Source organism: Shewanella sp. BJSY2023SW007 (assembly GCF_047314525.1).
Classification (GTDB): domain Bacteria; phylum Pseudomonadota; class Gammaproteobacteria; order Enterobacterales; family Shewanellaceae; genus Shewanella; species Shewanella chilikensis.
Map to the genome: position 1 here is coordinate 1 of NZ_JBKORL010000092.1, position 57671 is coordinate 57671.

44 protein-coding genes (1 of these 44 running past the window's edge) are annotated in these 57671 nt (G+C 53.1%); 23 read left to right on the forward strand and 21 right to left on the reverse strand.

Annotated elements, in window-relative coordinates; translation table 11 throughout:
- Positions 1 to 306: 306 nt before the first annotated feature.
- Positions 307 to 585, forward strand: coding sequence for a hypothetical protein (locus tag ACMHXE_RS15845; protein WP_224867554.1), 279 nt, complete (start codon positions 307 to 309; stop codon positions 583 to 585).
- Between the two features lies 1 nt (position 586).
- Positions 587 to 976 carry a hypothetical protein gene (locus tag ACMHXE_RS15850; protein ID WP_071239079.1) on the forward strand — a complete coding sequence of 130 codons (390 nt, stop codon included), beginning with the start codon at positions 587 to 589 and terminating at the stop codon, positions 974 to 976.
- A 262-nt stretch (positions 977 to 1238) separates the two neighbouring features.
- Here the strand turns inward: ACMHXE_RS15850 and ACMHXE_RS15855 are convergent, their stop codons facing one another.
- The gene (locus ACMHXE_RS15855) at positions 1239 to 2510 is read right to left on the reverse strand and encodes a hypothetical protein (RefSeq protein WP_101057779.1); all 1272 of its coding nucleotides are present in this window, start codon (positions 2508 to 2510) and stop codon (positions 1239 to 1241) included.
- A gap of 1219 nt (positions 2511 to 3729) precedes the next feature.
- Here ACMHXE_RS15855 and ACMHXE_RS15860 point away from each other — a divergent pair.
- The 7 genes from ACMHXE_RS15860 (at position 3730) to ACMHXE_RS15890 (ending at position 14084) form a co-directional block, all read left to right on the forward strand.
- A complete protein-coding gene (locus tag ACMHXE_RS15860) occupies positions 3730 to 4614 on the forward strand; it encodes a LysR substrate-binding domain-containing protein (RefSeq protein WP_101052688.1) in 885 nt (294 codons plus the stop codon).
- A gap of 106 nt (positions 4615 to 4720) precedes the next feature.
- Positions 4721 to 5830, forward strand: a complete 1110-nt coding sequence (locus ACMHXE_RS15865) for an efflux RND transporter periplasmic adaptor subunit (RefSeq protein WP_224867552.1) — start codon at positions 4721 to 4723, stop codon at positions 5828 to 5830.
- A complete protein-coding gene (locus ACMHXE_RS15870) occupies positions 5827 to 8925 on the forward strand; it encodes an efflux RND transporter permease subunit (protein ID WP_101052684.1) in 3099 nt (1032 codons plus the stop codon). Before ACMHXE_RS15865 ends, ACMHXE_RS15870 begins: the two co-directional genes overlap by 4 nt.
- The gene (locus ACMHXE_RS15875; protein WP_101052682.1) at positions 8925 to 10400 is read left to right on the forward strand and encodes an efflux transporter outer membrane subunit; all 1476 of its coding nucleotides are present in this window, start codon (positions 8925 to 8927) and stop codon (positions 10398 to 10400) included. Before ACMHXE_RS15870 ends, ACMHXE_RS15875 begins: the two co-directional genes overlap by 1 nt.
- Positions 10401 to 10506: 106 nt before the next feature.
- The gene (locus ACMHXE_RS15880) at positions 10507 to 11814 is read left to right on the forward strand and encodes a paraquat-inducible protein A (RefSeq protein WP_224867548.1); all 1308 of its coding nucleotides are present in this window, start codon (positions 10507 to 10509) and stop codon (positions 11812 to 11814) included.
- Positions 11815 to 11827: 13 nt separating this feature from the next.
- Positions 11828 to 13480: an intermembrane transport protein PqiB gene (pqiB, locus tag ACMHXE_RS15885; RefSeq protein ID WP_165565968.1), complete on the forward strand. Its 1653-nt coding sequence runs from the start codon at positions 11828 to 11830 to the stop codon at positions 13478 to 13480.
- Position 13481: 1 nt separating this feature from the next.
- Positions 13482 to 14084 (forward strand): membrane integrity-associated transporter subunit PqiC, encoded by a 603-nt coding sequence (locus ACMHXE_RS15890; protein ID WP_101052680.1) that lies wholly within the window; start codon positions 13482 to 13484, stop codon positions 14082 to 14084.
- Between the two features lie 189 nt (positions 14085 to 14273).
- Here the strand turns inward: ACMHXE_RS15890 and dbpA are convergent, their stop codons facing one another.
- Both dbpA and ACMHXE_RS15900 read right to left on the reverse strand, forming a co-directional pair.
- On the reverse strand, positions 14274 to 15659 hold the full coding sequence (dbpA, locus tag ACMHXE_RS15895; RefSeq protein ID WP_101052678.1) for an ATP-dependent RNA helicase DbpA: 1386 nt from the start codon (positions 15657 to 15659) through the stop codon (positions 14274 to 14276).
- Positions 15660 to 15811: 152 nt separating this feature from the next.
- The gene (locus ACMHXE_RS15900; protein WP_101052676.1) at positions 15812 to 17311 is read right to left on the reverse strand and encodes a DEAD/DEAH box helicase; all 1500 of its coding nucleotides are present in this window, start codon (positions 17309 to 17311) and stop codon (positions 15812 to 15814) included.
- A 223-nt stretch (positions 17312 to 17534) separates the two neighbouring features.
- Between ACMHXE_RS15900 and ACMHXE_RS15905 the strand changes: the two genes are divergently transcribed.
- The 5 genes from ACMHXE_RS15905 (at position 17535) to ACMHXE_RS15925 (ending at position 23546) form a co-directional block, all read left to right on the forward strand.
- A complete protein-coding gene (locus ACMHXE_RS15905) occupies positions 17535 to 18581 on the forward strand; it encodes a DUF3626 domain-containing protein (RefSeq protein WP_101052674.1) in 1047 nt (348 codons plus the stop codon).
- A 356-nt stretch (positions 18582 to 18937) separates the two neighbouring features.
- On the forward strand, positions 18938 to 20812 hold the full coding sequence (cydD, locus tag ACMHXE_RS15910; RefSeq protein WP_101052672.1) for a heme ABC transporter permease/ATP-binding protein CydD: 1875 nt from the start codon (positions 18938 to 18940) through the stop codon (positions 20810 to 20812).
- Between the two features lies 1 nt (position 20813).
- Positions 20814 to 22559: a heme ABC transporter ATP-binding protein/permease CydC gene (gene cydC / locus ACMHXE_RS15915; RefSeq protein ID WP_101052670.1), complete on the forward strand. Its 1746-nt coding sequence runs from the start codon at positions 20814 to 20816 to the stop codon at positions 22557 to 22559.
- 154 nt (positions 22560 to 22713) lie between these two features.
- On the forward strand, positions 22714 to 23004 hold the full coding sequence (locus tag ACMHXE_RS15920; RefSeq protein WP_025888568.1) for a DUF134 domain-containing protein: 291 nt from the start codon (positions 22714 to 22716) through the stop codon (positions 23002 to 23004).
- A complete protein-coding gene (locus ACMHXE_RS15925) occupies positions 23001 to 23546 on the forward strand; it encodes a NifB/NifX family molybdenum-iron cluster-binding protein (protein ID WP_101052668.1) in 546 nt (181 codons plus the stop codon). The genes ACMHXE_RS15920 and ACMHXE_RS15925 overlap by 4 nt, the downstream gene beginning before the upstream one ends.
- A gap of 67 nt (positions 23547 to 23613) precedes the next feature.
- Here ACMHXE_RS15925 and ACMHXE_RS15930 read toward each other — a convergent pair whose 3' ends face one another.
- The gene (locus ACMHXE_RS15930) at positions 23614 to 24912 is read right to left on the reverse strand and encodes a DUF5666 domain-containing protein (protein ID WP_101052666.1); all 1299 of its coding nucleotides are present in this window, start codon (positions 24910 to 24912) and stop codon (positions 23614 to 23616) included.
- A 432-nt stretch (positions 24913 to 25344) separates the two neighbouring features.
- Between ACMHXE_RS15930 and ACMHXE_RS15935 the strand changes: the two genes are divergently transcribed.
- Both ACMHXE_RS15935 and ACMHXE_RS15940 read left to right on the forward strand, forming a co-directional pair.
- Complete coding sequence (locus ACMHXE_RS15935; protein ID WP_101052664.1) at positions 25345 to 25608, forward strand: hypothetical protein; 264 nt, start codon at positions 25345 to 25347, stop codon at positions 25606 to 25608.
- A 230-nt stretch (positions 25609 to 25838) separates the two neighbouring features.
- A complete protein-coding gene (locus ACMHXE_RS15940; protein WP_101052662.1) occupies positions 25839 to 27068 on the forward strand; it encodes a dicarboxylate/amino acid:cation symporter in 1230 nt (409 codons plus the stop codon).
- Positions 27069 to 27143: 75 nt separating this feature from the next.
- Here ACMHXE_RS15940 and putA read toward each other — a convergent pair whose 3' ends face one another.
- From putA to ACMHXE_RS15960, 4 genes are all read right to left on the reverse strand, one after another.
- Positions 27144 to 30335: a bifunctional proline dehydrogenase/L-glutamate gamma-semialdehyde dehydrogenase PutA gene (putA, locus tag ACMHXE_RS15945; RefSeq protein ID WP_189577738.1), complete on the reverse strand. Its 3192-nt coding sequence runs from the start codon at positions 30333 to 30335 to the stop codon at positions 27144 to 27146.
- Positions 30336 to 30589: 254 nt separating this feature from the next.
- Positions 30590 to 31168, reverse strand: coding sequence for a TIGR04211 family SH3 domain-containing protein (locus ACMHXE_RS15950; protein ID WP_101052658.1), 579 nt, complete (start codon positions 31166 to 31168; stop codon positions 30590 to 30592).
- A 127-nt stretch (positions 31169 to 31295) separates the two neighbouring features.
- Positions 31296 to 32564 carry an inorganic phosphate transporter gene (locus ACMHXE_RS15955; protein ID WP_101052656.1) on the reverse strand — a complete coding sequence of 423 codons (1269 nt, stop codon included), beginning with the start codon at positions 32562 to 32564 and terminating at the stop codon, positions 31296 to 31298.
- A 27-nt stretch (positions 32565 to 32591) separates the two neighbouring features.
- A complete protein-coding gene (locus ACMHXE_RS15960; protein WP_039034527.1) occupies positions 32592 to 33272 on the reverse strand; it encodes a TIGR00153 family protein in 681 nt (226 codons plus the stop codon).
- 232 nt (positions 33273 to 33504) lie between these two features.
- Between ACMHXE_RS15960 and ACMHXE_RS15965 the strand changes: the two genes are divergently transcribed.
- Positions 33505 to 34989, forward strand: a complete 1485-nt coding sequence (locus ACMHXE_RS15965; RefSeq protein ID WP_167398127.1) for an inorganic triphosphatase — start codon at positions 33505 to 33507, stop codon at positions 34987 to 34989.
- Positions 34990 to 35066: 77 nt separating this feature from the next.
- Here ACMHXE_RS15965 and ACMHXE_RS15970 read toward each other — a convergent pair whose 3' ends face one another.
- The 8 genes from ACMHXE_RS15970 to ACMHXE_RS16005 all read right to left on the reverse strand — a co-directional run bounded on the left by ACMHXE_RS15970 (position 35067) and on the right by ACMHXE_RS16005 (position 41736).
- Positions 35067 to 35867, reverse strand: a complete 801-nt coding sequence (locus ACMHXE_RS15970) for an ion transporter (RefSeq protein WP_101052654.1) — start codon at positions 35865 to 35867, stop codon at positions 35067 to 35069.
- 71 nt (positions 35868 to 35938) lie between these two features.
- On the reverse strand, positions 35939 to 36265 hold the full coding sequence (locus ACMHXE_RS15975; RefSeq protein ID WP_100144902.1) for a hypothetical protein: 327 nt from the start codon (positions 36263 to 36265) through the stop codon (positions 35939 to 35941).
- 6 nt (positions 36266 to 36271) lie between these two features.
- The gene (locus ACMHXE_RS15980) at positions 36272 to 36922 is read right to left on the reverse strand and encodes a hypothetical protein (RefSeq protein WP_039034530.1); all 651 of its coding nucleotides are present in this window, start codon (positions 36920 to 36922) and stop codon (positions 36272 to 36274) included.
- Between the two features lie 6 nt (positions 36923 to 36928).
- Positions 36929 to 37618 (reverse strand): PspA/IM30 family protein, encoded by a 690-nt coding sequence (locus ACMHXE_RS15985; protein WP_025010358.1) that lies wholly within the window; start codon positions 37616 to 37618, stop codon positions 36929 to 36931.
- An 11-nt stretch (positions 37619 to 37629) separates the two neighbouring features.
- Entirely contained in the window at positions 37630 to 38043 is a 414-nt protein-coding gene (locus tag ACMHXE_RS15990; protein ID WP_025010359.1) for a YjfI family protein, read from the reverse strand.
- A gap of 79 nt (positions 38044 to 38122) precedes the next feature.
- A complete protein-coding gene (locus ACMHXE_RS15995) occupies positions 38123 to 39850 on the reverse strand; it encodes a polyamine aminopropyltransferase (RefSeq protein ID WP_101052651.1) in 1728 nt (575 codons plus the stop codon).
- Positions 39851 to 39854: 4 nt separating this feature from the next.
- The gene (locus ACMHXE_RS16000) at positions 39855 to 40754 is read right to left on the reverse strand and encodes a DUF350 domain-containing protein (RefSeq protein ID WP_101052649.1); all 900 of its coding nucleotides are present in this window, start codon (positions 40752 to 40754) and stop codon (positions 39855 to 39857) included.
- 31 nt (positions 40755 to 40785) lie between these two features.
- Complete coding sequence (locus tag ACMHXE_RS16005; protein WP_101052646.1) at positions 40786 to 41736, reverse strand: hypothetical protein; 951 nt, start codon at positions 41734 to 41736, stop codon at positions 40786 to 40788.
- Positions 41737 to 41970: 234 nt separating this feature from the next.
- Between ACMHXE_RS16005 and glnE the strand changes: the two genes are divergently transcribed.
- Positions 41971 to 44823 carry a bifunctional [glutamate--ammonia ligase]-adenylyl-L-tyrosine phosphorylase/[glutamate--ammonia-ligase] adenylyltransferase gene (gene glnE / locus ACMHXE_RS16010; RefSeq protein ID WP_101052644.1) on the forward strand — a complete coding sequence of 951 codons (2853 nt, stop codon included), beginning with the start codon at positions 41971 to 41973 and terminating at the stop codon, positions 44821 to 44823.
- Between the two features lie 63 nt (positions 44824 to 44886).
- On the opposite strand, the gene zapE is transcribed toward glnE, so the two are convergent.
- Complete coding sequence (gene zapE, locus ACMHXE_RS16015; protein ID WP_071237745.1) at positions 44887 to 46005, reverse strand: cell division protein ZapE; 1119 nt, start codon at positions 46003 to 46005, stop codon at positions 44887 to 44889.
- Between the two features lie 182 nt (positions 46006 to 46187).
- Here zapE and ACMHXE_RS16020 point away from each other — a divergent pair, with 182 nt between their 5' ends.
- Positions 46188 to 46529, forward strand: coding sequence for an FKBP-type peptidyl-prolyl cis-trans isomerase (locus ACMHXE_RS16020; RefSeq protein WP_025890081.1), 342 nt, complete (start codon positions 46188 to 46190; stop codon positions 46527 to 46529).
- Positions 46530 to 46629: 100 nt separating this feature from the next.
- The gene (locus ACMHXE_RS16025; RefSeq protein ID WP_025890080.1) at positions 46630 to 47451 is read left to right on the forward strand and encodes a M14 family metallocarboxypeptidase; all 822 of its coding nucleotides are present in this window, start codon (positions 46630 to 46632) and stop codon (positions 47449 to 47451) included.
- Positions 47452 to 47519: 68 nt separating this feature from the next.
- Here the strand turns inward: ACMHXE_RS16025 and ACMHXE_RS16030 are convergent, their stop codons facing one another.
- The 3 genes from ACMHXE_RS16030 to ACMHXE_RS16040 form a co-directional block, all read right to left on the reverse strand.
- On the reverse strand, positions 47520 to 48434 hold the full coding sequence (locus tag ACMHXE_RS16030) for a L,D-transpeptidase family protein (protein WP_025890079.1): 915 nt from the start codon (positions 48432 to 48434) through the stop codon (positions 47520 to 47522).
- A gap of 111 nt (positions 48435 to 48545) precedes the next feature.
- On the reverse strand, positions 48546 to 50066 hold the full coding sequence (gene norR / locus ACMHXE_RS16035; protein ID WP_101052642.1) for a nitric oxide reductase transcriptional regulator NorR: 1521 nt from the start codon (positions 50064 to 50066) through the stop codon (positions 48546 to 48548).
- Positions 50067 to 50151: 85 nt separating this feature from the next.
- Positions 50152 to 52425 (reverse strand): nitric-oxide reductase large subunit, encoded by a 2274-nt coding sequence (locus ACMHXE_RS16040; RefSeq protein ID WP_101052639.1) that lies wholly within the window; start codon positions 52423 to 52425, stop codon positions 50152 to 50154.
- Between the two features lie 514 nt (positions 52426 to 52939).
- On the opposite strand from ACMHXE_RS16040, the gene ACMHXE_RS16045 reads away from it, so the two are divergent.
- On the forward strand, positions 52940 to 54664 hold the full coding sequence (locus ACMHXE_RS16045) for a potassium/proton antiporter (RefSeq protein ID WP_101052637.1): 1725 nt from the start codon (positions 52940 to 52942) through the stop codon (positions 54662 to 54664).
- Positions 54665 to 54721: 57 nt separating this feature from the next.
- On the opposite strand, the gene lpxL is transcribed toward ACMHXE_RS16045, so the two are convergent.
- Entirely contained in the window at positions 54722 to 55645 is a 924-nt protein-coding gene (gene lpxL, locus ACMHXE_RS16050; RefSeq protein ID WP_101052635.1) for an LpxL/LpxP family Kdo(2)-lipid IV(A) lauroyl/palmitoleoyl acyltransferase, read from the reverse strand.
- 106 nt (positions 55646 to 55751) lie between these two features.
- Between lpxL and hldE the strand changes: the two genes are divergently transcribed.
- Positions 55752 to 57182, forward strand: coding sequence for a bifunctional D-glycero-beta-D-manno-heptose-7-phosphate kinase/D-glycero-beta-D-manno-heptose 1-phosphate adenylyltransferase HldE (hldE, locus tag ACMHXE_RS16055; RefSeq protein ID WP_101052633.1), 1431 nt, complete (start codon positions 55752 to 55754; stop codon positions 57180 to 57182).
- A gap of 179 nt (positions 57183 to 57361) precedes the next feature.
- Positions 57362 to 57671, forward strand: the 5' end (the start) of a protein-coding gene (locus tag ACMHXE_RS16060) for a hypothetical protein (RefSeq protein ID WP_226563771.1). It continues 338 nt past the right edge of the window; only the first 310 of its 648 coding nucleotides appear in the window; its start codon is at positions 57362 to 57364; its stop codon lies beyond the right edge, outside the window.

The window sequence follows — 57671 nt, forward strand, 5'->3', positions numbered from 1 at the left end:
ATACATCCCCATTAACCTTAAACCCTTGGTGATATTGCAGCAACAGGCTTAAGCCTGCCGTTGGCATGCCTGGCAACCGCAGTTTTTGTATGAAGTATGTAGATTACTTGTCTCAGAGAGCCTACTTCCAAAAATCCGTCGTTATTTCTCAGAGACTGACACCCTGCAACGAGTTTCCTTGCAGCTCGGAAAGTGTTTAGGATGTCCTATATATCGTCTATATATCGCGTTATTTATCAGAGACTGACACCCAGCAGCGTGCTTCCTTGCTGCTCAGAAAGTGTTTAGGATGTCCTGTATTTCCACTTGCTGCTCAGAAAGTGTTTAGGATGTCCTGTATTTTGTTGTATTTTCGTTTATGGAAGACCAGCAGATGTGTATTCTCCAAAGTCTAAAAAACCGCACACCATTAGAGATAATATGATTTATAAGGTTGAGCACCAGGCACCGGATATAGTTTTGAACATTACCGATTCCCCATTGAGTTCAGCTGATATGTTGAAGTTTTTGGATGAAAAGCCGGTGAATGGTTTACAGAACCTGTATTTGATTGACGGTGAAAATGTTTTATTGAGGAAGTTCTAAGATGACTATGACTCTCAATTTGGAAGTTGCGAAGGGTGTTAGGCTTCAGGATATAAAAGACGCTTTAATGGGGGTTGAGTATTCTGAATTGTTTGAGACGGAGTCCGAGCTGTCTATAATATTACCTAATACAAATGCGTCCATGTCGGTTAAGACGAATCTTGAAAATTCGACAGTATTAACTGAAGACTTGGAAGATGCAGACTGGTCTGTTGGACTACGAGCATATTTTGATGTTGATGCTACGTTGCCTAACCCATTTGATGATGTGAAGAGAATTGTGTTGAATCTATCAAAGCAAACTTCATTTGAGTTTGCTTTGTCATTTCAATACGAGTCCCTCTATGCTCAGAAAGACTCTAATGGTCTAGAATTGAGTAAAGATTTTTAAATGAGGTGTAAAGCCCTACGTCAAAGGGCAGGGCCAGAGCATACTTTGAACATTATCTAACCAAAGAACACTCTTTCTCGGTAATCATCACACCAACCGGCCTGCTTTAGTTTGGCAGCATACAGGAACGGCCTTTGGTTGAAGATTCCAGACCCTCAATGCCACATTCAGTGTATCAACTGACCCATCTGTTAATTGAAGTACGCGCCGCCGCTATCAAGCCTGATACTTCAGTAACTATCGGGGCGGATCAAACAGCTATTTAGCCTTTATCATAGTGGCGAATGGGCAGTTGGCTGACACTGTCGAGTCGCCAGGCTCCCTTCTCATACACGAAGCGAACGCTGTGCAAGGCATCCTTAAAGTCATAGCGTTGGTTCGAGTCTGGCAGGACCTTGTTAAACTCCAGCTGAATGTTTTGATAGCCATCCTCAATAGACAACTTACCCAGATGATTTGGCAAATCGATAAGGCGGCTCAGCGCCTTGTCCAACTCGCGATTTTGTATCGGCAGTTGCTGCTTAAACTGCTCACTGAACAAGGCCGCGAAGGCTTGTTTGTCCTTGCTGTGGATATAGGCGGCATTGGTCCAGTCGGCCAACAAGAGTTCGAAGGTCTTGTCTGCCCGGGTTAGAGATGCGATGGGGGTTTTGTTGTCGTTGGTAAGGTAACTTTTAAGAGCTGCCTCGGCTTCTTCAAGGCCGCGCTCGAATATTTGCGCCACCTTTATCGCAGCCGGATCCTGGTTGGCCTTTAGCTCAGCGCTAAGTCTGTTGACGGCTTCCACCCGCTCTTGCCAACTGTTGAAACCTTTCATTAGGCTTTGTAGTGAAGCTTTATGCTGCTTCATTGCTTCGGCGACGGCCTCATCTTGCTGCCGCGCCGCTCTGGCTTCGGAGCTCACATAATCTCTAAAGGTGCTGTTGAGTATGGTTTCGGGGGCATCGAAGTAGAGTCCCGCGCCGCTGTAGGGATCGACCCAGAGATCGCCGGTGTTTATTGGAGCTGATGGCTTAGGGTGGATATCGCCGTAATAGATTCGATCTAATTTGGCTTGGTTTTGGCTAAGGAAGGCGCTAATCGCCTTGCCATCAGTGGCGGACAGTCGTTGGTATTCGGCCGCCAGTTGCTGCAACTCTTTGGAGTTCTGCACCCTTTGGCTGGCATAGTAGCCACAGCGCAGGTCACAGGCTTGCTTGGTCAAACTGGAAGCCGGGTCTAAGGTGATCGCCTTGCTCTGGACAAACACCTCGGCGGTATAGACGCCTCTGGGAATAACACCACTCTTATCCATCAGGTAAATGGTGTTGTTGGGACTATGGCGGCCGACGACTTGAAGATCTTGTTTGCTGGCGCACAGGGAGTAGTCCCTGCTGGTGACCGGCAGTTCCTTGCCATAGGTGGAAACGACCAACTTATCCAGGCTAATCCCTTCGGGCACACTGCCTGTAATGCTGAGATCGCATTGTTGAGCGTTGACATTGAGAGTTAGGCCACCCAGGGCCAGGCCAAGAAATATCAATCTTTGTTTCATGCAAAGTCCTTGTTGCGAGTTGTTTCTTAAAACTTGTAGTGAGGCTTTTCCCATCAGTCTTTCGTGAAAAATCCCATATTTGCAGTTAAAATTAGTTGCTTAGTGAATGATGGTTTAATTTGTTTATGCTATCGCGAATTGTCCTGCCTTGTCACCAGTTAATGGGGGGCAAGTAAACGGATGATTGTAGAACGTAAGAGATGTGGTACATCATCCTATGTTAAACATATCTCACTGATGCCTCGGATCGACTGTAATTGGCGGAAATCATGCTTTCAGTCACTGTTTATAATGTGGTTTCAGGTGTATCAACAACGGGGCCGCCGAGTTAATCTTTGAAGTGGTGCCTGATTCTGCTTGGGAGAATTAGTTGGCCTGACTGGTAACATGGCTATAGGTATTAAAAATGATCAGCACTACTACAAGTTTGAATCATCTCTGTTATAAACAGTAGTTGGATAATAGATGTTTTCAATGGCGAGTTATAGCTTTATATAAAAATATGACTCCATTAAGTGTTGGGGTTGGTACCAATTTCGAGATTGGAAAAATGAAAGCTTTACTGTATTTAATTTAGATGAAAAATAACCAAAGACATTCAGTGAAGTAAATTATCCCACTGCGACACACGGAACTTTGACTTTTTTTGTTGCAGAAGGTGAATAACTTTATGTGACTGGTTGATTGAGTTTTGATTGAATCCTTTTGGATAGTATTTAGGTTGAATTCGCGATAAGTTGCAGAGCCAAAATTGAAATGTTCAATGTTGGCAGGGTAAGCCAATGTCAGTCGGGTTATTGCTAATTTTATAATTGCCAATATCATTAATGTTAATCTGTTAAGTGTAGAGTGTAATTTACTTGCAACCCAATAGTAAGGTGAAGGGTTGGCTCTTCTAGTTTTTATAGGTCTATATTATTTACAAGTGTACTTTTTATAATGTAAGTATGATTGTCGGTTTGTGAACTGTGATAACATTGAGGTTCAATTGTTGTATTTTGAATTTATACTGAATTATTTTGTAACTGTAGATCTTGGTAAGGCTTTAATAACACCTTTTATGAGTTAATGGCTTACAATGAGTAAGGAAAGGTGGGATTGTGACTGGTAGTGCGGAGCCATGCTCATGCGTTATCTGAGCTGTTGATATTCCGCATTTGTCATCTTGGTCTCCTTAGAGGCATAGTGTGTAACTTATGTTTGGTATGAGAAGAAAACAGTGAAAATTGACGACCTCAGATTATTTTTATCGGTTGTGGATCTGGGCAGCTTTGCCGCCGCCGCCAGTTCCATAGGTGTTCCACGAGCCTATGTCAGCCGCCGTATTGGTGAGTTGGAGGCTGATTTAGGTAGCAAACTCTTTACCAGAACTACACGTAAGCTGACTCTGACGCCCACCGGAGAAATTTACTATCAGCAGTTGCTGGAGATTATTCCCAGATTGGAGTCGTTAAATGAGTCAATCAAGAACCAAAGGAATATGCCAACGGGCTCTGTCAAACTGGGCTTGATTGGCGATGCCGATATTGTCGCCCACAACTTGTTGCAGGAATTTCTTCGAAAATATCCGCTGATCACTTTGGAAACTCATGTCAGCAACCTGGGATACCACGATATTTTGACCTACGGTCTGGATGCCTGTGTTCATATAGGTGAGATGAAAGACAGTTCCTTCGTGGCCCGCCCCTTGATGAGAGGATTGCGAAAGCTCTATGCCAGCCCGGATTATATCGCGCAGCATGGCATGCCCACATCGATAAATGATCTGGATAATCATGCTTTGATCATTCACCGTTTGGCCAACGGCGAGCTGGAAGATAAATGGATTTTTAATCAGGGTGAATACCGAACCCATAGCAGGCTGATCTCCAACAATAGTTCCTACGTAAAACATGCTGTTATGAATGGTGCTGGTATCAGTTTGTTGGCTGAACTGAGCGCCGAAGAACACGTCAAGTCGGGTGAGTTGGTAGAAGTACTGCCCGAGTGTGAAGTTTATGTTGATGATGTTTGGTTGGTTTATCCGAGCCGCAAGGGGATGACCCATGCCGCCAGGTTATTGATCGACAGTATTATTGAGGAGGCACGTAAGTTGGATCTGTAGATTGTCATGAATTCCGTGACATTGATGTGTAAATATATGTTATTGTTTTAAATATGGCCTGGTATTACTCTGTGCCGCAATTGATATAAGTAGTTAGGAAATTGCAGTGACAAGAGTAAAATCGACCGGGCTTAAGTTAAGTCTGCTATGCAGTAGCGTGGTATTCATGCTGTGGGGTTGTGGCAACAGTGAGCAACCACAGGCGGCCTCGACCGCGCTTCCACTGGTTCAGGTGATGGAGCTTCCGGCTCCGGTCAGTGACAGAGTGCATCAGTTCAGTGGCATTCTGGAGTCGGACAAGACGGCTGAGCTGTCTTTTAGGGTGCCGGGCACACTGGAGCAGATCTTGGCTGATGAAGGCAGTCAGGTTAAAAAGGGTCAAGTCATCGCTCGTCTGGATCCTCATGATTTTCAGGTCAGCGTGATGGAGCTTGAGGCCAGGCTCAGTGAGGCCGAGGCTGCACATCGTTTGGCAGCCATCGAGCTCAAGCGGGTTCGCGCCGCTATTAATGATAAGGCGATAGCCGGGGTCAAACTGGATCGGGCCATTAGTGCCGAAGCACGCGCCAAGGCGGGTGTCGAGCTGCTGAAGCAATCTTTGAAAAAGGCCCAGGACTCTCTGGCCTATACCTCTCTCAAAGCTCCCTATGACGGCGTCATAGGTAAGCGCTTTGTCGACCGATATGAGCAGGTGGATGTTGGTACTCAGATAGTGACTATACATCAACCCACCACACTTAATGCCGTGGTCGATGTCTCTGAAAGTCAAATTTGGAATCTACGCCAGGGCGCAAACGGTGAAGTCTCTTGGTTCAATGCTGAAGGTTCGGTTGCGGCCGAGATCACCCAGATTGCCAGTGTCCCCGATAGGCTCAAACGCACCTATGAAGTGACCTTTGCCCTGAAACAAGCGCCTAAGCAGTTGGTTGCCGGAAAGGCGGTCAATGTGGCGGTGAACTTACCTTACGCCAGCCAAGCGCCGGTGTTTTGTATTCCGGCCATGGCGGTATCCAGTCAAAAGAGCCAGCTGTACGTTAATCGGGTAGTGAATGAGCATGCCAGCGCAGTAGCGGTTAAAGCCATGAGTCAAACCGACGACTCTATCTGTGTTTCCGGCGAACTCCAGCAAGGTGAACGTATCATTTTGGCCGGTGGAGCCTTTGTGGAAAATGGACACAAGGTGGAGGTATTGGGCGAGGCGCAGGTTAAGTCATGAATCTGTCTACCTTTGCACTGAGACAAAAAACCTTTGTCATTTTTTTCACGATTCTTGGCATGATTGCCGGGATCTACTCCTATTTTGATCTGGGGAAGTTGGAAGACCCTTCATTTACGGTTAAAAGCGCGGTTATCGTGACTCTCTATCCGGGGGCCGATGCCAAGGAAGTGGAACAGTTGGTGACCGACAAAGTCGAGACCAAGTTGGAAGAGATGGAGTCGCTGTGGAAGCTGCGTTCACTATCCCGTCCCGGTAGCTCGATGATCTTTGTCGATCTCAAAGAGAAGGTGAACTCTGACGAACTGCCGCAGCAGTGGGACTTACTGCGCCGCAAAGTGGAAGATGTGAAGCTGGAGCTGCCGATGCAGGCGCAGATCAGCATAGTCCAGGATGAGTTTTCCGAAGTCTACGGCATGTTGTTTGCGGTCTATGGCGACAATATGAGCATGGCGGAGATGAAAGATCACGCCAGAGAGTTGCAGCGGCGGATCAAGGCGGTTGATGGCGTGAAAAAGGTGCAGCTGCACGGTATTCATGAGCAGGTGGTTAATATCCGCGTCTCGGAAGAACGTCTGAGCGAAACCGGCCTGACCATGCTGCAACTGATCGATCAGCTGCAGAGCCAGAATATGCCAGTGACCGCCGGTGACTTTGATCTCGGGATTGAAAACCTGCGGGTAGAGCAGGGCGGCAGTTTCCAAACTGTGGATGATATTCGTAACGTCAGTATTCAGACCGGGATCAATGGTTTGAACTCGGCGGTGATCCGCTTGGGCGATATCGCCGATATCACTATGGACTATCAGGATCCTGCAACTACTTTAAGCCGTTTCAATGGCCAACAGGCGGTTACTCTGGCTGTGAGCCCAGTCAACGGTATCAATGTGGTCAGCATAGGCGACACTCTCAAACAGGTGCTGGCGGATTATCAGGCCGAATTACCTGCGGGTGCCGGTATCGGGGTTATCGCTTATCAGCCGGAAGAAGTACAGAAGTCGGTCAATAACTTCATTAGCAATCTTATTGAAAGTATTGTGATAGTTGTGGTTGTGCTGCTGATCTTTATGGGTTGGCGCAGTGCTTCGATTGTTGGTGCTAGCTTGTTGCTGACGATTCTATTTACCCTGGTTTACATGAATTTGACCAATGTGGATCTGCAGCGGGTCTCCCTGGGTTCCTTTATTCTGGCCCTGGGGATGCTGGTGGATAACGCCATTGTGATAGTGGATCTGTTCCAGGCCAAGATTAAACAAGGGATAGAGCGTACCCAGGCGGTTATCGATAGTATCAAGGAGATGGCTGTCCCGCTACTGGCGGCGACTGTGATTGCCGCCATGGGCACGGCGCCGGTATTGCTGTCACAAACCGATTCGGCCGAGTTTTCCCTGTCCATTGTCCAGGTGCTGTGCAGTTCACTGCTGCTTTCCTGGGTGATCGCCATGATAGTCACGCCGTTGATGTGCTGGTTCTTCCTCGGCACGGCCGTTGATGAAGACAAAGCAAAAGCCCCTTCACGCTATTGGTTGATGTACAAAAATGCGGTTGATTGGGTAGTGGAAAACCCCAAGAAAACCTTGTTGTATGTTGTTCCTTTACTGGTCGGCACCCTGTTGGCCGCACCGTTGCTGAAGGTGAACTTCATGCCGTCATCGGACCGGGCGATAGTGTTTCTGGATTACTGGTTGCCCAATGGTGGTCGCATAGAGCAGACCTCTGCCGATATGCGCAAGGTCGAAGCCTGGTTATTGCAGCAACCAGAGGTGGAGAGTATTTCTAGCTCGGTCGGCGAGAGTGCACCGCGCTTTTCGGTGACGGTTGAACCCGAGCCGCTGGACTCCAGCTATGGTCAGATACTGATCAACACCCGCAGCTATGAGGATATTGAGCCCCTGGTCAGTCGTGGTGATGCTTGGTTAAAAGTGCAATTCCCCTATGCAGAGCCGAGATTCAGGGATCTCAAACTGGCGACCAAGGATAAGTATTCGGTTGAAGCGCGCTTTATCGGCCCGGATCCCGAGGTGCTGCATCGTCTGGCCGATGAGGCAAAGGCTGTAATGGCCTCACACCCCAATCTCAAATATGTTCGCGACGATTGGCGCCAGGAAAGTAAGGTGATGACGCCTATGGTGGACCTGCATGCGGCGCGTCTCGCCGGCGTGACCCGAACCGATATTGCCAATGCCATCAATCGGGTGACCGAAGGCAGCCAGGTGGGCACCATGAGGCATGGGGATGACCTTATTCCCATTAAGCTGCGCAGCGCCAACGCAACTCTGGAGCACTTTGAGAATATTCCGGTGCGCTCTTTGCTGGGCACTCACAGCGTGCCTATGGGACAAGTGGTTGAGAGCATAGAGATAAAAGGTGAAGAAAGCATGATCTGGCGTCGCAACCGGCTGCCGGCTATCACGGTTCAGGCCGGAGTTAGCGGCGACACCGCATCCAATGTTCGTCAGCAGATTGCCGCTGAGATTGAAGCCATTGCCTTGCCGGCCGGCTACAAGATGGAGTGGGGCGGTGAATACTATGACGAGCAGCGCTCAATTGATGACTTAATGAAACAGAACCCCAAGGCCACCTTGTTGATGCTGATCATTCTGGTCGCCATGTTCAATGCCTTCCGCCAGCCCATGATCATCATGATCACCTTGCCGCTGGCCTCCATTGGCATTGTCTGGAGTCTGTTGTTGCTGGATAAACCCTTCGGCTTTATGGCGATAGTCGGCATGATCTGCCTCTCGGGCATGATCATCAAAAACGGTATTGTGCTGATGGATCAGATAGAGCTTGAGCGTCGTAACGGTTTGGGCATTGCCGAGGCGATCAAGGCTGCGACCTTGAATCGAACCATGGCGATCTCAATGGCGGCGTTGACTACGGCGCTGGGGATGATCCCTCTGCTTACCGATCGCTTGTTCGATCAGATGGCGGCCACCATTATTGGCGGTCTCACCGCGGCATCAGTGCTGTCACTGTTTGTAATGCCGGCCCTTTATCGCTTGTTTTATCACAGGGATGAACAAAAAGAAGCCGAACAACTTGAGTTGGCGGCCCCATCACAGCCTGTATTGACAGCCAAAGAGGTGAAGTAATGAAGAAGCATATTTTGGCTGCCATTGTCGGCGTAACCCTGGTCAGTGGTTGCAGCATGGCACCTGACTATCAGTTGCCAAGCGTGAAGGTCAGTGAGCTGTATTTCAATGCCGATACCCAAGGCGTGGCGGCTCAGGCCCTTGACTATCAAGAGTGGTGGCGGCAGTTCAATGATCCGCAATTGGATGCCTTGGTAGCCACGGCGCAGCAGCAAAACATCAACCTGAAAATCGCCGCCGAGCGGATCCGTTCGGCCCAGGCCTACGAAACGGCAGTGTCATCTTTGAAGTTGCCTTCGGTTTCTCTGGGCGGTGGGTATATGGATCTGCGGATCAGCGAGAACGATCCCATGATGGGGGGCGCAGTTTCCGGCGTCGACTTGCCCGACTCCCTCGGTGGCGGTAGTGTCAAATTGATGGACAGAGATCCCAATAGCAGCTTTCTCGGGGCGACGATAGCCTGGGAGGCCGATCTGTTTGGTCGCATCGATAGCCTGAGCCGGGCCGCCGAAATTCGGGTTGAGCAGGCAAGAATACTGAGAGCCAACCTCACCACCTTGATGACGGCCGAAGTCATAGATAACTATCTGCAATATCGCGGCGCCGAGGAGCGGATGCTGATCGCGGCCAAGAATATCAAGGAGCAGACAGAGGTGCTGGCACTGGTGGAATCGCTGGAGCGCCATGGTTATGGCTCCAGCCTGGATGTAGCCAATGCCAAGGCTGCGCTGGCGACGACCAAGGCGATGCTGCCCATGCTGGACTCGGCCAAGCAGGCACATCTGCATCGGCTGGCGTTGCTGCTTGGGGAGAATATCAACCAAACCCAGGCGCGTTTGACTGATGCCGCATTGCCGCAGATGCAGCAGTTGATCCCGACCGGTGTGCCTTCTGAATTGTTGACCCGGCGTTTGGATATCGCCTTGGCCGAGCGGGAAATTGCCGCCAAGAATCAGGAGTTGGGGGCCGCCATTGCCGCCAAGTACCCCAGCTTTTATCTAACCGGCGCCCCGGGGATATCGGCAGATCACTTTGACGATCTCTTCTCCTCTGGCTCCACGACTTGGGCGCTGGCGGCGGGGTTTAACTGGAATATTTTCGATGCCGGTCGGACTCAAGCCATGGTCGATATCCAGGAGAGTGGCTTTAAGACAGCTGTGTTGAGTTACCAACAGACGGTCAATAACGCCATCAATGAGGTTGAAACTGTGCTGAGGCTCTACGGCAATAGCCAGGAATATCATAAGCATATAGTCAAAGCAGAGGCCCAGGCCGAGACGGCGGTGACCAAGGCCACTTCCCTGTATCGAGCCGGGCTTGAGAACCACTTGAGTGTGTTGAATGCCCAGAATGTCAAAAACAACATTCAGGATGCCGAAGTCGTGGCCAGGCTCAATACCGCCTCTACTGTTGTCAATCTGTATAAGGCGCTCGGGGGCGACTGGAGCTTGAAGCAAACCCAGTCGCAACAATAAGGCGTTGATCTTAGGTGCAGAAGGCTTTGTGTGAGTCTATCCCTGCACCCGCTTTTTCCAGGGTGAACAGCTGAGTCTGGTCACACTGAAAATCACAGGAGTTATTGTGGAGTCGTTAAATACCCCGCCGGAAGGTGCTGACAGCCAAGGGCAAAATACCAAGTTGCAGGCCTGTGAAGAGTGCGGTTTGGTGAGTGCTTTTAGCGAGCCCAAACCCGGCAACAAGGTGAGCTGTCCTCGCTGTCATCACGGCTTACAGTCAGCCTTGAAGGCACCGTTTCAGCAGGTTTGGGCCTATGGTTTGGCGACCCTTATCATGTTGGCCTTGAGCCTGGGATTTCCCTTTCTGTCTTTCAGTGTCCAGGGCTTGTCGCAAAAGGTCAGTCTTTGGGGGGCCTTGGTCAGCATGCATTACGCCAGCAATAGTATATTGGCGTTGGTGATCTTGCTGTGTGTGATCATCTTGCCGTTGATCTATATCCTTTTTGCCATGTCCATCTATCGCCTGGGTTATCTGTCGAGCCAAGGCAAGGCTGTGTCTTTAGGTTGGGCCCGAGTGGGCAGCAAGCTTGTTTTCAAGTTTGAATCCTGGTTGATGGCCGATGTGTTTCTGGTGGGGATCTTGGTTGCCATGGTGAAGATTATCGCCTTGGCGGATGTTGGTTTTGGACCATCTTTCTGGGCTTTTTGCGTTTACAGCCTGCTATTGGTGAAGTTTGTCTCCGTCATTGATAGTTCGTGGATCTGGGATCGCTTGTCGCCCAGAGACGAGATTGCCAAGGTTCGTAGTGGCGACAGTCATCTGAATCACAACCACGAGACCTGCCATATCTGCGGCCAATTAAATTTGGTGTCGAGTAAAAACTGCTGTCGCTGTGGCGCCGGGGTTCAGCCTTATATTCCGCTACAAAGTATGCAGACTGCCTGGGCTTTTTTGTTGGCCGCCGTGGTGTTTTATATACCGGCCAATTTTTATCCCATCATGTATACCACCAGCGTTGGGCAGACTGAGGCCTCAACCATTATCAGTGGTGTAGTTTTGCTTTGGCATCTGGGTTCCTATCCTGTGGCTTCAGTAATTTTTCTGGCCAGTATAGTGATCCCTACCGCCAAGATCCTGTCTCTGGCTTATCTGTTTCGCCAGGTGGGCAAAGGAACAGGCAAGGGTAAAGAAAATCGCAATCAGTCGCTGTACCGGGTAACCGAATTCATCGGCCGCTGGTCCATGATAGATATCTTTGTGGTGGCTTTGCTGACCGCTCTGGTTCAGTTGGATGAGCTTATGGCCATTAAGCCGGGACCTGCGGCACTTTCCTTCGCCATGGTGGTGATCTTGACCATGTTGTCCGCTATTAGTTTTGATTCCAGGGTGCTTTGGAGTCAGTCAGGGCTTAAAAAGTCTACCCATGAATAATATGAGTGAATCTATGTTAAATGATGAATATGTCCGGGCCGAAGAGTCCCCAAGCGCCAAGGTGTCTGCCGTTTGGCTGATACCTATAGTTGCACTGGTGATTGGTTGCTGGATGCTTTACGACTACTTCGATCAGCTTGGCAGTGAGATCAAGCTTCACCTCAAGACTGCCGAAGGCATTGAGGTGGGTAAAACTTTTCTCAAGTCACGTAATGTCAATGTTGGTGTGATTGAGAGCATTAAATTGAGTGATGATTACAGCGCGATTATCGCGACGGCAAGAGTGTCTCCGGATGCCGAGAGAATGCTGACTACAGACGCTCGTTTCTGGGTGGTGAAGCCCAGAATCGGCAAAGAGGGGATCACAGGACTGGATACCTTGTTGTCCGGTGCCTACATAGAGTTGGAGCCGGGAAGATCTGCCGTCGCCAATTATGAGTTCAATGTACTGGAGCACCCTCCGGTAGCCTCGGCCGATGAACAGGGCATCAGGGTCGTGCTCAATAGCCGCCAGGCGGGCAAGCTTGGCGTCGGCGACCCTGTACTCTACGAAGGCTTCACAGTCGGCAGAGTGGAAAGCACCGGCTTTGATACCGATAAACGCCAGGCGTTTTACCAGCTGTTTATCAATAAACCCTATGATGAATTGGTGCGCAGCAACAGCCAATTTTGGCTGGCATCGGGGCTGAATATGCAGCTGTCCGCCAAGGGGCTTGATCTGCAGGTGGGTTCCCTGGAGTCATTGCTCAGAGGAGGCGTCAGCTTTGGCTTGCCTGAGGGGCGTTTGGCCGGGGAAAAGGTTGAGGATGGTGAGGACCATTTCCGTCTCTATGACTCGCGGGAGCTGGCTAGTCAGAGTCTTTATAGCCAGTATTTGGAATATGTCATGTTGTTTGATGAGTCGGTGCGGGGGCTGCATGAAGGCGCCAGCGTCGAATTCCGCGGTATTACCATAGGTAAAGTGGTCAAGGCACCGCTGACGTTGCAGCAGTATGGTGTTCATGGCGCAGGACTCAGCAATGGCACCATTCCGGTATTGGTCAGAATTGAGCTGGCGCGGGTATTTGAAAACGCCGAGTCGGCGGGGCTTGAGCAGCTGCGCTCAGAAATAGACAGAGATTTGGGGGCGGGCCTGAGAGCGAGCCTCAAGACAGGAAGTCTGTTAACCGGCGCGCTGTTCATCGACTTGGATCTGTATCCGGATGCCGAGCCATACCAGGCCGGAACTTTTATGGAGTATCCACTGTTTCCCACCAAGCGTGCCGGAGTGGCCGAAATACAAAAGCAGGTGGGGCAACTGATCAGCAAATTAAATAACTTACCACTGGAGAGCACTTTCCAGGGGGTCAACCATACCCTGGAAAACACCAGTGCCGCCTTGGCGCAATGGGACAAGGTGGGGCAAAAATTGGAGCAGTTGCTTAAGCAACAGGAGATGCAGGCCTTACCGGGTGAGCTGCAAAACACGCTGCGGGAATTTCAAGGGATGGCGCAGGACTATGGTCAGGACTCGGCCATGTACGCCGAATTGCAATCCAGCCTGAAACAGCTCAAGGCTGTGATGCGGGAGTTGCAGCCCTTGTCACGGCAACTGAATGAAAAACCCAACCTCTTGATCATGGGGGCAGATACTGCCGCTGATCCGACACCGAAAAAGGCCGATTGATATGCGAATTATCCTGTTTTCTCTACTGCTGGTATTGGCCGGCTGCTCCAGCCAACCCCAGGTAACCACTTATTTCTTGGGTAAAGCGCCGCAGGCAACTTCTGAAACGAGAGCAACATCCCATCTGCGCCAGTGTCAATGGCGCCTCGCCGGGGTGGAAATGGCCGACTTTCTGGCGGGCAATGGTTTGGTTTATCAGGTTTCAAACCATGAATTGGCTATCGCCCGTCAGCATCTGTGGGCCGGTGATATCACTGAGCAGATAAAGGTCAAGATGGTATCTTTGTTGGCCAATGAATGCCCACGTGAGGCCTCGGTCAATATACCGGCGCAGCAGCCGTTAACCCTGACTTTAAGTTTCAACGAGTTTCACGGACGATACAGCGGCGATGCCTTGATTGGGGGCCATTGGCGCATCAGTAAGACTTCCGGCGAACAAGTGTTGCAGGCCGACTTTCATTATGACGTGCCCCTGACTTCAGACGGATACCCGGCGCTGGTGGAGAGCCTCTCCCTGGGGCTTGAAAAGCTGGCGCGGGATATTGATGCCGGGATTGCGAGCCTGAATCTCACTAGCGAACAGAGTTTGGCTTCCACGCGCTAAAATACTGTTGAACGCAGCCAACTTGCTGACTAATGCCAGAGGCTTGCTGATGGCTTTTGCCTAACGCTATTTGGCTGGCAGCATCAGCAGACTGCCGCTATGTGGATAAACATAAAAATGCCTGCAAAGTGATGCAGGCATTTTTATCATCCTTAAACCACCGCCGCTGGCGGTGTTGATGGTTTCGGTTTAAGGTTTCATCGCCCAGGCGCGGAACGACTTGCCTTTGAGCTTGCGTTCACTCAGTAATTTGACGGCGGTATTGGCGCACTCGCTGCGCACCGCCACATAAGACCAGATATCCTGAATTTGTATCTTGCCCACATCGGCGCCGGTCAGGCGGTTGTCGGCTGTGATAGCACCGAGAATATCCCCCGGGCGCAGCTTATGCTTCTTGCCGCCTTCAATGCGGATGCAGCGCATGGCCGCTCTTATCGGCGCTGAGGAATAATTGCCGGGCTTTGGCAGTTCGCTCATGGTTTGCGGGCCGAAGATATCCTCCAGCAGCGCCATTCGCATGCCATCCTTGGGGCCTACCAGGCTGACGGCCTGGCCCGAGGCACCGGCGCGGCCGGTACGACCGACCCTGTGCACATGCACTTCGGGATCGAACGCCAGTTGATAGTTGATCACCAGATCCAGGGCTTCGATATCCAGCCCTCTAGCGGCAACATCTGTGGCCACCAACACCACCACGCTCTTGAGGGCAAACTGCACCAGAGCTTGATCGCGCTCGCGCTGATCCAGATCGCCATGGAGTGCCCGCACGCTGAAGCCCTGCTGCTCCAGGCTGTCGGCCAGCTCCTGGGTTTCTCTTTTGGTATTGCAAAATATAACTGCACTCTCCGGCCTGTGGGCCAGTAGCAATGCTTCCACCGCTTGCAGCCTAGAGGCGGTGTCCGTCACTTCGATAAACTGCTGCGCTATGCTGAGTTGATCATGTTGCTGCTCCAACTTGATGCTGAGCGGCTTATCCATCATGGCGCGGGCCAGTTCGGCAATCGGCTCCGGGAAGGTGGCGCTGAACAGCAAACTCTGGCGCTTGTCCGGCATATAGGCGCTTATCTGCTCCAGTGCATCGGCAAAGCCCATCTCCAGCATACGGTCGGCTTCATCCAACACAAGTTGCTGCAATTCGCCCAGATCCAGACGCCCCTTCTGCAGGTGGTCCAGTACCCGCCCCGGGGTGCCAACTATAATGTGCGCGCCATGTTCCAGCGAGCCTATCTGTGGCCCCACAGGCACGCCGCCGCACAGGGTCAGGATCTTGATGTTGTGAATGCCGCGGGCAAAACGGCGCAGCTCCTTGGCCACCTGATCGGCCAGCTCCCGGGTAGGGCAGAGCACCAGGGACTGAACCCGAAAACGTTTCACATTGAGTCGATTCAACAGCCCAAGACCGAAGGCCGCCGTTTTGCCTGAGCCGGTTTTCGCCTGAGCCAACACGTCGCGGCCTTCAATAATGGCCGGCAGGCTGGCGGCTTGAACCTGGGTCATGGCGGTGAAACCAAGATCGTTCAGGGTGGCCAGCAGGGCGGGTTTCAACGGCAGGCTGGAAAAAGGTAAATCACTCAAGCTGTGTCCTATGGGCTCGCAAATGGAGCAAAAATGGTAAAGGGGTATTGTAACAGGCGGGGATGGTTTTTAGGCAGACTAATCTTGCAGCATTGATTGCGGCATTGAAAAAGCCCACTCAAGTGGGCTTTCAATCTCAGGCTTGATTGAGCTTAGCGCTCATTTCTTTGCCGGGAGCCGCGCGCTTGTGAGTCGCGTTGCTGTGATGTTCTGCCCTGGTTATTGCGCGGCTGGCCTGAGCCGCTATTACCCTTGCCGGCGCCTTGCGGCTTACTCTCCTGGGAGCGACCGCCCTGAGGCTTGGCGTTTGTGGGCCTGCGTCTGGCACTTGAACCCTCGGTCTTGGCGCCCTGGGCCGGACGACGATGGCGGTTTTCAGCATTGGCCGGCTTGTTGCCATTACCTTTGTCCAGGTTGCCGCTGCGCTGGCCATCCTGATGTCCCTCTTTGGGCTTTTTCGGCTTCTTGGGCTTTTTCGGGCCTATCTTGTTCGGGTTGAGTCGCGATTCCGGCAAGGCTTCCTGAGGTTCGAAGCCATTGACGATTTCACGCTCGATAGTCTTGCCGATCAGCTGCTCTATGTCTTTGAGTTGCTTGAATTCTTCCGCACTTACCAGAGACACTGCCTGACCACTGGCACCGGCGCGGCCGGTACGGCCGATGCGGTGTACATAGTCTTCGGCCACATTGGGCAGATCGAAGTTAACCACTTGTGGCAATTGATCTATATCCAGGCCGCGGGCGGCAATATCTGTGGCAACCAACACCTTGACCTTGCCACTCTTGAAATCGGCCAGTGCCTTGGTTCTGGCACCCTGGCTCTTGTTGCCGTGGATGGCGGCGGCGCCAATCCCTTTGCCATCCAGGTGCTTGGCCAGACGGTTGGCACCGTGTTTGGTGCGGGTAAACACCAGTACCTGTTGCCACTTGTACTCTTTGATAAGCGAGGTCAGCAGCGCCGATTTCTTTGACTTGTCTACCGGGTGCAACTTCTGGCTCACCCGCTCGGCGGTGCTGTTGGCCGGAGCCACTGAGATCTCGGCGGGATCGTGCACCAAGCCCTTTGCCAGGCGGCGAATGTCGTCAGAGAAGGTGGCACTGAACATCAGGTTTTGCCGCTTGGCCGGCAGCAAAGCCAGAATTTTTTTGATGTCGTGAATAAAGCCCATATCCAGCATGCGGTCGGCCTCGTCCAGCACCAGCACTTCCAGCTGGCCGAATTTGATGGCATTTTGTTGGTACAGATCCAACAGGCGCCCCGGTGTGGCCACCAGGATATCGACCCCTTTTCTCAAGGTCTGCATCTGCGGGTTAATGGAAACACCGCCAAAGACCACTGAGCTACGCAGATCCAGATGCTTGCCATAGAGACTGACGCTTTCGGCCACCTGAGCGGCCAGCTCACGGGTGGGGGTCAACACCAAAGCGCGGATATGGTTGCCCCGCGGACGAATGCCACCATTGAGACGCTCCAGCAAAGGCAAGGTGAAGCCGGCGGTTTTGCCTGTCCCTGTCTGGGCGGCAGCCATCACATCCCGGCCCTGCAATACTGCGGGAATGGCCTGGGCTTGAATGGGGGATGGAGTGGAGTAACCTTGTTCGGCGACAGCGTTCAAAATCGGGGCCGACAGGCCCAGGGAGGCAAAACTCATGCAATCTTCTCAATTGACAGCGCGGAGCTGAGATATGGGAGCCGCAGTGCACAGCGTTGCGGCGAAGGCGGCAAGCTTACAGCATTTGCGGCCAAAGTGCTAATTGCAGCCAACTTGAACCCTTTTATTTTATACTTGTCTTAATTTTTACTGTTGCAAAGCAGCCGCTTAACCTATCTTGGAAAAGCAAGAGCCAAATTCAGGCCTCGACTCGGTGAGGTGTATGAGGGCAATAGAGCATATACAGGCACAGGCGCTGCACCGCAGGGAGTATGCCCTGAGCGTGATCAAGAATGTGCAGTCGATGTCCGCCATCGACACGGCACGGCTCACTCTTGGGCTGAATATGCTGGCTCAACATGGCCGTATCGCCTTTCATTTTCACCCGGACAGAATCGATTCCCGCGGCTGGCCCGTGTTGGCCGGTATGCTGGCCGATGGTATTTACAAGACCCAGTTTGAAACCCGGGTATCCAACGGCAAACTTTCGCCTCAGGTTGGTGGTCCGCGAGATCATTGGGAAAACCAGCTGTTCGGCGACTGTTATCGTGGTGCCAGAGGGCGCCCCAAATACGGCGCCCTGGATCTGGGCATGCATCAAAATGGCCCTTCGGCCCGTTTCGGCAGCTGTTATCTGTTGTCATCACCTGCGTTGTTGCACCGCTGCACGTTCAGCTATCTGGACTCCTGCCGTGAGCCCAGGGAAAAAGGCACTGCGGCCTGCTTTGAAGATATTTTTGCTGCGCTGTTCAACGAGTGCTTTGAGCGAAGCTCGGCATTGGGTGTAAGTCAGTTGCGCCCGGCGGCCTTGGTTGATTATCTAGTTGATGCCTTACCTTTGGGGGTGGCAGCCAGGTTTGAGCGCCCCATGAGCGGTGACCTGGATCATTATATTGAGGCTCAATGCCATGGTGAGCTGGTGATAGGTGAAGACCTGACTCACTTGGTGGCCGATCCGGCATTCAAAGGCACTGAGATGGAGATCCTGATGCAGCGCTTGTGTGACAAGTACCGACTGCAGCTGTGTTGGCATCAGGGCTATCAAATGCCGGTTGATGAGGTGCCGCCAGATTTTCGCGGTGCCGCCATGCCCAAGCTCGCCGCCTTGGTGGCACCGGATGGCCTGCTCGATGCCCGTCTGATAGGGGAGGCGGCGCTGGCACTGCATAAAGATCCGCAGCAGTGGCGCATGCTTGGCAATGAAGCCGAGCTCAAGCAGCAGCTCAAGTTGCTGTGGCATGTGCTGGTGCGTTTTGGTCACAGCCGCTGAGGGCACTCCATCTCTGGTCGGTCGTCTCGATTGAGCTGGTATTACCCCGTGAGTATGCACTGTGTGCTCACGGCGGTAGCTGTGCCATCGAAGCGACCCTCTAGCGTTAAGTAGAACTAGCGTTAAGTAGATAGCGGGGATGTCGTTAACCTGGGGTTAAGCTGCTTGGCTTATGGTGCGTTTTTTTGATCTGGCGCAAATTTTGTGAGTCCGGTAACAGTTCCTTGGCAACGGGTTTATTCCCTTGACGATGCCTGCGATACTGCTTGCCTACCGAACGATTCGCCTTAGGTCAAGCTATTACCTTGCTGCTTTGGCAGCAACAGCGTCATTAGCTGATTTTGCAGTAGGATCCCATGGACAAATCCTTAGAGAAACAACTCGGTCGCTGGCTCAAAGCGCAACAATCTGCCTGTGGCCCCTTCCTTAAACTCTCTGTGTTGTTGGGCGTACTCAACGGCTTGGCGCTGGTGGGTCAGGCCTGGGTGCTGGCCACTGTGTTGCAGGGGCTGATTATCGACGAGCTAGAGAGACAGGCATTTATTCCGCATATGTTGGCCTTTGCCACCTTGGTGCTGCTGCGAGCCGTTATCGCTTGGCTCAGAGAGCGAGTCAGCTTCGAGGCCGGCAGACGCCTTAGAGAGCAGATGCGCGCCGCTGTGCTCAATAAGCTTGAGCGTCTGGGGCCGGCCTTTGTCAATGGCAAGCCTGTCGGCAGTTGGGCCAGTATAGTGCTGGAACAGATAGAAGATTTGCAGGATTTCTACGGCCGTTACCTGCCGCAGATGAGCCTGGCGGCCTTTATTCCGCTGATCATCTTGGTATGTGTGTTCCCCATCAACTGGGCCGGTGGCCTGATTTTGCTCGGCACTGCTCCCCTCATTCCACTGTTTATGGTCTTGGTCGGCATGGGCGCCGCCGATGCCAACCGCAAGCATTTTGGCGCGCTGCAGCAATTGAGCGGCCACTTTATGGATCGCCTCAAGGCTTTGCCAACGCTCAAGCTTTTCTATCGCGCCGAAGCGGAGCAGCGCGCCATAGGCAAGGCCTCGGAAGATTTTCGTGAGCGTACCATGGCTGTGCTCAGAATGGCGTTTCTCAGCTCCGCCGTACTGGAGTTTTTCGCCGCGGTATCCATCGCCATTTTGGCGGTGTATTTCGGCTTCAGTTATCTGGGGCACCTGGACTTTGGCCATTACGGCATGGGTATCAGCCTGTTTACCGGGATGTTTGTGCTGATTTTGGCACCAGAGTTTTATCAGCCGCTGCGCGACATGGGCACTCACTACCATGCCAAGGCCCAGGCGGTGGGCGCCGCCGAATCCTTGATGGCACTGCTGGAATTGCCTGAGCCACTCAAGCGTGGCGAACAGCCCCTCTCCGGTGAGAGCATTGAACTGCAGGCCAGGGATCTCAAGGTGTTGAGCATAGACGGGGTGCCTTTACTGGGGCCGCTGAGTTTTAGCTTAGCGGCGGGCGAGAAGCTGGCCTTGGTGGGCCCGAGTGGCGCCGGTAAAACCAGCCTGCTCAACGCTCTGCTGGGGTTTCTGCCCTATGAGGGCAGCTTAAAGCTCAATGGTATTGAACTGGCCGAACTGGATCCTGCCGCCTGGCGCAGCCGTATCGCCTGGCTTGGCCAGAATCCGCAGCTGTTCCACGGCACCATCGCCGATAATCTGCGCCTCGGCCAGCCCGAATTGACCGAGGCGCAATTGTGGGATTATCTGCAACAGGCCAAGGTGGCCGACTATGTTCGCGCCTTGCCGGATGGGCTGGCGCATCAATTGGATGAATACAGCGGTGGCCTGTCTGTGGGGCAAGCGCAGCGGCTGGCTTTGGCTCGCGCCCTTGGGCGTCAGGCGCAGCTGTTTGTGCTCGATGAGCCCAGCGCCAGCCTCGACAGCCAGAGTGAACAACTGGTGCTGAGTGCGCTGTGGCAGGCGATGGCCGGTAAGAGCTGCCTGATGGTGACTCATAGATTGGATCAACTGGATCGGATGGACAGAGTCCTGGTGCTGGATCAGGGAAAACTGGTGCAGCAGGGCACCTTTGCCGAACTCAAAGCGCAGCCGGGCTTGCTGGCGCAGATGCTGGATGAGCTGCCGCTGGCGGTCTCCCTCGATGATACGCCGCCGATTGCCGCGACCGCTGAGGCGGAAGCCGGGTCAGACTCAAAACCCGCGTCTGAGTCAAAACCAGAGTCAAAACCAGAGTCAGGGGAGGAGCGTTGAGATGAAGCTGTTACTGCCCTTTATCCGTCTGTTCCGCCGCCAGTCTTTGATGATGTTTGTCGGCCTGCTGCTGACAGTAACGACCCTAATGGCCGGTATTGGCCTGTTGTCGCTCTCCGGCTGGTTTTTATCTGCTACCGCAGTGGCCGGTCTGGCTCTGGTGACGGCGGAAGCCTTCAACTACTTTACTCCGGCGGGCGGGGTGCGCTTCCTCTCCATTGCCCGCACGGCAAGCCGCTACGGGGAAAGGCTGGCTACCCATGAGGCCACTTTCAGGATCCTGACCGATCTCAGGTTGTGGGCCTGGCGCTCTTTGCTGCCTTTGAGTGAACGCAATCTCTCCGGAATGCGCCGCGGCGATCTGCTCAACCGTTTGGTGGCCGATATCGACACGCTGGATCACCTGTATCTGAGGTTGTTGACGCCGCTGACGGCCTTCTTGCTGATGTTGCTGGCATTGACCACCTTTATCGGTTGGTTTGATCTCAACTTGGCCATCCTGCTTTGTACTGGCCTCTTGCTCAGTTGGTTGTTGTTGCCGAGTGTGTTCTACCTGCTTGGCAGGCAGCCCGGGCGCGAGCTGATTGAAGCGCGGCGCAGCTACCGGGTTCGGCTGCTGGAATGGTTATCCGGCCAGGCAGAGCTGAGTCTGTTTTCCGATGCCAAAGGTGGCGCTGCTGAAAGCTTTCGCGCGGAACTCGACCGCGCCGAGCAGAGCTGGTTTGCCAGTCAGAAGGCGATGGCGGCGATCACCGGCCTGAGCCAGGCCATGTTGATCCTCTGTCACGGCTTGTTGGTGTTGTTGCTGCTCTGGTTTGCTGCCGCAGGTGTTGGGCCGGCCGTGCCTCCCGGGCCTTTGCTGGCCATGGTCTTGTTTGCCACTCTGGCCTGTATCGAGATGATGATGCCGCTGGCCGGCGCCTTTCAACATCTGTCTTCTGTGCTCCTGGCTGCCAAGCGGGTGTCCGAGCTGACAGAGCAGCGCTCCGACATTGAATTCCCTGCCGTCTCGGCAGGTGCGCCCGAGAGCGGCGCCCTTAGCATCAAAGATGTGCATTTCGGTTACACAGATACCCAGCCAGTGCTGCAAGGCTTGTCGCTGCAGGTCTCGGCGGGCAGCAAGGTGGCGCTCCTTGGGAAAACCGGTTCGGGTAAGTCCAGTCTGCTGGCCTTGATAACCCGTCAGTGGCAGCCGCAGCAGGGGGAGATACTGCTGGGCGGCGTACCTGTGGCCTCTCTGGATGAAAAGACCTTGCGGGCTTCCATGACAGTGGTCAGTCAGCGGGTACAATTGCTCAGCGCCAGTCTCAGAGATAACCTGCAGCTGGCCTTGCCGGAAAAAGTCACTGATGACACGCTAGCCGAGGTGCTGTGCCAGGTTGGGCTGGAGGGGCTGCTTGCGGGTGAGGGGCTCAACGCCTGGATAGGTGAAGGCGGGCGTCAGCTATCCGGTGGCGAGCAGCGCCGGATCGGCGTGGCTCGTGCATTGCTGCGGGATGCGCCGCTGCTGCTGCTTGATGAACCTACAGAGGGGCTGGATCGGCGCACCGAGCAGGAGATCCTCAAGTTGCTGTTGCAGTTTGCCAAAGACAAGACGCTGGTGATGATAAGCCATCGCCTAACCGGTATGGCGCAGATGGATGCCATCCACCTGTTGGATGAAGGCAAGCTAGTGGCCAGTGGTAGCCATGAGCAACTGCTGCAGGAGTCGCCAGCCTACAGCGCCCTGTATCAGAGGTTACACTGAGCCGCAGAGGTTCAAGTTAGCTTATTCAAAGGGATGCATCGGCATCCCTTTTTCTTTAAAAACGCAAAATTCTTGCCTGGATCACAGATCCCATACAGGTTCAAAGTCAGAATAGAGTTATTGGCATATGCCAATAACAAATAAGGATACTCCCATGCCCAGACCCAGAAAATGCCGCCGCCTGCAGCATGGCACGCCCTGCCGCTTCTACAAACCCAACGGCATTCCGGCCTCAGCCCTGGAGGCGGTCGCGTTGGCTGCCGATGAGTTTGAGGCCCTGGCGTTGGCCGATTTTCGCGGTCTGGCGCAACAAGAGGCCGCCGAGCAGATGGGGATATCCAGGCAGACTTTTGGCAACTTGATTAAGCAGGCACGCCATAAGCTGGCCAAGGCCCTGATAGAGGGACAGATGCTGGAGTTGCCCCACACTGAGGAACAGAGATGATAGTGATACCCTTGAGCCGGGGCCGCTTGGCCGGGCATTTTACCAAGGCCAAAGAACTGGCCTTTTATGATAACAAGCACAACCACTGTTTTACCCTGGATAATCCGGCAGCCGCAGGCGGCAACTGCGCCGCCAAAAAGGCGATGCTGCAGCTTATCAAGGACAAAGGTGGCCGCATTGTGTTGGTGGATCAAATCGGTGAGCGAATGTTGGGTAAGCTGCTCGATGGCGGCATCAGCGTTTGTCGGCCCGGCAAAGAGAGCAGTGATATCGCTGCTTTGCTGGTTGCGGCCAGTGATATTCAGTTGCGGCTGACCAGTGCTGCGGCTGGACGTCCGTCACTCAAACATCAAGCCAAAGGAGGCTGTGGTGGTGGCTGTGGTTGCCATGGTGATGAGCATGGCCATGAAGCGGAAGCGAAAGGCGGTTGTGGTGGCGGCTGTGGCTGTAAGAGCCGCACTGAGGCCAAATTAAAACCCCTTGGTGACCCGTTAAACCAGCAAGGCAAGTTGAGTTACGCAGGCTTCAGGCCTTTGCGATAAAGCCGTCTACAGAAATAGAAACAAGAGTGCCGGCAGAAAGCCGGCACTCTTTTGTCATCTTGTGTTGTCAATCATCCAGGCGGCACTGGCTCAGCAGTTCGCCACTTAAGCGGCATTCCAGGTCGACCCTTTTGCCAATATGAGGCGCAAGGCTGTCGTCGCTGGCCTTATAACCCCAGAGGCTGGCGCCTTGGCCGTCATCATTGACCAAGCCCTTGAGCTCTATGTCCGCTTCCTGCACCTCAGGTTCGATTTCCATTACCAGGAATTGGCCATTTTGCTCTGATCCTTCAACCTGTACCCAGGTGCCGTTGAGGCTGGCTTGGTTCAAACCATCTTCAAAGCGGGTCTGAGGCGTGAGTGTCAGCGCTATGCCGTTGATGCTGAATACACCGGCCTCATACACAGCCTTGCCTTCAACTTCAAAAGCGTGGCTTGCAATCACTGGTGGCTGACTCTGTTTTTCAAAGTCAATCTCGGTGGCCTTCAGCTCTTGAGTATCGTCTTGCCACAGGCCTTCCACATCGACCAAGGCACCGGGTTTGAGATCGGCAACAGTGCCATCTTCATAGAGAGTTTTACCATCCAGTGTCACTTGCCATTTTTGGTTCAAGGTGAAGCGGGTTTGCAACTCGTTGACCCAGGTAACCTGACCTTCGAGTTCTACCTCAGTGCCCTTGTCCAAATCCGGGGCGCGTTCGACTTCCACTTCAGAAGCCAGTAATACTTCACCCTGATATTGACCTTCAACTTCTACCCAGGAACCATTGGCCAGCGTGTCATCTACCTGAACGGCATTGGCACCATAGTCCACCTGCATATTACCGAGATAGAACTGCTTCAGATGAGTGTCCAGCTTGCTTACCCGACCTTCAACTTCCATCTCTTGCCTGTCATTGTCGATAGCAAAATAGGTGGCCTTGAACTGACTATCACTCAGGTTGTAACCACTGAGTTCAACTATATCACCTGCCTTGACTTTACTGAGGTCAAGTCCAGTTACTTGGTAACCGGCCACAATAGCCTGCTCGGCATCAATTGCGCTCACCGGGGAAACCAGCACAGGGTCATAGTCTACGCTGATGGCACTGTTGCCATCTGTCTTGATGTTGAGCTGCATACCGGGCTTCAACTCAGTGAGGCTGGCCTTGGTTTCATTGATTTCAACACTGGCCCTGGCCGCCGGGATTGCCACACCATTGACCCAAAGCGTATCCGTATCGACCTTTTGCAGGGTACCTTGGATAGTCTTGGCCAAAGTGGCAACCGGCGGTTGGGGATCGGGATTGTTCGACTCATTGGAGTCTGAACCGCCACAGGCGCTCAGTCCGGCAACGAGAGGAACCAGCCATATGCTTCTTTGCATTCTGTTCTCCTTAGGGTCTTGGTTTTTAAAGCGGCGGCAGGATAAACAACTGCAGATGAGGTTAAGATTAGGGCGGGATGAAAGTTTATTAATGATCGTATGCTGTCGTTAAAAAATAGAGGGTTACTTTGAAAATTCCTCTGCAGATGTGTTTGGTTTTTGAATTCAGTTAAGGTTTAAATCAGCATGATTTACTGCAATCGGCAGACAAACATGCTGTCTATACACTTTTGGTTCACATCCCAAGCCAACTTAAATCGCAAGTAGTATGATTTTTAGAGGGCTTATAAGGGAGGTGTCCAGGCAGTGGGAGACTCTGAATAGCTAAAAAAGAGAACAAGTTACTACTTGGAACTATGCTTTTTTATAGCTACAGTTATCAGTATTAGAAAAGTTGTGACAATGACGTCCCCCACTAATCAGGAAGATACTATGACCCTCACCAAAGAGAGTTCCTTGGATTTGGAAGTGATCAGTCTACTGGAAGACAGGCAGACGATTCATGCGATTAAACTCCTGCGAGAACGAGATAACCTGAGCCTGAAAGAGGCAAAAAAGAAGGTGGATGACTATTTGCAGGGGCATCCGGAACTGGAATTGGCCGACAAAGAGCCAGGAAGCGGCAATGCCATTGTTTGGATAGTGCTGGTAGGGTTGGCTGCAGCAGCAGCCTTGGCTGTCTCGACTCATTTGTAGCTGTTGAGATATCTCTATTTTAAGCCGTTATAAAGCGAGTTTATTTAAGCTTTCCTCATTAAAATGCAAAGAGAATTGAATATTTTAAATTCTCTTTGCATCTTTTGCCATTTTTGACTAATTGTTGAGCCTGAGTCGAGAAAACTCACGGAAGCGATTGGCTTGAATGTGGTACCTTTGCCCGCTTTGATTTTGACAAGATGACGCCCTTGTGCGGCGGAGACATAACAATGAATAACAAACACTGGATTGGCAATATCGGCGTGCAAGTCGTGATTGCCATGTTTTTGGGGGCGGCTGTCGGCTGGTGGTTTGGTGAGGATGCCAGCATGTTTGCCCCATTGGGGACTATTTTTATCCATTTGATCAAGATGTTGGTCATACCGCTGGTATTGGTGGCTATCATCTCAGGTGCAGCCAGTCTGGGGGATACCCCTTCGGCTGGGAAAATCGGTCTAGGAACATTCGGCTTCTTTATTGTGACTTCGGGGATCGCAGTCACCTTGGCATTGGTGCTGGGAAACCTGTTTCAACCTGGTAAGGGGGTTGATTTTACTGCTCACAGTATGACTGACCTAATGGAAGTCACCAAAGAACAGGGTGATCTACCAGGTGTAATGGATACTTTCATTGGCATGATACCAACCAATGTGTTTGAGTCGCTGACCGGGGGGAATATTTTACAGATCCTGGTGTTCAGTATCTTCTTTGGCATAGCACTGACCAAGGTCAAGGGCGATGGGGCCAAGCCGATCCTTGGGGCGCTCAATGCTATCACAGAGGCTATGGTCTGGATGATCAACTGTGTCATGTTGGTGGCACCCATAGGGGTATTCGGTCTGATGGCCGACTCAGTCGGCACCTTTGGTTTTGACGCTCTTGAGGTGGTATTTAAACTGTTCATCGTCTTCGTTGGGGCGATTTTGATTTACGGTTTCATCTTCTTCCCCTTGATGGTGCAGCTGTTTTCCAAGGTGTCGGCGGCGCGCTTTATCAGTGCAATGAAAAAGCCTCAGGTGATGGCCTTGTCTACGGCTTCCTCCATGGCAACCTTGCCGGTGAATATGGAAACTTGTGAGCAGGAGTTGAAGGTCTCAAAAGCCACAGCTTCTTTCGTATTGCCGTTGGGCGCCACCATCAATATGAGCGGCAACGCCATTTACTATGGTTTGGTCGCTATGTTCTTTGCTCAAATGTATAACATTGATCTGAGCCTTGCCGCCTATGCGGCTATTATATTCACTTCCACTTTGGGCGCTATTGGCCAGGCCGGGGTGCCGGGACCTTCTTTCCTGGTGGTGGCCGTATTACTGGCGGCCAAGATCCCTATTGATGGACTGCCACTGCTGTTTGCCCTCGACCGGGTATTTGACATGATACGTACATCGCTGAATATTACCGGCGATGCCGCCTGCGCTCTGGTGATGGACAACTTTTGTCCCGAGGAAGCCAAGAGCTGATAGCGTGAGTTTGTTTGCCGTGAGCAGGTAATAAAAAGCCAGGAAACTATTCCTGGCTTTTTTCATGGGTGGAGATTATTCCGCATCACCCAGTGACAGTAGAGTGGCATTGCCACCTATGGCTGTGATGTTGTTGGTGCGGGTCTTTTCCGTCATAAAGCGGGTCAGGTAGTGTGGCCCGCCAGCCTTGGGGCCTGTGCCGGAAAGCCCCTGACCACCGAAGGGCTGCACACCCACCACGGCGCCAATCTGGTTACGGTTGATATAGACGTTACCTACATTGACTCGGTCGGCAACGCTCAGGGCGTGGCCTTCATTGCGGCTGTGGATCCCCAGAGTCAGGCCAAAGCCTGTGCTGTTGATATCGGCAATCACCTTGTCCAGCTCTGAGGCTTTGAAACGGATAATGTGCAGTATCGGGCCGAAATGTTCTTTCTCCAGCACCTTGATGGAATCGATTTCCACCGCGGTTGGCGCAACGAAATGGCCATCCTTGCAGTCAGCGGGCAGCTCCACCTGTTTGATAAGCTTGCCTACCTGTTTTATGTGCTCGATATGGGCGTTGAGATTGGCCTTGGCTGTGGCATCGATCACCGGGCCGACATCTGTCTTCACTGAACCTGGATAGCCAATGCTGAGTTCATCCATGGCACCCTTGAGGATCTCCAGCACCCGTTCGGCGATATCTTCCTGCAGATAGAGTACCCGCAGCGCCGAGCAGCGCTGGCCAGCGCTGGTAAAGGAAGAGGCAACCACATCGTTGACCACTTGCTCCGGTTGGGAAGTGGAGTCCACCACCATGGCATTTTGACCACCTGTTTCGGCGATAAGTGGAATGATGGCGCCTTCGCGGGCAGCCAGAGCGCGGTTGATCACCTTGGCCGTGCCGGTAGAACCTGTGAAGCAGACGCCGCCGATACGTTCGTCGCTGGTCAGTGCGGCGCCGACACTGGCGCCTGTGCCCGGCAGGAATTGCAGCGCTTCTTTGGGGATCCCGGCTTCATGGGCCAGCTGTACGGCGCGGTAACCCACAAGGCAGGTTTGCTCGGCTGGTTTGGCGATAACTGTGTTGCCGGCAGCAAGGGCAGCAGTCACCTGACCGAGGAAAATCGCCAACGGGAAGTTCCAGGGGCTGATACAGACAAAGACACCGCGGCCTTGAACAAACAGCTCGTTCAATTCACCGGTCGGCCCAGGGAGCAGCTCGGGCTTGCTCATCATCTTCTTGGCCTGCACCGCATAGTAGCGGCAGAAGTCGATGGCTTCACGGACTTCATCTATGCCGTCCTGCAGGCTCTTGCCGGCTTCGCGGGTACAGAGCACTATCAGCTCTTCGCGATTTTCTTCCAGCAGGTCGGCCAGTTTTTGCAGCGCGTTGGCGCGCTGTGCCACCGGTGTGCGACACCAGGCGGGGAAAGCTGCGACGGCTGAACTGATGGCCTGCTCAACGGCTTGGTCGTCGGCAAAAATAACCTGACCGACGGTTTGTGTTGTGTCATAGGGGCTGACAACCGCCTTTGACTCGCCGCTCAGGGTTTCACCATTGATCAGCGGGCCGCCATGCCATTGATGAGTCTTGAACTGATCCAGTGCTGCGAAGAAGGGTTCGGCTTCAGAGAGAATGTTCATATTGAGTCCCTTGGAGTTTTTGCGTTCACTGCCAAAGATGTCGGCAGGCTTCACTATCTTGTTATTGGCCAGGGTTTTATATTGTTTGACTGTCACCAGAGGGTGGGTGATCAGTGAATCGATAGGCGTGTTGGGATCCACCAACTTATGCACAAATGAAGTGTTGGCACCGTTTTCCAGCAGACGGCGCACCAGATAGGGCAGCAGATCTTTATGGGCACCTATCGGCGCATAAATTCGGACGGTGCGAGCTCGGCTTTCCGCCAAAATAGTGTCGTATAGTTCCTGTCCCATGCCGTGCAGACGCTGGAATTCAAACTCACGATCGCCGGCCATATCGCTGATGGCAGCGACTGTCTGGGCGTTATGGCTGGCAAATTGTGGATAGATGGCACCGCGGGTCTTGTCCGACAGCAGGAAGCGGGCACAGGCCAGATAGGACAGATCCGTTCCCACCTTGCGGGTGTAGAGGGGGTAACCGGCTTCACCTGCCTGCTGAGCCCACTTGAGTTCGCTGTCCCAATAAGCGCCTTTCACCAGTCGCAGCGGGATTTCATCACCTTGCTCTTTGGCAAGCTTGGTTAGCCACAGGAGTACAGGCAGGGCCCGTTTGGAGTATGCCTGCACCACTATGCCCAAAAGGCCCCAACCCTTGGCGGCTTCAGAGTTGTATAGCTTGCGGAACAGCTTGAGCGACAACTCAAGACGGTCTACCTCTTCGGCATCGATAGAGATACCGACATTCAGGCTGCGAGCCTGCTCAATCAGCTTGATCACTGTGGCATACAACTCGGACATGACTCTGTCTTCATTGGCCACTTCATAGCGGGGATGCAGCGCCGACAGCTTGATGGAAATCGTCGGTCTGGGCGCCTGGGATTCATCGTACTGCTGGGCCCCCAATTCGCTGATGGCGTGGGAGTAATCCTGGAAGTATTTCTGGGCGTCTCTCTGGGTCAGTGCGGCTTCACCCAGCATGTCGTAAGAGTGGGTATAGCCCTGTTTGCGCTTGTCTTCACTGTTTTTTAGTGCTTCTTTAACTGTGCGGCCGAGTACGAACTGTTTGCCCATGATCTTCATGGCGGCATACATGGCTTGACGGATCACCGGCTCACCCAGGCGATTAACCAAGCGCTTCAATAAGTTGCTTGGACTGCCATCCAGGTTGCGATCCAGTTTGACGATTTTGCCCGTCAGCATCAGGCCCCATGTCGAGGCGTTGACCAATACTGAATCACTCTTTGACAGATGCTCGTCCCATTTGGCTCCTGAGAGCTTGTCTTCAATCAGGGCATCGGCCGTTTCCGGATCCGGGATCCGCAGCAGGGCTTCGGCCAGGCACATGAGTATGATGCCTTCCTGAGTCTCAAGGCTGTATTGCTGTAAAAAAGCGTCTATACCTACCATCAGACCTTTTTTGTCATATTGACGAACCTTGCTGACCAAGTCGTGGGCGCGACGGGTCACACGCTCAATGGTTTCGTCACTCGACGGGACTAGCTTGATCAGATCGGACAAATATTGCTCTTCGTCGACAATATAGTTGTCACTGATGGCTTTAAAGAGTTCGTCGAGATTGGCGCTATCATAGTGGCCTGCCAGAACTTCACTCGCTTTGAACATAGTTATCGCTTCCATCTAAGCCGGTTGGGGGCAGTTAAGGACTGCTCGAATTACCTGGAATATGTCTGACGCAAAAGACGCTTTATTAATTTTGTATACAATATTGGCGCTTGCGCGCGCCGATTATACAATCAAAATGTGATCTGTGACACCAATCTTGGCGGGAATGTGAAAATTGTTTAATTGGCTTTACGCACCCCAGCTGTAAAGTCACATAAACAAAAGGCCAGTGGTTTTAAACACTGGCCTTTGAGAAGGGAAAAATGCTATTACATCCAACGATCTTTCTTGCGTCGCTGTGGTCTTGGCATGTAAACCAGAATGACCCCGAGGATTAAACCCAGGGCGGCGATAAGTCCGCCTTCCTGCCACATACGAAAACGTTCGTTATCTTTCATTGACTTGAGCTTGGCAATGGCTTCATCGCGTTCTGTGCTAGCCTCTGCCAGTTCTGCCTGGGCCTTGCTCAACTGAGACTTGAGGCTACCCAGCTCGCCCTTGAAATCGCCATTTTCGTTCTGAAGCCCAGCGAGCTGGCCTTTGGCTTCGGTCAATTGGCTTTCCAGCTCAGAGACGCGAAAACGCAGCGATTTGTCTTTGGATATCATGCTGGTCAGAACCCAGCCTTCGCGATCCTTATGGTCGATAATCTTGGTGTAATCGCCTTGGCGCTCAGGTAAAACGCTTACCTGTTGACCGGCTTCAATACTACCCAGGATCCGGTATTGAGTGCCGGGTCCACCATGAATGTAGATGTAGACATCGTCCGAAATATAGCGCGTCTGGCCTTGGGCCAATAGGGTGGGAGACAGGAGCATCATCCCTATGAGAGTCAGGAGTCTTAACACTTAGTCATTCTCTGTCGCAAAATACTGCCCACATGCTAGGGATTTGAAGGCTTCAATGCAAGAGGGAAGTCATTCGACTTCCCTCTTATAATCATGATATTTACCGTGATTTCTAATGCTACTTCTGTTAACCGAACACACCCTTGATAGTGAAGAAGAACAGAATAGACAGGCCGGCACCGGCTGGTAGGGTCACGACCCATGAAACTACAATGTTGCGAACCACACCTATATTGATGGCGGCAATACCCCTGGCCATGCCCACACCCAATACCGCACCTACCAGAGTTTGAGTGGTAGAGATAGGTAAGCCTGTACCCGAGGCGATAACCACGGTTGAGGCCGCGGCCAGTTCGGCGGCAAAGCCACGACTTGGGGTCAAGTGAGTAATATTCTTACCTATGGTGGTCATTACGCGCTTGCCGAAGATGGCCAGTCCCATAACGATACCGACGGCACCCAGAGGCAGGATCCACCAAACCAGCGGTGCCTTGGCTTCAATGGCACCGCCACTGTTTACCACAGAAACTACTGCAGCCAATGGGCCAATAGCGTTGGCCACGTCGTTGGAGCCGTGGGCAAAAGCCATACAACAGGCGGTAACAACCATCAGAATGGCAAAGACTCGTTCAACGTTGCCGAAGTTGGTCTGGCGATCATTTTTGCTGCTCATCTTCAGACGGCTGATGGCGATTTTACCCGCAATACCCACCAGAATGGCGATCGCCAGTGCCAACAGATAGGCTTCTACAGTGCTGAACTTGAGACCAACGTGTTTCAATCCTTTGGTGATGGTAACCAAGGACATCACAAAGCCGGCAAATGCCATATAGAAAGGCACATAACGTTTAGCGTTTTCCAAAGGGTTTTCAGTATTGAAAATCAGTTTTTGTACGCTCTGGAAAATCATAAAGGCGATAAAGCCTGAGATGGCCGGGGTGACGACCCAAGAGCCAACGATACCAACGACTTTGCCCCAGGCAACGGCTTCAGTGCCAACACCCACAGCGGCAAAGCCTATGATGGCTCCCACGATAGAGTGAGTGGTGGAAACCGGCCAGCCCAGAGCTGATGCGGCTACCAGCCAGATACCCGCAGCCAACAGAGAGGCTATCATGCCGTAGACCAGTAGCTCGGGACTATCTATGAAGAAAGCGGAATCTATGATCCCTTTCCGTATGGTACTAGTGACTTCACCACCGGCCAGATAGGCGCCGGCGAATTCAAAGATCATTGCGATAATAATCGCTTGCTTAATGGTAATAGCGTTTGAACCAACAGACGTACCCATAGCATTTGCTACGTCGTTGGCCCCAATGCCCCAGGCCATAAGAAACCCGAAAACAGCCGCGATACCTATGAGCCATGGGCCATAGGTGACTAATACATCAACCATGTTGTTACCTTGATAACCTTTTGTTTGTTAGACGCGAGCCAGCATCAGCTCAAGGCGGGAACCGACACGTTCGGCAAGATCTGCCAGGTCACCAACCCACTCAATTATCTTATAGAGGAACATGACATCGATAGGATTAAGTTCAGCTTCCATGGCGAACAGCTGTCGACGCACCTGAATTTGCAGATCATCAGTGTCTTCTTCGATAGCATCGAGTTCACTGATCATTTTGGCTACCAAATCCACTTCACGGCCTCTAAAGCCTGCTTCCAGCAGATCATCGAGCTCGTTGATCGCTTCTTTGGCCAGGGCGACTGCATCCAGGCAGCGCTGCAAATAAGCGATGAATGGGGTTTGGATGGTTTGAGGAACAAGCAGTTGGCGGCCGATGATTCGACCGGAAATATCTTTAGCTTTATTAGCGATTTTGTCCTGTTGGGTCAGGAGCTCCAGTAAGTCAGTCCTTTCTACTGGCATAAACAAGCCACCTGGCAGTGTCAGGCGGATTTCGCGTTTAAGAAAGTCAGCTTCTTTTTCCTCTTGGCTGATCTTCTTGCGAATAGTGACCGCACTGTCCCAATCTTCAGCTATGGTCGCTTCGAAGAAGGGCACGAGTAGCGAAGCACAATCGTATACTTTGTCTATATGCTCTTGCAGAGGTTTTATCGGCGATTTTGCAAACACGCCTAAAATAGAGTTTACTGGCATAGCCGTTTACCTATTTAGGTTATTCCACTATTGGAAATGCGGGCGAATGTTAACCCAAGCGTCCGCTTATTGAAACTGTGTTTTTACAGAAAACACGTCAGTTTTTATTCTATCGGGTTATATATCACCCGACAGGATAATCCTAGGTCATTTTTGTGACAACAATATGACATTGTGACCTTTGCATGACGAGATGATGAATTTTTGATGACAAAATGAGCAGTAGTGCACCATGGATGCCGACAATCAACAAAATGAGATAGAACTTAAGCTCTTTTTCCCCGCCGCAGAAGTCAGTCACCTGACTACATTTCTGAACTCCTTACCTGCCGCCACACCCCAGGGATGCCGACAGTTGAGTAATGGCTATTATGATACGCCCGAGCTGGCACTGCGTCAGCTGGATATGGGGCTTAGAGTCCGCGGATGTGACGGCAAGCGGGAACAGACCATAAAAACAGCCGGCCGGGTCAGCGGTGGGATCCACAGTCGACCGGAATACAATGTCGATATTGATGTTAACAGCCCTATTTTATCGCTGTTTCCTGCTGAAATCTGGCCTGAGAATACCGACATCGACGCACTGCAAGCCCGGCTCGGTTGCCTGTTTCATACCGATTTTCAGCGTTGCTGCTGGTTGGTTGTTCAGGGGGAGAGTCTGATAGAGCTGGCACTGGATACCGGCACTATCACTGCCGGGGGACGGAGCGAATCGCTTTGTGAGTTGGAGTTTGAACTCAAGCGGGGCCGGGCGGCCGATCTCTTACCGCTGGCACAGCTGGTGGCAGCCAATGTGCCTCTGCGCCTGGGGAAGGCCAGTAAGGCGCAGCGAGGCTATCGCCTGGCGCAGCAGGCCAGTCCACTGGCGTTGGAGGCGCTGCAATATATCAGCTTGCCTTGTGATAGTGATATCAAGGCAACACTCTTGGTGGTGCTGGAAACGGCGTTGGAGCGTTGGCAATTGCTGGAGGGTATGATTGCCGAGAGTTTTGATGATCCGTCAGGGCAAGCGCTCTTGTGGCAGCGTCTGCGCTCTTGTGTGCGCCTGCTGCGCTTGACTTTGGGGCAGTTTACTCTGGGCAACAGCCAGACAGATGCGGGATTTGCCTGGCTGGAGCAGCAACTCGGCTTTGTAACAGAAGCCAATTATCTCACGCGTTTGGCCCAGGATAAGTTGCTGCTTGGTAAGTTGGCCGATGCAGATGATGTGCGTGAACGGGCATTGCAACAGCTGCAAAAGATGGATTTCCGCAGCCGCTTGCAAGCGCTATGGCAGGATTGCCGCTATGGTCAGCTGCAGTTGCAACTGGTGAACATGTTGCTCGAGCTCGCCAGTGGTGAGATGCAGATAGTCGTGGCCGGAGGTTTGCGGGGAACCTGTGACGGTCTGCAGGAGGCTTCCTGGCAAAAGCTGCTCGCGGCCATGCCGGGGGATGAACTCAGCCGTGATGATTATTTGAATCTGGCTACCGCTTTAGATGAAGGTATTTTGGTGGGGCTGGCCTATGGCAGTCTCTACTCATCCAAGGCTCGTGATAGTTTCCGCGCGCCCTGGCAGGATTTGAGTCAAGGGATCATTAGTCTTGGCGCTTATGTCATGGCCGAGCAGTTGGCGCCTGAGTTTGCCGAAGCCCTGGCCGACAAACAGCAGAGTTTGACTTTTGCTATGGAACAATCCCGTAAGATGGCGCTGCAGCAACATCCTTACTGGCGCTGATGCCTGGTAAGAGTTCCGGACGAATCGCTCGCGAGTAAGCATTAAGAAGGACGCCTCGGCGTCCTTCTTAGTTGATTCTATTCGTCCCGCTGTTGCTGCGCCAACTTCTGTTTCAAGTCGGCGATTTCCGTCAGCATCTGTTGTTGGTTAGCTTCCATACGTTCGAGTACCAGATCCAACTCGCTCTTAATGACCTTGCTTTGGTTTTCCAGGCTCTCTTGCTCATCGGGGGCGACAAACAGCGATGCCATATAACCGGAAATAACCCCGAAGAAACTGACCCCGCAGACGATGACTACGCCACCTATCACATGGCCTACTGTCGTCACAGGGTAAAAGTCACCGTAACCTACGGTTGAAATAGTCACAATCGCCCACCAGATAGCGTTTTCGGCGGTTTGAATATTGGCGCCTTCGACGCCGCTTTCCACCAGCAACATCATGACCGAGGCGATAGTGATGATAGTCACCATGGACACCAGTAGACTGGCGATGGTGGCCTGACGCCTTTGTTTTAGTAGTGGCCCTATCAGGGAACTGCTCATGCGAATGAGCCGCAATACCCGGAGGATCTGGAATAAACGGGCGAAGCGCAGCGCTTCAATCGCCGGAATACTGGCGACAAAGTCGACCCAATGGTATTTGATGTAGGCGAGTCGATTTTCTGCCCGGAAAAGCCCTATCAGAAAATAACTCATAAAGATAAAACAGATACCCGTATCGATGTAAAACAGTAGCTTGTGGGTTTCGGGATCGACAGGGACAAAGGTCATGATCAGGATCACAACCACAGAAATCAGCGACAATAACATCATCGCCAATTCGAAAGGGGATACTTGAACAGGCGGCTTCAGGAACCAGCGAGATTTATCCGGCATTGGTTCTTCCATTGAAAAACTAGATATCCTTTCAGGGTAAAAGACTTACCGTTTCCTGTAAACGCGCGTGTTTATTGTTCGTCTACGAATTGTACCAGGTCTTCCAATACCCGTTTTTTAATTTCTAGCTGTGCATCCGGCGTCAAGCCGTATTTTTCGGCGAGCTGGACATAGTCGGCAGGACTGAGCGAAACGGTTAACCGTGGCCGCTTGGGACGCTTGGCCACGGATAAACCCAATATCATGCGGATCTGATCTGAAGGGCTGACACCTGTATCCAGGGCCGCCTTGCGGATAGAGTATTGAAACCTTTCATCCAGATCGAATGCTACCTGAGTCGCCTTGGCAGCCTTTTGGTTTTGTAACCATTTTTCCGGATAAGGGTGGTTCTTGCTCATGCCGCATTATTCTCCTGGCCAGTAGTCACGAATATCGCTGAGGGGGCGGTAAAGGGTCAGCGCAACGTCGGTTTCGCCTCCTTCATAGACTTCGATATCCACAGCGCGAGACTCATCGTCATCCAGCAACTGATAGCTTTCGAAGGCATCACCTGTTGCACCGTCAGCATCCTGAGGAGGCCTGAGTCCACGGTAATCTTCCCGGTGGAAATAGCCAAACTCAGCAAAACTGACCTGATGGTAGTGTTTCCCGAGCCATTGCTCAAGCATCTCAGTCTCGGCAGTGAGTGCCTTGGTACTCAGCTCAGCTTTCCCCGGCTCATCGAAGATGGCGGAGAAATCATCCAGATCGAATAAGGCATCCACCTGAGCGCGGCTTATCTTCAGCGAGAAAGCCAGCCAGGTTTCGTCGTCTTCATCCAGCCCCAGATAGATGGCTTCGCCGCTGTGCCCCTTGAGTACCCATTCAGTCGACTGACTGCGCTGATACTCATAGGTATTGACGGCTTCGACCCTAAGCTGCTGCCCGCGCAGATGCGCGGGCAGGGCAAAGCTGTCATCAAGGGAGATCATATCGCCCTTTTGCAGCTCTGATGGGTGCTTAAGCTGACGCACTGGAGTTTCTTTTTTGCCAAACAGGCTGCCAAAGAATCCCATAGGTTATCAGCCTTTCTTGGCTTTCAAACGCTCGAGCACATCGCTGGCGTTGCTCTTCTGCTCACCGATACCGGCTTCAGCCAGCTTGGCTTTCAGCGATTGGTCGCTGTTCTCGGCTTCCAGGTTTTCGGCAGCCTTCAAGCGGTCGTCAAACTGTTGCTGACGTGCCTTGATACGCTCCAGTGAGTCTTTGGCGTTGAGCAGCTTGGAGTTGCTTGACGCGAAAGAGTCGGTAATGGAAGCCGTGGCCTTTTGCACGCTTTCAGTGGTCTTGACCATGCTCAACTGGCGCTGATAGTCGGCCAGCTGGCGTTCGGTCTTCTTCACTAGATCTTTCAGGCGGGCAGCATGGGCACTGAAGCTGTCGTTGGCAGTTTGTTGCTCGGCCAGTTCCATTTCCAGCTGGGCAATTTTCTCGGCCACTTCCAGTGCCAGGGTTTCATTGCCTTTTTCCAGTGCCTGAGTGGCATAGCCTTCATGCTCGGCGACAGCACGTTTAATGCGATCGATTTCACGGCTGGCTTGCATCTCTTTGGCCATCACATCTGTCAGTTCACGCTTGGCCTTGGTGAGGTGTTTCTCGGCGTCACGGATCTCCTGTTCGAAGATGCGGGTTGAATTGGCATCCACTATGCTTTGGCCGACTTCGTTGGCCCCACCGCGGAATGCTGTAAGAATTTTGTTCAGTATGCCCATGATTTGGCTCCTTATTTCAAAAAGTCGACCAGTTCGTCAATGACTTCGAGACAGTTGTCAGACAGGACAGAGAGTTCCTGCTCTATTTCCAGCATGCTCGATTGCAGGGAGAGTGCACCGTAAACCACATACTTATCGTCAATCTTGGCGAATGAAGACAGTGGCATAGGGATGTTGAGTTCCAACATGGTTTCAAACATCTCGGCACGGCGTTCCTGCTTGAGTTCATCCTCTCCCCAGAGATAACTGATGCAGAGGATTTGGTTTTCCGTTACCGAAACAAATACGGGGATCTCTTCACGGCCAACCACATTGACCTGCAACACTTCTACATCCCCTTCAATGGGGTAACAGTCAAACTGGAACCCAGTAGAGCTGTTGTCGCCAAGTCCATTTAAATGATTGGCAATAGTGTGAATATTCATATTTGTCCTCTTTGACATATTATGTCTGCGTTTAAAGATAACATCGAGACATAATATGTCAAGCGTTATCTTTGCCTGTTTAAAAGGTTGCTACACCCTGTTCATCTGTCCATGCCTGCAGGTGGTAGTAATACAGCTGCAGTGAGCCTATGGTGTTGGGCTGAACTTGGTCCATCTTAGTGTAAAACTGTTTCGGAAACTCGAAGGCGCCGCGAATAAGTCCGGGCGTCAACCAGTCATCCTCTACCGGCAGTTGCTGCATCTGCTGCAGCCGGCTCTTGGCGTCCTGGCCATTGAGTGTCCCTATGGTCCAGCCCCATTCGCCAAAGCTGGGCACATTGTGGTGATACTGATTCACCTTGAATCCCGCCAGCGCAAGGGTCTTGCCTACAGAGATAAAGGCCTTGGTCGCATGGTAAGGCGAGGTGGACTGTATACTGATGGCTCCATCCGCGCTCAAAAGTTCCCTGAGTTTTTTATAAAACAGGTCTGAATAGAGCTTATTGAGATCCGGATGGGAGGGATCAGGCAGATCCACTATGATGGCATCGTATTTATCGCCGCGGGCCAGCAAGCGGTCGACACCGTTAAAGGCATCGTCGAAAACCGTTTCCACCCTGGGATCGGCAAAGGCGTTGCCGTTGAGGCCGAGCAATGCTGTCCTGAGATCTTCCGGTACGTCAGCCCCGGGTTCTTTGAATAGCTTGACCATCTCGGCATCGAGATCCACCAGAGTGACCTGCTTGGGTTGCCATTTCAGTACCTGCTTCAAGCCCAATCCATCACCGCCGCCTATGATCAACACCTTGTCGTGACGGGCGCTTGCCGCCAGAGTCGGATGTACCAGGAAGGCGTGATAGATATGTTCATCACTGGAGGAGAACTGCAACCTGCCATTGATATAGAGGGAGTAAACAGGTGGCAGATGGTTACCCATCAGGCGTTTGGTCAGGGTCAGTTGCTGAAACCGGGTAGCCTTGGCATAGACCACCTTGTCTTTATACAGGAGGTTGTTGAACCCTTGCTCCCAAGTCGGCCCCTTAATGGCCAGCATCAGCAGCACTCCTGTGGCCAGTACGTGTGCCGCCAGTAACCAGTTGGCGGCGCGGATCCTGTCCCTGAAGCGGATAATAAAGATAAATCCGGCCAAGAGGTTAAAGGCGGCGGTCATGGCGGCAGCCAGCTGGATATCCAGCGCCAGCATAAAGCCGACCCAAAGCGCGGCGCCGACACCTGCGCCTATATAGTCGGCGCCATAAATGGTGCCGGCATTGTGCAGCAGGTGTTCTTCGGAAAGAGCCTGACGCACCCTGGCAATGAGCGGGATCTCCATCCCTATCATTAAACCGAGTAACACACCCCAGAAATAGGGCAGGTAGCGGGACAACTCCTGAAAACGGCCGATAAAGCCACCCTGAGGCAGATGATCCGGCGGTAGTCCCAGGGTTCGTCCTATCAGTTCCGGCAGCTCGTGGCCAAAACCGATGACAGCTGCGGTGATCAGAATCGCCAGAGAGCCCAGCAAGGCGACAGTCAATTCCAATACTGCAAAGCCACTGAAGGCGCACTTTATCTTGCGGGCGGCAAAGGCCCCCAAGCCCATGGAGACTATCATCAAGCCTATCATGGTGTAGATGGCCGCCTCGAGGGCGCCCAAAATGCGCCCGGCATAATGGGAAAGCAGGTATTCGTATATCAGACCACAGGCCGCCAGTACCCCCATGATCCCTAAAAGCAGGGCATCATCAAGGGCACCCAAGTGGCGTCTGTTGGGCTCTTGGGTGTTGGCGTTACTACTTAGTGCCACGGGATCAGGCCATCAAAGCGGTGAGGATCAGCGCAACCGCTATGCTGATCGCCATTTCAACTGCGGCCAAGCCTATGTTGTGCTGCTTCTCCACCTCATCGGCGAGGTCAATTTTTGCCAGCACCAGGAGTTTGACCAAGGGCAGCAACAGGCTCAGTACCACCAACATAATGAAGGAGAACACCAGCCAGCCAAGGGCGTTGGTGACATAGGCTTCAGGGCTGAAGACGATAAAGTGACTGGCGGCATTGAAGCTCAGCGCCATGGCTATCATCGCCCCGGCATGACGTATCGCCAGGGCGGTATTTCCCTGCGCCAGCGCCTGCTGCATTGAGCTGTCCTGATTGCGGGCGGCGTAGCGATTCTCTCTGAGGCGGGTCAGCAACACCAGCATCAATTGAGAAATAGCGAAGGCGCTGAGGATGGCAATAAAGGTATCCAGGGTCAGATCTTCGGCCCATAGCAGCACGGCGCGGATAATAATCGCAGTGGCGATAGCGGCCGAGGCATCGACTATCGCAACCGACACATTGCCTTTGAGTACCAGGGCGTTCTTGTCGATATTATTCAAGGCGATTTTATCGTGCAAAAAGCGCCCCAGTTTGATTAGCACTAGACCAAACAGGCCGTAGGCGCTCATGCCAATGGCTTCCTGCAGATAACTGTGAGCGGCGGCGCCGGTAATGGCGCCTGTCAGCACTATACCCAGTGCCGCCACAGCGCCGGCGGTGCTGATGCCGAAGGCGAAGTTGTCTCTGACCGCCAGCTCTTCACTGCTGTTTACCCGAATACTCCAGCCCTGCAGGTAGCGGGTCAGAGTGAGCAGTACCACGGCGATAGAAAGGTCGATGGCGAGTATGACGGCCAGTTCCTGAGTGATGCCGAATTCCTGAAATAGAGTCATGTTCATTCCTTAAGTTGTGATCCTGGCTGAGTTATTTGCCCCGGCTGACACCACGGCTGGTGCGACTGCCAGAATTACGGAAACTGCTGTCTTTAGAGTAGTTTGAGCGAAACTTGCTGGCCGATTGCCCACTGCTGGATGGCTTGGGTGCCGCGCTGCTCTGACGAGAGAGGGCGCTGGAGCCGGAGCGGGACTTGGCATAAGGGCTGTCAAAGCGTTTGCCTTGAGAGTCGAAACGTTTTTTGGTGCGCTCATAGACCTGAGTTTGGGCCTTGGCCTGCTTGGGGGAGGTATAGCGATAGCGGCCCACATCATTGTAGTAGCTGTAATCCCTGCCTCTGGACCAGTTGTCATAATAAACCGGCCTGTGGAACAGGTTGGAAAACATGGAGTACATGCCATACCAGGCCCAAAAGGACATGCCGTTGGAATCGGTTTGCCACTGGCCATAGGCGGGGTTACCCACCAACTGGCTGCCGGCACCAAAGTCTTCCGAGTCATTGGCCAGGGTTGAAGCCTCGCGGCTGATGGCGTTGACCCTGGCGAGTTTGCCCTCTGACATATCGGCAATCACATTGACGGGATCTGACAGCATGTCGTTGAACAGGCTTGAGTCCAGCGCTTGATAGAGGTTGTTTTCCTCTTCCAACTGTTGGTCAAGATTAACAAAGTTGCTCGCCACCTTGGCGTCTTTCACCCTGCTTTCCAGTGACTTGTACAGTGGTCCTTTACTGGTGGCATCCAGTGTCAGTTGCTCCACCAGCGGTTGTAATTCCGGCCGCTGCTGCGCCAGAATTTGACCATACTGTTTGAGTAAGATGCCATTGCGCAGCTGGTCTTTGTCCAGCATCTGGCCGAGTTTTTCCAGACGTTGGTCATTCAGCTGTTGCAACTGGGCAATCTGCTCTGGTCTATCGTCACCGCAGGCTGTCAGTGATAACAGCATCAGCAGACTGAGAATACGGATCAGCATTCCTGCCATGTTTTCTCCATTATGATAAGCACTTGAGACTGGCAAACGGTGCTAAAACCTCTGGTCCCGTAGGCCGTCAGTGCAAGTTGGTGTAATCTGTGCACAGAGTATCACCCACAAGAATTGGGGTGAAGTCAGAATCACAGGCATCGACTTGGTAACCCCCATGTCGAGCAGAGATACGTGCAGCAAAATGACATAATATGTCTAAATAGTCTTCAATACAATCGAACAGGGATAACTATGGAATTGGGGTGTGACAGTCAAAAGCCGTTTTCCGAGTTGCTGTGCCGGCAGGCCGGTAAGCATTGGCATCTGCTGGTGGAGCGCTGGCCTGAGGTGGTCACTGAGCTCAGCCTCATCGAGCAGCAGGAGGTGCAGCGGGTTATGGGCCTGAGTGATTATGTTGCCACTCAGCTGTGCCGCCACCCAGAATGGATTGCCCCCTTCTTTAGCGGCCAGCTCACTCGCCTGGATAGACAAGACTTTGCCGACGAAATCCAATCCCTGCTCGACCCTGTCACCCAGGAAGAAACCGCCAAATCAGTGCTGCGAAACTATCGCAACCGGCAAATGGTACGTCTCGCCTGGCGCGACTTCATGGGTTATAGCCCGCTGCAGGAGTCACTGCTTGATCTCTCTGTATTGGCAGAGGCACTTATAATTGGCGCCAGAGACTGGCTCTATCGCGAAATGTGCCAGAGTCTGGGAACCCCCTGTGACTGCGACGGCAAGCCACAACCTTTGATGATCCTGGGGATGGGCAAGCTGGGCGGTCGCGAGCTGAACTTCTCCTCGGATATCGATTTGATCTTTACCTTCCCGGAACACGGTGAGACCCAGGGCGGTCGGCGCAGCCTGGATAACCAGCAGTTCTTTATCCGCATGGGGCAACGCCTGGTCAATCTGCTGGGGCAAGTCACAGTCGATGGTTTCGTGTTCCGGGTCGACATGCGTTTGCGTCCCTATGGCGAGAGTGGCCCGTTGGTGGTCAGCTACAGCGCCCTTGAGGATTATTATCAGGAGCAGGGGCGTGACTGGGAGCGTTACGCCATGGTCAAAGCCCGCGCGCTTGGTCCCTGGACTCAATACTCTGACGAACTTCACGACCTGCTACGCCCCTTTGTTTACCGGCGTTATATCGACTTTTCCGCCATAGATTCCTTAAGGCGGATGAAGCGCCTGATTGCCCAGGAAGTGCGGCGGCGCCAGCTCAAGGACAACATCAAACTCGGTGCCGGCGGTATCCGCGAAGTGGAGTTCGTGGTGCAGAGTTTTCAGCTTATCCGCGGCGGCCGGGAGCCGGCGCTGCGCAGTCAAAGCCTGTTCGATGCCATAGATACCCTCTTTAGTTTGGGACAACTTGAGTACCTGGCGGTAGATGAACTCAAGCAGAGTTATCTGCTGCTGCGCCGGGTAGAAAACCTGTTGCAGGCCATAGGGGATAAACAGACCCAGACCCTGCCGGATAACGGCCTGGATTGGCATCGTCTCTGTTTTGCGTTGGAGATGGCCAATGAAGCTGAGCTGCGCAGTGAGATTGAGGCTGCGATGTTCAAGATTCATCGCCATTTTCGCGATACTGTCGGCGGTGATGAAGATAATGAGGAGCAAAGCGATAGCTGGGCCTGCCAGCTCTGGGTCTGTGACAGCGAGGAAGACATACAATCGCTGCTGGCCGAGCGAGGCATAGAAGACAATGAACTCTGGAGCAGTCTGGCTCATTGGCGCGAGACGGTATCACGCCGGGCCATAGGCCCGAGAGGGCGGGATACCCTGGATAAGCTGATGCCGAAAATGCTTGAGGAGCTGACGCTGCAGCCCAATCCCGGCAAGGCATTCAAGCCGGTAACCGGCGTACTGGAGCAGATCCTGACCCGTACCACTTATCTTGAACTTCTGTGTGAAAACCCTGGCGCCCGCCAACAATTGGTGAGCCTGTGTTGTGCCAGTCCCTGGATTGCCCAGCAGTTGGCGAAATTCCCCATGTTGCTGGATGAACTGATCGATCCGGCGCAGCTTTATGACACCACCTCTCTGGATGACTACGGCAGTGAACTGCGCCAATACCTGCTGCGGGTTCCGGAAGAGGATATGGAGCAGCAGATGGAGGCGCTTAGGCAGTTTAAACTGTCGCAACAGTTGAAAATTGCCGCCGCGGATGTCACCGGGGTCTTACCTATCATGCAGGTCAGCGATCACCTGACTTTTCTTGCCGAGGCCATCATAGAGCAAGTGGTGCAACAGGCCTGGCAGCAAATGACAGAGCGCCACGGCGTGCCGCCTGGCCTGGCTGACGGCGAGATAGGTTTTGCCGTCGTCGGCTATGGCAAGCTGGGGGGCATTGAGCTGGGCTACGGCTCGGATCTCGACCTGGTGTTTCTGCACAATGCCAAGGGTGGCTCGACTGACGGTGACAAGCCGTTGGATGTAGGGCACTTCTATCTCAAACTGGCGCAGCGGATATTACACCTGTTTTCCACCCGCACCATGTCGGGCGAGCTTTACGAGGTAGACATGCGCCTGCGACCATCGGGCGCCTCCGGGCTCTTGGTCAGTGAAATTGGTCGTTTCGGTGAATATCAGCAGCAGGAGGCCTGGACCTGGGAACATCAGGCTTTGGTTCGTGCCCGCTTTGTCTTCGGTGATAACGCCCTGGCGCAGGAATTTCAGGCGGTGCGTGACAGTGTGCTGAGCCAAGCAAGAGACAGGAAAAAACTGGCCAGCGAAGTGCGCGAGATGCGCCTTAAGATGCGCGACCATCTGCTCAAAGCGCCACAGGGAATGTTCGATCTTAAACAAAGCGTTGGCGGTATCGCCGATATTGAGTTTATCGCTCAGTATCTGGTGCTGGCCCATGCCCATAAGCACCCCGAGTTGTGTATCTGGTCTGATAATGTGCGGATTTTTGAGGTGTTGGCCGAGCTTGAGCTGCTGCCCTTGATGTCGGCGCAGCATCTGACCCAGGCCTATTGCATGCTGAGGGATGAAAACCACAGGTTGACTCTGGCCGGTTTGCCTGGGCTGGTGGCACAGGAAAAAGTGGCGGAGCAGGCCGAACGGGTCAGCAACATCTATGAGCTTATTTTGGGGTAAGAGTTATTTATGGCTGATGGGCAGGCTCGGATACAAGAGGTTGATGCCATCTTTATTCGACTTTCAATAACCTGCCCTTGGCTTGCCGGGAGTTCGCTGCAACATTTCGCTTAAGCGGCTGTAGGTGCGGCGAAACTCGAAGCTGAGGGCGCCGCCCTGATAAAGCTGCTCCAGTGGTACTTGGGCATGTAGCACCAGTTGTTTACCCCTGTCATAAAACTCATCTATCAGGGCGATAAAGCGCCGGGCGGCATCATCCTCTGGCGCATAACTGAGTTTTCTATCGCCTGTGCTGACGGCTTCGGCAGCATCTTCGGTGCCGCGGGCGCGGATCCAGCCGCGGCGCTCACCGCCAAGCCTGGGCACATGGCTCAGCAGCAGAGTATCCAGTGTTTCGGCCAGCTCCATATAATCCAGAGTGGATCTCGGCCCTTCGCAGAGCTGATCGAAGCGAAACCAGGCCAGGGATTGTGTGGCTTCCATGGCTTGGAAAAAAAGCGGTCTGCCCATGATGCTGAGTTGCCCTGGGCCCGAGGCGTTTTTTGAAAACCACTGGCTGAAGTCAGGTTCATTGCCAAGCTGCAGCAGGGGAAGTGCCGCCTGGGCATGGGGCGCGCCTTTGGTGAGGCGATGGTCCCGCTCGCCATTGAGGTGCAGCGATTCCATCTTCTGTTGCAACAAGTCGATAGTCGGTAAAAAGCGCTCTCGCTGCAGGCCGTTTTCATAGAGGCGCTCGATTGGCGTATTGGAAGTGCTGACCAGCATAACGCCACGGTTAAACAGGCCTTCGAGTAAACGTCCGAGAATAATGGCATCGCCGATATCCGAGACGAAAAACTCATCGAAGCATAACAGGCGGCATTCTTTGGCCAGTGTGGCGGCAATCTGATCCAAAGGCTCACGGGTGCCGCTGATGCGGTTCAGATCTCTGTGAACCCTGGCCATAAAGTGATGAAAATGCAGTCTGAGCTTGGGTTGCCCCTCGACGGCATTGAAAAAGAGATCCATCAACATGGTCTTGCCGCGGCCGACATCCCCCCACAGGTAGAGCCCGGGGACTTTGTTTCCCTGACCGAGCGCCTGAAAACGCTTATCAAGCGCTGCCAGCGCAGGCAACTGGGCGGGGTCTTGCTGCCAAGGGCCTTGGGCATAGCGTTCAGAGGGGGAAATTGTGTGCTTCATTCTGGACGTCTCATCCTGTGACTGTTATTTAAGTGCCATAAGTGCCGCGGGCGGCCAGTATAGCAAGGGCTTGAGCCTGAAGGAAAAGTGCCTGCCATGCCGCTTCATCTATTCATGGAATAGTGTTCAGTTCCTTTTACGGATAAGATGCGCCTTTTGAGCCATAGGTTGAGGAACAAGCCATGACGGCAGAATTGGCAATCATAGATATTGAGGAAGGTCAGGGCAAAGCCGCGGTGAAAGGAGCGCTTATCACGGCTCACTACCGAGGTTGGTTGAGTGACGGTACTCAATTTGATTCTTCCTGGGATAAGGGGCGTCCCTTTCAGTGTGTCATTGGCACAGGGCGGGTGATCAAGGGCTGGGATCTGGGCTTGATGGGAATGAAGGTCGGTGGCAAACGCCGACTCAAGGTTCCGGCACATCTGGCTTATGGTGAACGCCAGGTTGGGGCGCTGATCAAGCCGAATTCGGATCTTGAATTTGAAATTGAACTGCTGGAAGTCCTGACCCGCGACGATTGAGTCCAGGGCTTTTGAGCGCTATTGGCTCAGATGGATTTTGTTTTTATATAAAGCTGATATTATAGCTTTGCCCTTCATTCATCTGAGTCATAAAAGCACTATGAGCCGTTCCCCCTTCGCATCTTTTCAATGGCATTCAGACATTTTTGCCTGCGACAGTACGGATATCGAACATTTCTATGCCCAACTGCAACAGGAAGTTGACCGTCTGCAGCTGGGTCGCAAGAAGCTGGGCGAAATAGGTGATTATCCACTGGAGCTGTATCAGTCGCCCTCAGCGACGGCGGAGCTGCCTTCTGTGTTGATCAGTGCCGGATTCCACGGTGAAGAGGCTGCCGGCCCTTGGGGTATGCTGCATTTCCTCAGTGAACTGCAACAGGATATTTTCGAGCGAATTAATCTAAGCTTGTTGCCTTTGGTCAACCCCACTGGCTTTGCCAAGGGGCACAGATTCAATAAGTTCGGTGAAAACCCCAACCGGGGGTTTTTACAGCCCAAAGAGGGCGAAGCCAGTTCACCTTCGGTTGAAGGCAAGCTGCTGCTGGAATATGGCCAACTGCTGCAGGGCGCCAGCCGCGAAGGCATATTGACCTGTCATGAAGATGTGTTGCAGCAGCACACCTATATCTATTCTTTTGAGCCCAGACAATCACCCGGCCAGTTCAGTTTGCAGCTGCGTGATACTCTGGGGCGTTTCTTTGATATTGCCGCCGATGGCGATATCGATGGCTGTCCGGTGCAAGACGGGGTCATCTTCAACCACTTTGATACTTCGTTCGAGGCCTGGCTGGTTCGCACCGGTGCCAAGGTGGGTGTTTGCAGTGAAACGCCGGCAACCCAGAATCTGGATCAGCGAATTCTGGCCAACAGCGCCGTGATGCACGCCTTTGTGCAGCAGCAGTTGGCTCCCATCAAGGGGTAACAGCCAAAAGCGATACCGCTCAAAAGCAAGACCCCAGCCTAAGCTGGGGTCTTGCTTTTGAAAGGCTTTCAGGGGTTGAGGCGGGTAGGGATACCGCTTCTGTCATCCAACAGGCGTTTGAGCACGGTGGAGTCGGTGTCGGCATGGGCGATAAAGCGGCTGATGGCCGGGGTCATCTTCAATACCACAGGTGCGGTGGATTCAAACTCGGCCTCGGTGCGCGACAGCGGCTGATGCACTTCCAGATAGCGACCTCCATCCGGCTCCAGGCTGGCCTTTATCGGCTGATTGACAAACTGTACCCGGGTGCCGTTGGGCACAGTATTGAACAAATGTTCGATATCCTGATTGCGCAGGCGGACACAACCTTGGCTGACACGCAGGCCGATACCGAAGCTGGCATTGGTGCCGTGAATGGCATACAGGTTACCGATATAAAGTGCATATAAGCCCATGGGGTTATCCGGGCCTGCAGGCCATACCTTGGGCAGGGTGATACCGTTGGCGGCATATTCCTTGCGGATCCTGGCCGTTGGGGTCCAGGTGGGGTTGGCACGTTTGCGATAAACCTTGGTCACCCAGTTTTCCGGGGTATCCCGGCCTATCTGACCTATGCCTATGGGTAAGACCTGTACCGTATTGCTGTCTTTGGGATAGTAGTAGAGGCGCATTTCGGCCACGTTGATCACTATCCCTTTACGAGGGGCATCCGGCAGGATCAGCTTGTGAGGGATCAGTAATGTGCTGCGTGGCTTGGGAAGAAAAGGGTCGACCCCTGGGTTGGCCTCGGTCATGTTGGTTAGTCCCAGTTGATATTCGTCGGCAACACTCTCCAGTGTGCGCTTGTCATCTGGCACCACATAATACTGGTTGTCACCGACGATACTGCTGCCTTCGGGCGGCAGAGGATATTCAACGGCCTGCGACAGGCAGGCGGGAAGCAACAGGCCCAGTAACAGGGCGAGGCGGGGAATTCTTGTCATAGGATATTTTTCTTCATTAAACGCTGTCAGTCGCCCTGGTTTCAGGCATCAGAGTCGAGCAGGCATCCTTACCTTTTCCGGCGCAGATTTCAACAGATTGCGGCAAAAAAACTATTTCAGTTGTAGGCGTTTTGCCAGTCGATGCAGGTTGCCAGGGTCGACGCCCAACTCGCGGGCACTGGCGGCCCAGTTGTATTGATGCCGCTCCAGCACACTGCGCAGCAGCTGTCTTTGGAACTCCTCTGTGGCTTGCTTGAGTGTGATGGCTTCTGCAGGCGCTGTTGTGTCCAGCTGGCGCGACAGCGCACTTGGAGAGGGGGTCTTTGACTGCAACTCACCCAGTTGCAACTGGCATTGGTTATGGTCACTGGCGGCGCGCGCCAACACGCTGGCGCGGTGCAACAGGTGTTCCAGTTCCCTGACGTTGCCAGGCCAGTCGTTGGCCAGCAGCCAGGCTTCCGATTCGGCGGACAGACTCAGGCGCTCCAGCCCCAGCTTGCTGCGGCAACGTTCAAGAAAATGCCCGGCAAGCAGCAGTATGTCGCGACCCCTTTCTCTCAGTGGCGGTACAAGTAGCGGGAAAACACTCAGCCTGTGGTAGAGATCGGCGCGAAAGCGGCCTTCAACCACCTCGGTTTTGAGATCCTTATTGGTGGCGGCGATAACCCGCACATCCACTGTCAGGCTTCTGTCTTCGCCAACCCGTTGCAGATCGCCGTATTGCAGCACCCTGAGTAACTTGGCCTGCAGCGGCAGGCTGAGCTCGCCTATCTCGTCGAGAAACAAAGTCCCCTTGTCGGCCAATTCAAACTTACCGGCGCGATTGCTGATGGCGCCGGTAAAGGCGCCTTTGACATGACCGAAGAGTTCACTCTCGGCGACCGACTCGGGCAGGGCGGCGCAGTTGAGGTACACCAGAGCCTTGTTGCCTCTGGGCGAGGCGGCGTGTACTGCCTTGGCAACCAGCTCCTTACCCGTGCCGGTTTCACCGAGGATCAACACGTTCAGGTCGCTGGGAGCGACCACGGCAATTTCCCGCTTCAGCGCCAACATCAGCGGGCTTTCCCCCAGAAGTTCACTGTGGCCGGTTTCCGGCAATGGTTGACTCTGGCTCTGTAGCGACAGGCTTTCCAACTTATCCAGCAGCAGGGCATTGCCGAGGGAGGCGGCGGCGATGGCGCTCAGGCTTCGCAACTCTTCATCGCTGAAATCGTCGAACTGGCAAGGGTCCAGACCATCTATGGTCAAGGCGCCTATCAGCTGTTCCTTGTCCAGCAGCGGCAGGCCGATACAGGCATGCACCTTGAGCTTATCTGTGTGGGCGGCTATCAGGCCATCGTAGGGATCCGGCAATTGGCTGTCTGCCGGAAAGCGCACCAGATCGCCGGCGCGGGCGATGGCCTCCAGTCTCGGGTGCTCTGTGATGTTGAAGCTGCGACCGAGTACATCGGCCCTGAGGCCGTCGATTGCCAGTGGGATAAAGCGATTGCCCTGAAATCGCAGCAGAGCGGCGGCATCACAATGGAGATTGTCCCGTACTGTCGCCAGCAGGCGACTGAATCTGTCGCTGTTTGGCAAACCTGAGGTGATATCCAGCGCGATACGGGTAAGATCGGAATGGCTGAGTGGCATAAGCTGACCTGAATAGAATCCCTGGGGTGAGTCTACCCCAGGGACAGCGGAATGTCATTTTGACATTATTTTTCAGTGCGAGTGGCTAGTGACTGGTAGCAATGGCCAAGCGTTTGGCCTTGACCGCCTGTCGCAACAATCCCAAGAGGAAGGCGCCCAGCAATAAACCGCCGACGGAGAAGATGATGTCACCAAACATCCGCATCCATACCAGGCGTTCTACCAGCGGGCTGTGGATCACCTCTGCCGAGCGGGCAAACCAGTAGCCATGATCCAGCACGGCGAAGAACTGCACTATGCCCACCGGCAGCAATGACAGGAACAACATGGCGGCCAGCCCCAGATTCAGGCTCCAGAATGCCCCCTTGAGCCACTTGTCTTCCCAGCGCAGTTTACCGGCAAGTCCCGACAGGCAGAACAACATCAGGCCTATCCCCAGCATGCCGTAGACTCCCATAAAGGCGCCGTGGGCGTGGGTGGCCGTGGTATTCAGCCCTTGAATGTAATAGAGGGCAATCGGTGGATTGATCAGGAAGCCCAGTACACCGGCGCCCACCAGATTCCAGAAAGCGGTGGCAACAAAGAACATGATGGCCCAGTGATAGCGTTGCATCCAGGGAGCGGCCCGGCGCAGGCGATAGCTTTCTACCGCTTCAAAACCGATAAGGGCCAGAGGCACCACTTCCAGCGCCGAGAAGATAGCGCCCCAGGCGATGACCGAAGTGGGTGTGCCGGTGAAATAGAGGTGATGCAGTGTGCCTATCAGGCCCCCGGTCAGGAAGATCAGGGTAGAGAAGAGTACCGCACTATTGGCACTGCGGGCACGGATCAGGCCAAGACGCACAAACATCAGGGCGATAACCGAGGTAGCAAAGGTTTCAAAGAAGCCTTCAACCCACAGATGTACTACCCACCAACGCCAGTATTCGGCGATGGCAAGGTTAGTGTGCTTGCCCATAAACAGCCCGGCACCATAGAAGAGGCCGATGGCAACACAGGAGGCATAGAGCACCCAGAGCACAGGTTTTAGCTCAGACTCCTGTTTCAGGGCGGGCAACATGGCGCGGCTCACCAGCGCCAGCCAGATCATCAATCCGGCCAACAGCAGCAGTTGCCACACCCGGCCGAGATCTATGTATTCATATCCCTGGTGACCGAAGAGGAAGTTGTTGTCCAGTGAGAAATATTGCTGTACCCCCAGCCATTCACCGGCCATGGAGCCCAGCACCACTACCAGCAGAGCGACCCACAATAGGTTGACACCGAAGCGTTGATATTTGGGCTCGTGGCCGGAAAGCGCCGGCGCGATATAGAGTCCGGTACCGAGCCAGGCCGTCGCTATCCAGAATACAGCCAGTTGAGTATGCCAGGTGCGGGTCACTGAATAGGGCAGGATCTCACTCAAGGGAAAACCGTAAAACTCCTGGCCTTCAACCGCATAGTGCGCCGTGACGCCACCTAGCAGTATCTGCAGCAGAAATAGGCCGATAGCGGTAATGAAATATTTACCTGTGGCCTTTTGTGACGGTGTGGGTTTGTGTCTGAACAGGGGATCTTTTGTGGCGGGAGCCGGCAGGGCTTCATGTTTGCCGGCTGCGTGATACCAAACCAGGGCACCGATACCGGCCAGCAGAGTCACTATGCTCAGAATCGACCAGACGATATTGTCTGAGGTCGGTGTGTTACCCAGTTGCGGATCGTAGGGCCAATTGTTGGTGTAGGTGTAATTGGCATCCGGGCGTTCGGTCACTGCGGCCCAAGCGCCCCAAAACAGGAAGGCATTGAGCTGTTGACGGCGCTCGGCAGATCCTATGGTATTGGTTTTCATCGCATAGGCTTCCCGTAGCTCATTCAACGCGGGATCGTCACCGAACAAAGATTGATAGTGCTGACTCACTTGCGCCATGGCGGCGATACGGGTGTCGGAAAGCATTACCCGTGTGTGACCTCTCTCGTCTGTAGTGACAGTGTTATGGCGCAAATCATCCCTTAAAGCTTGCTCCAATGCGGCCTGAGTACTCTTGTCCAGGCTATTGAAAGGTTTGTTGTATGTCTCCTTGGCGCGAATATCCAGCCAGGCTTCGGCCTCACGGTGTAGCCAGTCTGCAGTCCAATCCGGAGCCACATAAGCACCATGGCCCCAGACGGAGCCAAGTTGATGCCCGCCCATGGAGCGCCAAACCAACTGCCCTTGTTCTATATCCTTGCCGCTGAAAACCACTTGGCCCTGGCTGTCGCTATAGGTATCGGCAATCGGTGGTTTTTCCCGATAGATTTCACTGCCGATACTGAGAAGCACAGTGAAAGAAGCGACCAACACAAGTAACAGTGCGATCAGGGTGAATTTTTGTCTGCTCATTGGCATCCCTCTGACAAAGTCTATTTGATAGGTTTCCTTCCATAGAGCAGCTAACGTGCCAACTTTTATTCTTGTTTTTAATCAGTGTATTACTTATTTGTGTGCTTTTGATACTGTCATTTTGATTGTGTTTAATGTGTCCTTTTAACATTAATTGTTGTCATTGTGACACTGACTGTTTACCAGAAAGCTATAACTGATATCTTGACGAGAATTCTTGGATTTCAAATTCTTTAGTTAATTGAAAAAATAGGTTTTTTTTCATTAATTTGAGTTTATGTTTCTTTGGGTGCGCATTTGATGTTTTATGGGTAAATATTCTATTTTTTAATGGGTTACCTGGCTTCTTTTTCTGGTTTTTTTCGCTAAAAGCAAAAATAAGTCAACTGTTTCTACTGAAAAATAACCCTAATTAATGATATAATCCCGCCTGTAACCCACGTGTTTTCCGGAGTCTCGTTAGAGCCAGGTTTCTCTTTTATTAGCTTCCCCGCATTTTCAACTGGAGGGTCATTTGAACGCAGATATCATCAACAGCTTTTTCCTTGTCGGGGCCTTGCTTGTCGCAGTCAGCGTACTGCTCAGCCCAGTATCGTCGCGACTCGGTATTCCTATTTTGGTGGTATTTCTCGCTGTGGGTATCTTTGCCGGTGAAGATGGTCCCGGCGGCATAGTATTCAACGACTATTCAGTTGCTTATTTGGTTAGTAACCTGGCGCTGGCGGTTATTCTGCTTGATGGTGGCATGCGTACCCGGGTTGCCAGTTTCAGGGTGGCATTGTGGCCGGCCTTGTCCTTGGCCACTTTTGGGGTGGCGTTAACCACCACGCTGACAGGTTTGTTGGCTGCCTGGCTGTTCGATCTCAACTTACTTCAGGGCATGTTGGTGGGGGCTATTGTCGGCTCGACCGATGCTGCGGCGGTATTTAGCCTGCTGAAAGGCAAAAACGTGAATGAGCGTGTCGGTTCGACACTGGAAATTGAATCTGGCTGTAACGACCCCATGGCCGTGTTTTTGACCGTGACTCTGATTGCCATTCTTGGCAGCAGTGGCGATGAACTCTCGGGCAGCTATCTGGCACTGAGCTTTATCAAACAGTTTGGCCTTGGCGGGATCCTCGGTGTCGGCGGCGGTTGGCTACTGTGGCAGGTTATCAATCGCAATCAATTGCCCGAAGGCCTCTACTCCATTTTGGTGCTAAGTGGCGGACTGATGATCTTCGCCATCTCTAATGCCCTGGGAGGCAGTGGTATTCTGTCTATCTATCTGGTGGGACTGTTTCTCGGTAATAAGGCGACCCGTGGCAAACACTCGATTCTCAACGTGCTCGATGGTATGACTTGGCTCAGTCAGATAGGCATGTTCCTGGTACTGGGACTCTTGCTGACGCCATCGGATCTGAAAGATATCGCCTTACCGGGTTTGGCACTGGCCTTTGGGATGATCTTTCTGGCGCGGCCGATTGCGGTTTGGCTCAGTTTGCTACCGTTTCGCAGCTTCCATGATAGAGACAGATGGTTTATCTCCTGGGTTGGGCTGCGCGGCGCAGTACCCATTATTCTCGCGGTATTTCCCATGATGGCGGGGCTGCCACAGGCGCAGCTTTACTTCAACCTGGCCTTCTTCGTGGTGATGGTTTCCTTGCTGCTGCAGGGCAGTACCTTGTCCAAGGCGGCGCAACTGGCCAAGGTGGAGTTGCCCCCCAAACCGGCACCTATTTCCCGCGCCGGGGTGGAAATTTATCCCACCAGTGAATGGGAGATATTTGTCTATCGCCTCAGTGAAAACAAATGGTGTATCGGTGAACCTCTGAGGCGCCTTGCCATGCCGGCGGGAACCCGGATTGCCGCCGTATTTCGCAATAACGAACTGTTGCACCCTTCGGGGAGTACCAGGCTGATGGCCGATGATATTCTTTGTGTGCTGGGGCAAGAGGACGATTTGGAGCCTCTGAGTCAGCTGTTCAGTGAGGCGCCAGAAAAACGCGAGGCGCCCCGCTTCTTTGGTGACTTCTTTATTTCTGTGGATGTGATGCTGGCCGACATGGCACCAATTTACGGCATGCAGCTGGAACCCGAATATGAGCAGCTGCGGGTTGCCGACTTACTGCAGCAGCAACTTGGCAGTCACCCTGTGGTGGGGGATCAATTCCTCTGGCAAGGGCTGGACTGGATAGTCGCCGAGGTGCAGGAAGGGACAGTCAGCCGGGTTGGTTTGAGATTGCCCTCTGAAGACTGAAAAAAGCGAAGAACGAAGAAATGCCGACCTTGAGTCGGCATTTTTACGGCTACTTTCTCAATAGAGTGAGGGATCGCTCTCATTGGGGCGGGTCTTGAACCTGCGATGCAGCCACATGTACTGCGCCGGATTACGGCTGATCAACTGCTCGACAATGCCGTTACCGCGTTTGGCGTCTTCCACCTCATTTTCGCCGGGGAAGTTATCCAGCGGCGCCTGTATCTCTATGTTGTAACCCGTATCGTCGGCGTTACGCTCGACAAAGAAGGGCAGCACTTTGGCTTTACCCAGTTTGGCCAAGGTGGTGCCGCCGGTAATGGTGGCGGCATCGGGAACGGCGAATAAGGGGATAAAGACGGCACTGGAGCGGCCAAAGTCCTGATCTGCTGTATACCAGATGACATCAGGGTTACGCAGGCAACGCACCATCTGCCTGAGATCCCGCTTGGGAACCAGCGCTTTGTTTGAACGCAAACGGCCCTTTACCTGCAGGTATTCCATTACAGGGTTGTTATGGGGGCGGTACACACCAACCCCGGGCTGAAATTGGCCGAATATTCTTGCGCCCATCTCCAGCGGCAAGCAGTGAACCGCAAACAGAATAACCCCCTGACCGGCTGCCAGTGTCTGCTCTACATGCTCCTGACCCTTTATCTGCATGTGCTTTTGCACCTTGTCATTGTTCCACCACCAGGCATTGATGGTATCGAAAATCGCCTTGCCTGTTTCCTGGAAATTACGTCTTAGCAGCGTCTCTCGCTCGGCCTCACTCATTTGTGGAAAACACAGCTCAAGGTTACGCCTGGCGGTGTTGACCCGGCTTCCGGCCAGCTTCATTGCCAGAAGGCCAAAGGTGCTGCCAAGCTTCATTTGCCATTTAAGTGGCAGCAGGAGAGTCAGCCTGGCCAGGCCGACAGCAAACCACAGCAACCAGAATTTAGGATGATACAAGTGAGTGGAAAATTGCGCTTTCTCTACCAAAACGATAAACCCGTTTACTGGAAAAATTACCGCATATTCTAACCCAATTTATTGTGAAAATTAGGTACAATTAGGGTTTATTTGGCCCGAAGAAGACAAGTTCGTTATGAAGGTAACTCTGCCCCCATTTGAAAAAGCCAAGGTTCTGGTCATTGGTGATGTAATGCTTGACCGATACTGGGGTGGCTCAACCGGTCGCATTTCACCCGAGGCGCCTGTACCTGTGGTGCGAATCAATCAGATAGAGGATAGGCCCGGCGGTGCTGCCAACGTGGCACTAAATATCGCGGCGCTGGGCGGTTCGGTGCAACTGGCCGGTATTGTCGGTGCCGATGAGGCCGCAGCTGCCCTGCATATGGGCATCAGCACCTTAGGCGTGGAACCCAAGTGGCTGACAGTCGAAAACAAACCCACGATCACTAAGCTGCGAGTGCTGAGCTGCAATCAACAGCTTATCCGCTTGGATTTTGAAGAGACCTTTGCCCGGGAACAGAGCCAGGCGTTATTGGCGCAGAGCGAGGCCTTGCTGGATGATTGCAAGGTACTGGTATTGTCTGACTACGCTAAAGGGGCCATCGACCAACCTCAGGCCTTTATTGCCAAGGCCAGAGCCAAGGGGATCTGTGTCTTGGTGGATCCCAAGGGCAGTGATTTCGGTCGTTATGCCGGAGCCAGCCTGATCACCCCCAATATGAATGAGTTTGAGGCTGTAGTGGGCACTGTCAGCTCTGAGGCCGATCTGGTGGCCAAGGCGCAGGCCTTGATTAGTGAGCATCAACTGGGGGCGATTCTGGTGACTCGTTCGGAGAAGGGCATGACACTTATCACCAGTGAAGGAGATGAGTTGCATATCCCGACTATGGCCAGGGAAGTTTATGATGTGACCGGTGCCGGAGATACAGTGATCTCGGCGCTTGCCACAGCTTTGGCTGCAGGCAGCGACCTGCCGCAAGCTTGCGCCATTGCCAATAGCGCCGCCGGTGTGGTGGTTGGCAAGCTGGGGACTTCCACCGTCAGTCGTATTGAACTCATCGAGGCCCTGGCTCAGCATCAGGGAGAGTCGGGCTTTGGGGTGGTCAGCGAAGATCAACTGCTGTACGCCATTCAGCAAGCCAAGCTCAGAGGTGAGCGGGTGGTGATGACCAATGGTTGCTTTGACATACTCCATGCCGGGCACGTCAGTTACCTTAAAGAAGCCAGGGCCTTGGGTGATAGATTGATAGTAGCGGTTAATGACGACGCTTCGGTAAAACGGCTCAAGGGTGAAGGACGTCCGGTCAATAGTCTTGAGCGGCGAATGGCAGTACTGGCGGGGCTGGCTTCTGTCGATTGGGTGGTGCCTTTCAGCGAAGATACGCCGCAGCGGGTGATCGCCAGATTGTTGCCGGATCTCCTGGTCAAGGGGGGCGACTACCGGGTAGAAGAGATTGCCGGCGGTGAAGAAGTGATCGCTGCCGGTGGCAGTGTTAAGGTGCTGGGATTCGAAGATGGTATCTCCACCACTGCCATTATTCAGAATATTATGACCAAGTCCTGATGTTGATGGCGGCGTTGCTATCGGGAAGCTTGTTTTGGACCGATGTGGGTCCGAAACAGGCTTTGATATGTCCGCCATCTGAATTACCTCAGTGTTTGCAGCAACTCCCCGATAGGGTCAAGCAACAATTGCCTCTGTCTCAACAAGCTTTCTTCGATGCTTTGGGGAGGAGAGGTGCCATGTCTCTGCCTGTCGAAGATGACAGAATTGCCGGCATGGTTCTCTGGGCACCGCAATATATCCCTCAAAGTCAAAGTGCTATCTGGAATGGTCAAAATCATGAACTGCCGTTGCAGCATCAGCCGCAATTAACTCTCTGGCATGAGTTGGGGCATTTGGAAGTAAAGCGCCTGCAAGGAAATGTTCTGCCTGCCGAGTTGTCTGAACTGGACCATGAGTGGCTGGCTGATACTTATCTCGCTTGGCGTTGTGCTAAAGAATGGAACAGTCTGGAACTTGTTTGGCAACAATACCATCGTCGCAACCTGG

Coding starts and splice junctions, on each gene's coding strand:
- ACMHXE_RS15855 (WP_101057779.1), bottom strand. CDS start 2,510: ATGAAACAAAGATTGATATTTCTTGGCCTGGCCCTGGGTGGCCTAACT.
- ACMHXE_RS15850 (WP_071239079.1), top strand. CDS start 587: ATGACTATGACTCTCAATTTGGAAGTTGCGAAGGGTGTTAGGCTTCAG.
- ACMHXE_RS16005 (WP_101052646.1), bottom strand. CDS start 41,736: ATGGCAGGAATGCTGATCCGTATTCTCAGTCTGCTGATGCTGTTATCA.
- ACMHXE_RS16020 (WP_025890081.1), top strand. CDS start 46,188: ATGACGGCAGAATTGGCAATCATAGATATTGAGGAAGGTCAGGGCAAA.
- ACMHXE_RS15985 (WP_025010358.1), bottom strand. CDS start 37,618: ATGGGCATACTGAACAAAATTCTTACAGCATTCCGCGGTGGGGCCAAC.
- ACMHXE_RS16000 (WP_101052649.1), bottom strand. CDS start 40,754: ATGACTCTATTTCAGGAATTCGGCATCACTCAGGAACTGGCCGTCATA.
- ACMHXE_RS15970 (WP_101052654.1), bottom strand. CDS start 35,867: ATGCCGGATAAATCTCGCTGGTTCCTGAAGCCGCCTGTTCAAGTATCC.
- ACMHXE_RS15920 (WP_025888568.1), top strand. CDS start 22,714: ATGCCCAGACCCAGAAAATGCCGCCGCCTGCAGCATGGCACGCCCTGC.
- ACMHXE_RS15900 (WP_101052676.1), bottom strand. CDS start 17,311: ATGAGTTTTGCCTCCCTGGGCCTGTCGGCCCCGATTTTGAACGCTGTC.
- putA (WP_189577738.1), bottom strand. CDS start 30,335: ATGGAAGCGATAACTATGTTCAAAGCGAGTGAAGTTCTGGCAGGCCAC.
- ACMHXE_RS15925 (WP_101052668.1), top strand. CDS start 23,001: ATGATAGTGATACCCTTGAGCCGGGGCCGCTTGGCCGGGCATTTTACC.
- norR (WP_101052642.1), bottom strand. CDS start 50,066: ATGCCACTCAGCCATTCCGATCTTACCCGTATCGCGCTGGATATCACC.
- ACMHXE_RS15870 (WP_101052684.1), top strand. CDS start 5,827: ATGAATCTGTCTACCTTTGCACTGAGACAAAAAACCTTTGTCATTTTT.
- ACMHXE_RS15960 (WP_039034527.1), bottom strand. CDS start 33,272: ATGCCAGTAAACTCTATTTTAGGCGTGTTTGCAAAATCGCCGATAAAA.
- ACMHXE_RS15940 (WP_101052662.1), top strand. CDS start 25,839: ATGAATAACAAACACTGGATTGGCAATATCGGCGTGCAAGTCGTGATT.
- ACMHXE_RS15990 (WP_025010359.1), bottom strand. CDS start 38,043: ATGAATATTCACACTATTGCCAATCATTTAAATGGACTTGGCGACAAC.
- glnE (WP_101052644.1), top strand. CDS start 41,971: ATGGAATTGGGGTGTGACAGTCAAAAGCCGTTTTCCGAGTTGCTGTGC.
- hldE (WP_101052633.1), top strand. CDS start 55,752: ATGAAGGTAACTCTGCCCCCATTTGAAAAAGCCAAGGTTCTGGTCATT.
- cydD (WP_101052672.1), top strand. CDS start 18,938: ATGGACAAATCCTTAGAGAAACAACTCGGTCGCTGGCTCAAAGCGCAA.
- ACMHXE_RS15980 (WP_039034530.1), bottom strand. CDS start 36,922: ATGGGATTCTTTGGCAGCCTGTTTGGCAAAAAAGAAACTCCAGTGCGT.
- cydC (WP_101052670.1), top strand. CDS start 20,814: ATGAAGCTGTTACTGCCCTTTATCCGTCTGTTCCGCCGCCAGTCTTTG.
- ACMHXE_RS15955 (WP_101052656.1), bottom strand. CDS start 32,564: ATGGTTGATGTATTAGTCACCTATGGCCCATGGCTCATAGGTATCGCG.
- ACMHXE_RS15965 (WP_167398127.1), top strand. CDS start 33,505: ATGGATGCCGACAATCAACAAAATGAGATAGAACTTAAGCTCTTTTTC.
- zapE (WP_071237745.1), bottom strand. CDS start 46,005: ATGAAGCACACAATTTCCCCCTCTGAACGCTATGCCCAAGGCCCTTGG.
- ACMHXE_RS15935 (WP_101052664.1), top strand. CDS start 25,345: ATGACCCTCACCAAAGAGAGTTCCTTGGATTTGGAAGTGATCAGTCTA.
- ACMHXE_RS16030 (WP_025890079.1), bottom strand. CDS start 48,434: ATGACAAGAATTCCCCGCCTCGCCCTGTTACTGGGCCTGTTGCTTCCC.
- ACMHXE_RS16040 (WP_101052639.1), bottom strand. CDS start 52,425: ATGAGCAGACAAAAATTCACCCTGATCGCACTGTTACTTGTGTTGGTC.
- ACMHXE_RS15905 (WP_101052674.1), top strand. CDS start 17,535: ATGAGGGCAATAGAGCATATACAGGCACAGGCGCTGCACCGCAGGGAG.
- ACMHXE_RS15875 (WP_101052682.1), top strand. CDS start 8,925: ATGAAGAAGCATATTTTGGCTGCCATTGTCGGCGTAACCCTGGTCAGT.
- ACMHXE_RS15890 (WP_101052680.1), top strand. CDS start 13,482: ATGCGAATTATCCTGTTTTCTCTACTGCTGGTATTGGCCGGCTGCTCC.
- ACMHXE_RS15975 (WP_100144902.1), bottom strand. CDS start 36,265: ATGAGCAAGAACCACCCTTATCCGGAAAAATGGTTACAAAACCAAAAG.
- pqiB (WP_165565968.1), top strand. CDS start 11,828: ATGTTAAATGATGAATATGTCCGGGCCGAAGAGTCCCCAAGCGCCAAG.
- ACMHXE_RS15930 (WP_101052666.1), bottom strand. CDS start 24,912: ATGCAAAGAAGCATATGGCTGGTTCCTCTCGTTGCCGGACTGAGCGCC.
- ACMHXE_RS16025 (WP_025890080.1), top strand. CDS start 46,630: ATGAGCCGTTCCCCCTTCGCATCTTTTCAATGGCATTCAGACATTTTT.